We start from the raw sequence: 57,671 nt of genomic DNA, 5'->3' as shown, positions 1-57,671 counted from the left end.
GGGGAGCCAATTTTACCTTCTACCGATGGATTTTCTGACTTTTTAGATGAACATGTGAGAGAATATAAGTTTTTAACTAAGGATAAGCTTTTAAACGAATTAAAAATCTTATTTTCAAAAGGCCATCGTGCAGCTGTTGATATTTGGCTAGAGCATACTGATGGAACACCTTATACAACTGCCATTCTTTTAGAGGGTATAGATGATGCTGATACAGTTTACTATACGAAGATTAATGTAACTATTAATAGAACATATGTAGAGATGGATTTTAATTATTTAAAAGACTGTCTTAGTTTAGATGTGAACGAAGAAGCACGATTAACAATTATTAAACACTCTGATAAATTAGATTTGCTAGAAGCGATGAATCCTTTAGAAGCTTTCCACTATATTTTCTCAAATTTATATGGTTATAAATTTGAGGGAGAAGATCTATATAGAAATGAAAAAAAAATCCAATATGATTTAAGTGGATTTGATAAGTTAATTGCTTATCTTGAATCTTCTATGGATGAAATAGTGACAGAATCAGGCATTCCTAAACATCATGAGATTCGCTTAAGTAGGCATATTGAAAATAAATTAACTCCTATTCAAAGTTGTCTCCACTATATTCTTAATACCGAGGAACTTAGAATTAAATTGTCCAAGGAATTAATCAAAGAAATAGAAAATAATATTGATCAATTAAATCAAAGATTAAAATCTGTATTGAAATTTGCTAGTTTACTTATTCAAAGACCACAAGCATCATTTTATCAAATGTATCTGAAATCCGTAAAAGATTTACGAGAATATCTCCCTATTTATCAACAAGCACACAATAATGTAATTTTTTCTTTAGCAAGTAATTAATGAGAGGAGAAGAGATAAGATGAATAAATGGGTGAATCAAATTTTTACAGGTCTTTTATCAGAAGAAAATATTAGGAAAATTAATAAGGATTTTGATTCTTACAAATCAATTCCCCTTAGCAAATTGGGATTAGATTCTCTAGCAACTATGAAAATTGTGTTAAACATAGAAACTCAATTCAATAAAACAATTAATTACGAAGAATTTAACATTGAAGATATAGAGACTTTAGAAAAAGTTGAAGCTTTTTTAAAATCATAATTTCTTAAAAGGAGACCAAATGTGATGGAGTTACTTATAGAAAAAACTGTTTCAAAAAAAAATGTTCAAGAGATTGTGGAGACGCAACTAAAATTCTACTTTCCTGAAATCACAGCTATTAACTTTGATAAAGAAAAAATTATAATTGAATATTCAGGTTCCGTAGATGAACAAGTTATCGGAAAACAAGTGGATATAATTATTGATAAATTTAAAACATTACCTAATATACCACAAAAAGTTTTCTACAGTTCGGAAAAAAACACCATAAAAGAATTAGATATTAGTTCGAATGATATTAAACATTTTAATCAAGCAGCCGAAAATTTTTTAGAAATTTTACTATCATTCTCCAACAATAACAAGGATTTAAATAAAACTTATTTGAAAGACCCAGTATTAAAGGTTAGAAAAGGGTTAAATATTTATCAAGCTGATACAGCACTTATTTTTCATGCACTAGATGTATTTTTTAGAGAATATTATAGCCTTAAATTTGGAGCAAATGAACTGAAAGTACCTTCTATGATTTCTTCGGAGGTTGTGGACCAAGCTGGTTATTTCGAAACAGGCTGTCAACATATAAGTTTTGTATCACCAATAAGTAATGAGCCTGACAAGTATGAGGAATTTTTGCCAGCATGGAAAAATCGGGATATTACAAGTAGCATTCATGAATATTTAAAGAAGCCTAAGGATGTATTAAATCCAGCACTATGTTTACATTGTTATCCCTTGTTAGAAAATCAAGTTGTACCACATGGTCAATTTGTAAGTTTTACGGTTTCAGGATCTTGCTTTAGGGATGAGTCGGGAAATCTAAATAATGACGAAAGACTGAATGAATTTACAATGAGAGAAGCTGTATTTGTAGGTGACCCGGAAATTTTAAAATCCATTCGAACAAAGCTTGAGGAGTTTACTATTTTATTAGGTGTCTGGCTTGGTTTTAAATTTCGTTTAGAGGCTGCAACAGATATATTTTTTGATGAAAATGCTCAGCTTCAATTATTTTCTCAATTGGCATCGAATAATAAGATTGAATTTTCGGTTTACAGTTCGAAGATTAATAAATATATGGCTAGTGGATCCATTAATAGTCATCAGAATCATTTTTCAAAAAGATTTGAAATTAAAGACCCAAAATTAAACTATACAAATTCCATGTGTATTGGGTTTGGATTCAATAGATTATTACTTGTTATTTCAGAAAAATTAGAAAAAGGATTACCGTTATTCATTGAGGATTTACAAGAAAATTTGATGACGATAAATAGCTTATTAGATGAGGAGCTTGTTAAATGAATCGATCAGTTGTAATTATTGAGTCACCAGATTCTACTATAGAATCTATAGAAAGTCTTGCTAATAAATATGGAGACAAGCTGTATATTGTTTCAGCTGATAAAAGACATGATTATCGAAGTAATGTAATAAAAGTAGATATTCGAAAAGAGTATGATCTAGCAAAGCAATTAATTGAGGAACGATTAGGAAAGCCAGATGCAATCTTTACTACTGGTGAGTCATTTATGCTTCATGCTGCAAATTTAGAATATGATTTTGGCCTTTTAAAGAACGATATTTTAGTTGTACAAAAAAATCGAGATAAAGAAAAGATGAAGGATACTTGGTTAAAAAAGGGCATTTCAACGCCAACGGGTCAATTTTTTAGGTTTTCTAAGGATATTATGAATGCAGAGAAGAATTTTAATTATCCAGTTATAGTAAAGCCCTCTCATGGTTATGCAAGTTGTGGGGTAAAGAAGGTTTATTCTACTGAAGAACTTCAAGCACAAATTAATAAGATTTTCCTTATTAATTCAACTGTAATCGCCAAGGAGAATCTTCAAAATGTTGGTTGCATTGTGGAAGAATGTATTGATGATGAAGAATATTCGGTTGACACAATTTGGTGCGATGGTAAGCCAATCTGCAGTGGAATCTTATCAAAAGGTATTGCTGAAGGACCTTACTATCCTGACCGTCTTTACTATACTGATCCATTTATGGATGATGAGCGTAAAAATAAAATTCTAGATTTATCCTATAAAGCAGTCAAAGCTACTGGACTTAAGCATGGTCCTACTCACACGGAAATTAGATTTAAAGGTTCGGTTCCATATGTACTAGAGACTACAAGCAGACCGGGTGCAGGTGGAATATTTTATGAGATTTTTGAAAAAGCTTATGGAGTAAACTTTTACGAAGTATTCTATCAAAGTTTATTTAATCATAACAATGACGGGATAAAACAAGCTGCGGAACAAGGAAGTGAGCAAGAAGTTGAAACATATTTCTATTGGTATAACTTCCCTATTAATGAACAAGGGACAATTAAGGAAATTACCGGCATCGATGAAATTGAAAGTGATTCAAATATCTTAAGATGTCTACCTTATCAAAAAGCTGGTAGCGTCCTTTATAAAGATGATTTAAATTCAGACTATTTTTTTGCTGTTGTTGGGAAATATAAAAGACGGTTGAATGATCTTAATATTATTCAATATACTAAGAAACTAGATAATAAGTTGAAGATAGAATTCTTGTGATTTAACTGAAAAATTTAAAGCGAAGCATTAATAAAATACACAGGAGCCTTAGCTAGATTTTAATTTGAAACTAGGTAAAGAATTGTGCATAACAAAGTACGGTGGCTATCTAAGCCACCGATTAAAAATTTTAATAGCTTCACACTTTTAACAGTGTACGTATATCGAATCTTATTTAATTTTAAGTACAAAAGTTGTGAAATTTTCTCCCTAGTGTGTATGGGATAGAAAGGATAAAGGTATGGAAGAGAAAATTAGAAAAGTATTAGAAACCTACGGCAATTTATCGATTGATGTAGCCACATTAGATGTAGATGCTAATTTATATGAGGCAGGTCTAACCTCACGTGCAAGTGTAGCAGTTATGTTGGGAATAGAAAATGAATTTGATTTTGAGTTTCCTGAAGATGTTCTTAGTAAACAGATGTTTTCAAGTATAAATAATCTTATTAAAACAATTAATTTAGGTATAACTGTTTAATTATTGGGGGGTATAGTCATGATAGAAATTCTCTCTAGAAAATTAAATATGAAAGAGCTAGAAGAGATAGGTTTAAAAGTTGCGCAATTTGCAGAAGTTGTTGATCAGAAAGCAAAATTTCCGGAAGAATCCATTCGACTTTTAAAAGAGCATAAATTGTTAAGTGCATACATTCCTACTTCTTTGGGTGGACAAGGAATGAATATTGTGGAATTAGTGGAGATAGGTAAGGTTCTAGGTAAAAGCTGCGCTTCTACTGGTATGATTTGGGCAATGCATCAAACACAAGTAGCTTGCCTTGTTCATCACAGCTTAGACTCAGAGGCTATTTGTAACTCTTTACGTAATATAGCAGAGAATGAATACTTAATCGCATCTATTACATCTGAAGTAGGAACGGGTGGTGATATTGGGCGAAGTATAGCAGGCTTGGATTTAGAAGGCAATTACGGTTTTCTAACGAAAAAAGGATCAGTTGTCTCCTATGGAAATTATGCTGAAGCTTTTCTAGCAACAGCAAAAAAGTCTAAGGATGCCAATGAAACTAATCAATCTTTAGTTCTATTAAATAGGGACGATATGGAAATAGAACAAACCTCTGAATGGGACACGCTAGGAATGAGAGGAACTTGTAGCCCAGGCTTTACTATTAAAGCAAAGTTTTCTTTAAACCATGTTCTTAACCTTCCTTATAGAGATATATCTACTCAAACTATGGTACCATTTTCTCATATTTTATGGTCTTCAGTTTGGTATGGAATCGCAAATGAAGCTTTTATGAAAGCTAGAAAATTATCAAAGATTCGAATGAAAAATTTACTAAGAAATGGCAATCAAAACTACGAAGATACGAAACTGGTAACCATCCACCATAAGCTTAATTTAATGCAAAATAATTTAGAGAAATATACTTTAGAATACGCTGATTTGACTGAAGATTTAAAACTCAATGTTGATATGTTAAATAGCTTAGATTTCTCTTTACAGATTAACAATTTAAAAGTTATTTCTTCTGAATTGGCAGTAGAAATTGTGCAGAATTCTCTATTTTTATGTGGTTTTTCAGGATTTCAAAATAATAATAAATTTAGTGTCGGAAGAAATCTAAGAGATATTCTTTCGTCCGTTGTCATGATCCATAATGATCGATTAAATAAAACAAGCTCTTCTTTATTATTGCTACAGAGATAATAAATACTTAAGAATGGTGGTTAATAAATGGAATCTACAATAGAAGTTAACTTACTTGATTCACTAATTAAAAATAGTCATTTAATTCCAACTGGTGTGAAAGGTGTATATGGAAAAGGAAAGTATATGCAACTTTTACTTACTAATTTGGAGAATTATCTATGTAATATAGGCCGAACAGAAAGTACTGAAATTATGACGTTCCCTCCAGTTATGAATAAAGAAAGTATTGAAGTAAAAGATTATGTAAAATCTTTTCCTCACTTATTAGGAACTGTAAATTCCTTTTTTGGGGGGAACTCTGAATATAAGGGATTGATGAAAAGTGTGGAAGAGGGAAAGGAGTGGACAGACCATTATTCAAAAACTGAAGTTGTAATGACTCCTGCTGCTTGTTATCCAGTTTATCCCAGTTTATCTGGAACTTTGAATGAAGGAGGAAGAGTTGTAGAAGTTTCCTCTTTTTGTTTTAGACATGAACCTTCAGATGAACCAACGAGAATGATATCTTTTAAAATGCTTGAATATGTATTCGCAGGTACTCCTGCTGAAGTAACAGTTTGGAGAGAAAAATGGATAGAAAAAGCAAAGGGTATTTTAAAAGAATTAAAGCTTGATTTCAATATGGTTGTGGCAGATGATCCTTTTTTCGGAAAAGGTGGAAAGTTACTGAAATTAAATCAAAAACAATTGGAGTTAAAGTATGAACTGGTTGTTCCGGTAAATAGCGTTGAAAAACCTACAGCTGTTATTTCATCAAATTATCATCAAGATCTGTTTTCTAAGAAACATCATATTCTGACTCATGGTAATGAACATGCACATACTTCTTGTTTGGCTTTTGGACTTGAAAGATTAGCTATCGCTCTAATGAAGAATCATGGTATGGCATTTTCTGAATGGCCTGAGAGTGTTGTTAAATTGTTAAATCTGGACCTTAAAAGTTAAAAGGAGTGAAGAAATGAGTGGTTCATTTGGTATTAAAGCGATAGGCTCCTCTCTTGGAGAACGTTTTGAATTGAAAAATGTTGTCTCAAATTATACCAGTAATCCGGAAAGAGTATACGCATGGGGGTATGAACATGTGCATATTGCAACAAAAAATAAAACTCAAACGGAGCTAGCATTCGAAGCAGCAAATGAGGCGATAAAAAAGGCTCAGATACAAGCTGAGGATTTAGATGTAATTATATTTTCCGTTAGTGACATATCTGAGTACCTATACTGGGATTCAGCAGCTGAATTACAACATCAGCTAGGAGCTAAAAATGCAGAAGTTATACTACTAACTCAGGCATGTACTAGTGGTTTAGCATCATTTGAGTTAATGGCAGGTAAATTTGCTATTAATTCAGACTATAAAAACGGATTGCTTGTAATGTCAAACAAATGTTGTGAAACATACCGTAATAGAGTTACATATAATGCTTCTTTTCGTTCTGATGGTGCAGTAGCTGCTGTAGTTCAGAGGAATTATCAGAACTCAAAGTGGCTAGCGTCTAAAAACTTTACAGATGGTACTTATAGTACATTATTTAAATTAGATGTAGGTGGCGAGGTAGAGCCTTTCTCAAGTGGAAATATTCATAAGCTATCTTCACATTCTACATTGGCACAGCTACGCTCATTTTTTGCAACGGATCCTTTAGGATTATTGGATTTTATTGAATTAATTCATAGGAGAAACAGAGAAATGACTGAAGAGGCCTGTAAAAAAGCCGGTATTAAATTATCAGATTTAAGTAAAATTATTTATCTTCATGATAATCAAGAATCATTAAAAACTTTAGCCAGACACTTTGAAGTACCGATAGAGCAAATAAATGCATCACTTTCAGCTCAATATGGTCACATGGGTGTAGCTGATCAACTATTTGATTACAATTTATATTTAGAAAACAATGAACTAAACAGTGGTGACTATGTTGCTCTTGTAGGCTTCGGTTCAGGTATGCACTGGATGGCAACAATTTTACAAGTTTGAGTTAGAAAATAATAAGTAACTATCTATTTAGGAAGGGTGTAAATTATGGAATTAGTAAAATCAGAGGTTCGTTTTTTTATTACAAAATTTTTTGGAAAAGAAAATTTTAATGATAGCGACAATTTATCAGAGTTAGGATTTGTGAATTCACTATTTGCAATGCAGTTAATTATGTTTGTTGAGAAAAAATTCGATATTCGTATTGAAAATGAAGAAATGGATTTTAAAAACTTTAACTCAGTAGAGGCAATTGCTAATTTAGTTAACAATAAAATTCAAAATTCTATTGTGAAATGAGGATTATAACATGCAGGTGCTAACAAAAAGAAGTTTAGAAGAAAACAAAAATTTATTTAGAGCATTTGTCGACAAGGAGGTTATTCCATATGCGAGTGACTACGATAAGAGAGAGTATTTGCCTCATTCCCTTTTAGAAAAAATGGCAGAGGAGGGTTATTTATGTTCGATGCTGCCTGAGAAGTATGGTGGTAAGAATCATAGTAACTTAGACGTGGGATTACTGAATGAAGAATTCGGCCGTGGTTGCGCAAGTTCAAGATCTTTACTAACAGTTCATGGAATGGTAGGTCTAGCTATCTATCGTTGGGGTACAAAAAGCCAACGTAATTATTGGTTACCTCAAATGACGAAGGGAACTATCGTGGGAGCATTTGCTCTTACTGAACCTAATGCTGGCAGTGATGCTAGAAACATTAGTACCGATGCTAAAGAGACTGGTAATTCATATTTAATAAATGGCGTGAAGAAATGGATTACAATGGGACAAATAGCTGATGTTTTTCTTGTTTTTGCTAATGTAGATGGGCAGCCCTCAGTATTTTTAGTTCCAAGTGACACAGATGGTATAACAATTACTCCTATAAATAATATGTTAGGAGCAAAAGCTTCAATGTTGGCTGAAATTCATTTTAAGAATTGTACTGTACCAAAAGAGAACCTTATAGGAAGAGTAGGCATTGGCCTTTCACATATAGCGCTGTCTTGTCTTGATTATGGTCGTTATACAATTGCTAGTGGATGTGTTGGGGCAGCACAAGCTTGTCTAGAATCTAGTGTGAAGTATGCCTCAAATAGAGGACAATATGGAGTTTTAATAAAAGACCATCAATTAATTCGTAAAATGATTACTGAAATGTCTGTAAATATCGAAGCGGCTCGTCAATTATGTCAAAGAGCTGGTCAACTTAGGGAAGAATTAGATCCACAATCAATTCTTGCCACATGGCAAGCAAAGTATTACTCATCTACTATGCTGCAAAAAATTGTGAGTGATGCGATTCAGGTTCATGGTGCTAATGGTTGCACACAAAACTATGTAGTTGAGAGACATTATAGGGATTCTAAGATAAATGAGATTATTGAAGGTTCTACTCAAATACATGAAATTATGATAGCCGAACAAGTTTGTAATCAATTTTCTTGATGAAAGGTGAATAGAGGATGCTGACAAAAGTTAAAACCAATCCAAAAGTAAAATGTGTTGTTTGGGATCTTGATAATACCATTTGGAAGGGGATTTTATTAGAAGATACAGAAGTAGTACTTAAAGATGGTGTATTAGATATTATTCAAGAACTAGATAATAGAGGAATTCTTCAATCTATCTCATCTCGGAATGAACATGATATTGCAATAGGTAAATTAAAGGAATTACATATAGATCACTACTTCCTGTATCCTCAAATTTCCTGGAATCCTAAGTCAGAAGGGATAGCAGAGATTGCAAAACAAATAAATATTAATGTTGATACATTAGCATTTATTGATGACCAACCTTTTGAATTAGAAGAAGTTAACTATGCCTTACCACAGGTTCTCACAATTAATGCAGAAGATATCTATAACATATTAGATTTTCCTGAACTTAAGCCTAAATTTATTACTGTTGATTCTAAAAATCGTAGAGAACTTTACATGAATGATATTAAAAGAAAAGAAGTTGAAAAAGAATTTAAAGGGACTCCAGAAAAGTTTTTAGAGACTTTAAATATGACATTTACTATCTCTAACGTAGGAGACGATGATTTGAAAAGGGCTGAAGAGTTAACCGTAAGAACTAATCAGCTAAACGCAACTGGTTATACGTATTCTTATGAAGAACTTAATCAATTACGTAAGGTTAACAAAATGTTTATCGCAGATTTGAATGATAAATATGGTTCCTATGGGAAAATTGGACTTACTATGATTGAAACAAATGAAACTACTTGGAATATTAAACTCTTACTAATGTCTTGCAGAGTGATGTCCAGAGGAGTCGGGACAGTATTACTCCATTATATTATGCAAAAAGCTAAAGAAGCAGGAGTAAAGCTAATCGCAGAGTTTGTTCCTACTGATAGAAATAGAATGATGTATGTAACATATAAGTTTGCTGGATTCAAGGAAATAGAAAAATGTGAAGATGGAACGCTAATTTTAGAAAATGATTTAAATAATCTTCAAGCAATGCCCTCTTATATAACTCTTCTAGAAGGTTAGTAATAGATAATTAAGTAATAGTGTTGGAGGTTTAATAATTGATTAAATATAGAGGAATTGATCATATTACGGTGAACATTAGGGATTTAGAGGTTTCAAGAAAATTTTACACAAAGGTTTTAGGGTTAGAAGAAATTAAGCGTCCTAATTTTGATTTTGAAGGGGCGTGGTATCAAGTCGGCGATACAAAACAAACTATTCATCTTGTGCAACATGAGGGACAGACAATACGAAAAGGGGGCTTTGCTATTTTGGATGGTCACTTTGCATTACAAATTCACAGTTACGAGGATACTATCAATTGGCTAGATAAATGTGGAGTATTCTATGTGGCTTTTCCAAAACCGCAAGCGGGTTACCCACAAATTTTCGTCATGGATCCCGATGATAATATAATTGAACTAAATGGCAATGTTATTTGACAGCATAGAGCGCGTTTGCAGTATCACTATATCTAACATCTGTGTATTGTGAAAAAGGAGTATATTACAATGAATCAATATTTTGAGTGTTTAAATTTCAATGAAAAATCATCATTCACATTATTTGTTTTGCCTCATGCTGGCGGAACAGCTGAATTCTACAATGACTGGATAAACTATCTTCCTGAAGATTGTAACCTTTACGCCCTGGCTTTACCTGGAAGAGGAAAAAAAGCTTTAGCAGAAATGATTACAGATTTTGCCCATTTAATCGAGTTACTTACTGATGATATAGAATCGTTACTTGATAAGCCCTTTGTTTTTTGGGGGCATAGTATGGGCGGGCTAATAGGATATGAACTCATAAAAAGTATAATGTTTAATTATAAAAAATCGCCTTCTCATTTTTATGTATCAAGTTATCCTGCTCCTCACCTACCTAATTATAATATTTTAAACAGTGATGTATCTGATGAAGAGTTAATAAATAGACTAATTGAAAGAAATGGTACATCAAGTGAAATTATGAAAAATAAAAGGTTCTTAAGATTGATTCTGCCTATGTTAAGAGCGGATTATGAACTATTAAATTCTTATAATAATGTAGGGGTGTTTCCTTTAAGTTGTCCCATTACTGGGGTTTTAGGTACTGAAGATAACATAAGTGAAAGTGAAATGGTAGAGTGGAAAGAATATACAGATTTTAATTTTCATTTAACACCGCTAGATGGAGATCATTTTTACTTGAAAAACGAAAAAAACATTCGGAAAATTTGCATGCTTATAAAAATTGGAATTTACAAATGTATAAATTATAAGATTAAATAATAATTATATAGTATTAAATATGTTTTAAAAACCATATAGTAGGAAATGTCTCCTACTGTGTGGTAACAAAGGTGGAGATAGTATAGCTATTGATGTAAGTGAATTAATTTACTTTATAATTATTCACTGGCCAGTATGAAAACGAAGGTATGGTACATTTTATCAATAATTTATATGGTGTGTTAATAAACAATATTTTTGACCAGACATTTTTATTACATTTAGGCTGGGAAATTGAAAATCAATTTAAAAGTTTTATTAAGAACTGTGATGATCTGTACAGGGGATAAACCTAATTTTTGTATGTTTATTAGTAGGAAAAGTTGTCGAACGTTATTTTTTTATCATTAAAGATAAGGCAGTTTATGTTATTTCGGACGGCAGTATTAGGGTTAGATGATATTGGTCTAGAAGCGTCCGGTTCTGTAATGAAAGGGATAGTAATTCTGTTTAAACAATTAAGTGGTTTCCTAGTTGTTTAGATTTTCAGGAGAGAGAAGAAATTGCAAAAATGAATAAGTCTCCCCTTAATTTTTTTATAAGGTTGAAAGTCCCTTCTTTACCGAAATGTTTTCAAATTGAGGAGAGAGATTGGTGGAAATCTAGATGTTCTAGTATTTCGGGATTTAACAGATTTGTTGCTAACTAAGTAAAGAGTCCTTGAAAGCATAGCCCTTTCAAGGACTTTTTACTTATTGGTAAAAATCATTTAATCCATACTTTTTTAAAGTCTACATATCCAAAAGACTCGAACTGAATATCTTTTATCATAGGATGAAAAGTTTTAGTTTTAATGGGGTGATATAGATAGAGAAATAAATTTTCTTTTTTGATGTAATCTTCTGCTTGTTCAATCCAAAACTCTCTGGTTCTCCAATCCATAGTTTGTTTTATTTTATCAAGGTAATAAGTTATTTTATTTAGATAAAAAGCTGTAAAAAAACGATTCAAGATTAGTGATTTGTTAAGAAAAGCCTCCATAAATGATAAGTGATGATCTACGGAAGCAACTTCTCCCATAAATAATAAATCTGCTTCTTCGAAGAAAGGGAGATAATATTCTTCTAGGGTATAGGTCTTAATAATGAATTGTAGATTATATTTTGCGCTTTCTGTTTTTAACCACTCTGCTTCCTCTATATAACTTTTTTTATCTAAAGTATATACAGTTAATATTTCACCACTGTAACCAGCTTGCTTTAGAAGCTGCTTAATTTGTTTACTATTTTTTTTATTAGGTGAGGATTTCCAGTGGAAATAACTTGTAGCTTCTTGTAAATTAGATCGGTTTAAATCATCCCACATTTTATGTAAATCCATTAACTCAAAAATTGCTTTTCTAAATGATTGATTATGCACAATATTATTACGGTTGAAGTTAAAGGCTAAGAATTGAAATCCAACTTCTATATCTTCTGATTGAAATGGTGCAATATCCTCTTCCTCTCTTTTTATATTGTAAGTTATAGGGCTTGTAGCAGCGACAGGCACGCTATAAATCTCTATCTCATCTAGTAGTGGTCTTGATAAGAAGTAGTTATCAAATGCTTTTAAGACTAAGGTGTTATTTGTTCTTTTTTTTAATTGAAAGGCCCCTGTACCAATCCATACATTTTCATTAAATGTTGTGTTATTTGAAAGTATAGCTAAGTTCTGAGATGCTAAATATCTAGGGAAAAATAAATTTTTTTGCTTTAAAATAAACTTTATTGTAAAAGGGGAAGGACATTCAATAAATTCTATATCTTCGACTAGCCAAGAATGTGGGGTATAATGAGTTAAAAATCGTCTAAAGGTATATTTTACATCTTCGCTCGTCAACAAATGCCCATTATGAAATCGTATCCCCTTTCTCAAATAAAAAGTCCATATTTTGCCCTGTTTAGCCTCTTCCCAATGATGAGCAATGTGAGGATAAAGTTTATCTTCTTTTGGATTATAAGTTAATAAACTATCACCGAGCTGATGAATTAAATTGGTTTCAAAGTTTATGACGGTATGTAAAGGGTCAAGTGTGGTCAATTTCCTTGTAATGATTGTTCTTAATATATCCTTAGATTGTTCAGATGTATGAATTCCAAATAAACTTCGAACTTCTTGTGATACATTTGATATCCAAATTTGAGGGATTTGTAGTTGTAATAGCGTAATAATTTCTTCAAGCTTATCAGTTTCAACTAATTTAAGAACCTTTTTTTCGACCTCTTCTTGAAAAGGATAATGAAATATTATTTTAGAGAAATTCCCTCGCCCTCTACCTGGTTCATAATGAATTTTTTCTTCTTCGATGAATTTTTTTAAATGTCTCTTCGCTTGTTTTTGACTACATTGCCATAGTTCAGTAAGTTCGCTTAGTTTAAATTGAACGGATTGATTGTTTTCTTGATTAAATAGAAAAGCTCTCATTTGAAAATATGTGTAATCCTTCATTGTAACCTCCTTAAATACTAAATTATCATTGTATTTGGTTGTTGATAAAAGGGGACATTTTCAGTTTTATTATACTCTTTTTTTTCTCTTTTTACTGAAATAAAATAAAGTGAAAGGAGGGTAATTAATGTTTAAAGATCTTCATCGAAATATTAGAATAAGAATTTACACATCATTTATGAGCCGAGTTGTAGGTTCAACGATTTTTCCATTCATGGCAATTTATTTCACTCGAGAAATAAATGCAACAGTGGCGGGGATATTATTACTGATTCAAGTAGTAACTCAATTTTTAGCTAGTCTGTATGGTGGGCATTTGGCTGATTTATTAGGTAGAAAGAAAATGATGGTGGTTGGAGAATGGTTAAATATTTTTGCATTTTTAGGTCTAATATTAGCGAATTCCCCATGGTTTACTTCTCCCTGGATAACATTTTTTATGTTGTTATTAGTGAGTGTTTCAATGGGCTTTATTAATCCAGCTGCTGAAGCAATGTTAATTGACGTTAGTACAAAAGAAAACAGGACTTTAATGTACTCAATTAATTATTGGGCTGTCAATCTATCCATGATGGTTGGTTTAATTATTGGAGGATGGTTTTTTGAATCATATTTCTTTGAGCTATTGATTTGCTTGTTTATTATGTCTTTCTTCACTTTATGGATGACAATGGCTCTCATTCAAGAAACATATAAGCCTGTAGAAGTTAATAAACCCGGTGATTCTTACGGTTTACGAAAACTTATTAAAAGTTATAAAACAGTCGTTAAAGATATTAATTTTTTATTATTTACTTTAGGCGGTATTGCTATTTTATCTATTGAGTTTCAGAGAAATAATTTTATTGCTATTAGACTTCAAAAAGAATTTGAAAATATAGTAATCTCATTTGGAACTCAATTTAATTTTTCTTTAAATGGTATTAAAATATTAAGTCTTTTAACGGTAGAAAATACTTTATTAATTGTATTGCTAACGACTATAACGGCTAAAATTATCAAAAATAAATCGGAAATTCCCATTATGTATACAGGTTTTATATTATTTGGTTTGGGTTACGGTTTATTAGCCTTTTCTAATAATTTATATGTTTTAATTACAGCTGTTGCTGTTTTATCGGTTGGTGAGTTAATGTACGTTCCTACTAGACAATCTATTCTTGCAGAGCTAGTTGATGATTCGCGTCGAGGTGCTTATATGGCTTTTAATGGATTTGTTATACAGATTGGTAAGATATTTGGTGTACTAGGAATTATGTTGGGTGAAATTATTAATAATATTGGAATGGGAATTATGTATGTTGGTTTTGCGGTTGCAGGAATCGTACTGTCACAAGCAGCTATTTCTAGAAAATCTAAGAAAATAGAGGCTTCACAAGTAGTAAAAGGATAATAATTTCAAGAATGTTATGAAAGATCGATAATAATAAAAATAACATTTCAAATGCTAGATTATCTCTCGCGGTTTGAAATGTTATTTTTATATAATTTAAATTTATAGAAGATAGAAAAGTGAGTTTTTAAAAGGTGTTCTAATGCATAGTGCTACTCACATACGAATCCATATTCTTAATGAGATGTAATCTATAACCATTATAATAACTTTACACTCTATGTGAAAAAGTTCACAAATAGGTCATAATTTGTGAAGTAATTCACAATAATACGTGCTACAATATGAATGTAAAGAAGTTAAACAACATTAAATTAGTATTTTAATTAATTACTTAAACAATCATAAAAAAATATATGTGAACAATAGAGAGGGGAAATTACCATGAAAAAAGGTATCAATCGTGTAGTATTAGTAGGAACAGGAGCTGTAGGTTGTAGTTACGCTTACTCAATGATCAACCAAGGTGTAGCTGAAGAATTCGTATTAGTAGATGTTAATGAAGCAAAAGCAGAAGGGGAAGCAATGGACTTAAGTCATGCGGTACCATTCTCTCCATCACCAACAAAAGTTTGGAGCGGTAGCTATGCAGATTGTAAAGATGCAGATTTAGTTGTTATCACTGCTGGGTTACCACAAAAGCCAGGTGAAACTCGTTTAGACTTAGTTGAGAAAAATACAAAGATCTTTAAACAAATCGTTCGTGGCATTATGGATAGCGGATTCGATGGAATCTTCTTAATCGCAACTAACCCAGTTGATATTTTAACTTACGTAACTTGGAAAGAATCTGGTTTACCGAAAGAGCGCGTAATCGGTTCTGGTACTACTTTAGACTCTGCTCGTTTCCGTTACATGTTAGGTGACTACTTAGATGTAGATCCACGCAACGTTCATGCTTACATCGTTGGTGAACACGGTGACACTGAACTTCCAGTATGGAGCCACGCTACTATCGGTGTACAAAAATTAGAAACAATCTTAGCTAACAACGAACAGTACAAACAAGAAGACTTAGACAAAATCTTCGAAAACGTACGTGATGCAGCTTACCATATCATCGAGCGTAAAGGTGCAACTTACTACGGAATCGGTATGTCACTACTTCGTGTAACTAAAGCAATCTTAAACAACGAGAACAGCGTATTAACTGTATCTGCATACCTTGAAGGTCAATACGGCGAGAAAGATGCTTACGTAGGTGTTCCAGCTGTAATTAACCGCGAAGGTGTACGTGAAATCGTAGAACTTGAGCTAAATGAAGAGGAAAAAGTGAAGTTCGCTCATTCTGTAAAAGTATTAAAAGAAACAATGGCACCAGTACTATAATAATTGCTAAATAATTCAGAGGTGGGAAACTGCTTCTTACCTCTGAACTTATATAATTTAATATAAATTCCTTTTCCGGTTTCCCTTGTATATCCCCAATATACCCCTTTTGCTGGATAAGGGTCGTTTATAGAAAAAGAGCACTCTATTTTACGTAGAGTGCTCTTTATTATTCCGCTATTTGCCGGGCAGTAAAACCTCAATTGATTAAAGTTTCACTTTATTATTTTTTAGGCGTTAATCCTAATTTCTTTAAAATATCTGCCAGTGTACCGCTTTTGGATTTTTCTACAGGTGTTTGTGATTTAGATGTATCTGGCCCTTTTTTCAAGAAGTTCTTTTCAACGAAGCGAATATCTTTTTCGTCGACAATACCATCTTTATTAAGATCTCCGTCTTTTACAGTTAGTCCTTTTTTACCATAGTTGCTAGCAATAATTTCAGCATCTTTAATATCGATTACTTTATCACCATTTACATCGCCGGCAAGGTTTTCGTCAGGTCTTGCATAATAATATTGGCCAAGCAGCTTACCGTCTTTTTCAGTACCAAGTTTCGTTGTTAGGCGGCTTGTTAAATGTCCTGGCACCTCTACATATAAGTTATAGTCGCGTTTATTAACTGAAAGTCCATTTAGTTTGAAGTATCCGTATTTATCTAGTGAGCCTTCAAACTTATGACGGTAAGAATCAGTCGCATATACTTTTACGCCAAGCTTTGTATAATCGAACTTTTCATCTGAATATCCGCGTTCATTTAAGAATGCACCAGGTTTAATATTTCCTTCTACTAATGAGTTTAAGGACATAACTGAGAATGTTTGATCTTGAAGTACACGCATTCTATTTGGTTCTGATTCACCTTGTTTCCAGTAAACAAAAATTGGTGATTCTAATTGAGCGTTTGCTTCATAAAACTCATCATTTTCTACTTTGAAAGTTACATCAATGAACGGGAAATCACCATCTAATCCAGCGAAATTTTTGTCATCGATAGCTCCGCCAACTGTAACAGAGCCTGCCTCTAGTTTCGGTTCATTTACTTTTGCGGTTACCCCTTTTTGGGAAAGTAGCTTTTCAAAAGCAGGATTAAATTTCGCATTTCAATAACATTGTGACAAAAAATATTGAGAAACATTTTTTTATGACAGATTATTTTGTTTTGATTTTGAGTGGAAAATAGCATGAAAAATAGGATAAACATAATAAAATAAAGGTTGAGAAAAAATAATTGATAAAAATATAGAAGGATAATAAAGCGTTTTCAATGAATATTCGTCAAAATTCGATATTTTACACGGAAATGTGAAGAAAAACTAACGTTTTTAAGAAAAAAACGAATATTTTTTATAAATTAACAAGGATATTGCAGTTTTTCGCAGAAATAGTTAAAGTATAAAAAATTCTGTCATCTAAGTGAGGTGAGCATATTGAGTGTAATAAATTGTGAAGAAGTGAAACGAGATGAGTTTCATACAGAAAAGTACTATGAAAGTTATAACATCTTTGGCGCACATGTTGTGACGGAAGATGAGATTCAAGGGGTACGATTTACAGTGTGGGCTCCTCATGCGAAAGCAATGAGTGTTGTTGGAGATTTTAATGAGTGGGATTATGAGCAACATAAAATGCTACAAGTGACAGAAGAAGGCATTTGGTCCTTGTTTATACCGCATATTGAAGAAGGAGAAATATATAAATATGCGATTGAAACGTTGGCTGGTGACGTCATTTTAAAGGCAGATCCGTATGCTGTATATGCAGAAGTAAGACCGAATACGGCATCTGTAGTTTTTGATATAAAGGGATATGAATGGAATGATAAAAACTGGACTCGTAAGAAAAAGAAAAAATCGATTTATAAAGAAGCGATGACAGTTTATGAATTGCATTTTGGTTCTTGGAAAAAGAAAGAAGATGGAACACTGTATTCTTACAGGGAAATGGTAGAAGAACTCATTCCATATGTGGTGGAACATCAATTTACACATATTGAAATTATGCCGCTTGTTGAGCATCCATATGATCGTTCTTGGGGATATCAAGGAACGGGATATTATGCAGCGACGAGTAGATTTGGTACACCGCATGATTTAATGTATTTTGTCGACGAATGTCATAAATATGGAATCGGTGTCATTTTAGATTGGGTGCCGGGGCATTTTTGTAAAGATGCTCACGGTTTATATTTGTTTGATGGCACACCGACCTATGAATATAAAGATAAAGATGTACAAGAAAATCCAGTATGGGGAACTGTCAATTTTGATTTAGGAAAGAGAGAGGTACGTAATTTCTTAATTTCAAATGCGTTATTTTGGATGAGATATTTCCATATTGATGGTTTCAGAGTAGATGCAGTTGCGAACATGTTGTACTGGAATAAAGAAGGACAAGAGCAAAGTAATGAGCATGCTGTTTCATTTTTAAGAGAGTTAAATGAAGCAGTGTTTGCAGAGGATGAAGATTTTCTTATGACGGCAGAAGATTCAACAGCTTGGCCACTTGTAACAACTCCAACGTATGAAGGTGGGCTTGGATTCAATTACAAATGGAACATGGGCTGGATGAATGACGTGCTGAAATATATGGAGTGTGCGCCTGAATATAGGAAACACATTCATGAGAAAATGACGTTTTCTTTGCTATATGCGTACTCTGAAAACTTCATATTACCGCTTTCTCATGATGAAGTCGTTCATGGGAAAAAGTCGTTATTAAATAAAATGCCAGGTGATTACTGGGATAAGTTTGCTCAGCTTCGTTTATTATATGGATATTTCTTTACTCACCCAGGAAAGAAATTACTTTTCATGGGAGGGGAATTCGGACAGTTTGATGAGTGGAAAGACCTTGAAGATTTAGATTGGAATTTACATGATTTTGAAATGCATCGTTATATGCATGATTACTTTAAAGAGCTCATAGCATTGTATAAGCGCTCAAAACCACTTTGGCAGCTTGATCATTCGCCTGAAGGTTTTCAGTGGATTGATGCTAATAATAACGAGCAAAGTATTTTCTCGTTTATCCGCCAAGGGGATAAACAAGAGGATGCGTTAGTTATCGTATGTAATTTTACGAAAGCTACATATGAAAACTATAAAGTAGGTGTACCAGATTTCGAGTATTATAACGAGATTTTAAACAGTGATGCACAGCAATATGGCGGTTCGGGGCAAGTGAATAAGAAACGTCTTAAGACGATTCTAGAACCGTACCATAATCAAGCAGCACATGTAGAGATTACAATTCCACCATTTGGCGTATCCATATTACGACCAGTGAAGACGAGAAAGGGGAGCAAAAAACAAGATGGCTCAAAAACAAAAGTGCGTAGCAATGTTACTAGCAGGGGGAAAAGGTAGTCGATTAAGTGCATTAACAAAAAATTTAGCCAAGCCAGCTGTTCCATTTGGTGGTAAATATCGCATTATTGATTTTACGCTAAGTAACTGCGCAAATTCTGGTATTGAAACGGTTGGGATTTTAACGCAATATCAACCACTAGAACTTCATAATTATATCGGAATCGGCAATGCATGGGATTTAGACCGAGTAAGCGGTGGAGTCACAGTATTACCTCCTTATGCGGAGTCTTCAGGTGTGAAGTGGTACACAGGTACGGCAAGTGCCATTTATCAAAACTTAAACTATTTAAGTCAATATGAACCAGAGTATGTTCTTATTTTATCAGGCGACCATATTTATAAAATGGATTACAGTAAGATGCTAGATTACCATATTGAGAAAGAATCGGACGTATCCATTTCTGTTATTGAAGTACCTTGGGATGAAGCGAGTCGCTTTGGCATTATGAATACAAATGAAGAAATGGAGATTGTTGAGTTTGAAGAGAAACCACAATTTCCAAGAAGTAATCTTGCATCAATGGGAATCTATATTTTTAATTGGTCAATTTTGAAAGAGTATTTAGAGATGGATGCAAGAAACCCTGAATCTAGTAACGATTTCGGAAAAGACGTACTTCCGCTTTTATTGGATGAAGGGAAGAAGTTAATGGCGTATCCGTTTGAAGGATATTGGAAAGATGTTGGAACGGTGAAGAGCTTATGGGAAGCGAATATGGATTTGCTTCGCGATGAAACATCACTGAATTTAAACGATCGTAATTGGCGTATTTACTCTGTCAATCCAAACGAACCGCCTCAATATATTGCTGAAAAGGCGAAAGTAGAAGAATCGCTTATTAACGAAGGATGCGTCATTGAAGGGGACGTGAAGCATTCTGTGTTATTCCAAGGAGTGACGGTGGAAGAAGGAAGTATGGTGATTGATTCTGTCGTTATGCCAGGGGCTAAGATTGGTAAAAATGTTGTGATTGAAAGAGCGATTGTTGGATCAGAAATGGTTATCGAAGATGGAACAATCATTCGTCCAGAAAAGAATGTTGACGATGTAGTATTAATTGCTGAAGGGAAATAGAAAAGGGGGATGAAATGAATGGGAGAAAAAATGTTAGGAATTATTAATGCAACGGGAAGTTTTCCTTCCTTAAAGAAAGTAACAGGGCATCGTTCACTAGCGGCGTTACCGTTTGGGGGCCGTTATCGACTCATTGATTTCATGCTTTCAAATATGGTGAATTCTAGTATTCATAGTGTGGCAGTTTTTACAAGCCATAAAAATCGTTCGTTAATGGACCATGTTGGTTCAGGAAAACAGTGGGATTTAGATAGAAAACGAGACGGACTATTTTTATTCCCGCCAAACTGCCAATGTGACCAAGATGAATTTGGGTCTTTTGCACACTTTAGAAGACATATTGATTATTTTCTAAGAAGCAGAGAAGAGTACGTTGTTATTACGAATAGCCATCTCGTAACAGCATTAAATTTTCAAGCGGTGTTAGAGCGACATATACATACGGCAGCTGATATTACAGAAGTTTGCCATGCAGGGGTTTCGCTTCAAACATACGTGTTAAAGAAACAATTATTGTTAGACTTATTTGAGTCATATAAAGGTGTGGAACAATACAGTTTATTTGATGTAGTGAGAGAAAAGCGCGGGAAATCATTACACATTGCTACATATGAACATACTGGATATGTAGCAATTATTGACTCGATTGAAAGTTACTATAAACATAGCTTAGAAATTTTGCAACCTGCTATTTGGAAGCAATTATTTAAGAAAGAAGCACCGATCTTTACGAAAGTAAAAGATGAGCCACCAACTCGTTATTTAAAGGGTGCAGTCGTGAAAAATACAATGATTGCAAATGGCAGTATTATTGAAGGGGAAGTCGAAAACAGTGTTGTTTCCCGTTCGGTTAAAATTGGAAAAGGTTCAATTATTCGTAACAGTATTATTATGCAAAAGAGCCAAATTGGAGATAACTGTATAATAGACGGTGTTATTATTGATAAAGACGTGAAAATTGGCGACGGTGTCGTATTAAAAGGAAGCGCCGATGAGCCGTATGTTGTAGAAAAAGGAAGCGTACAAAACAGTACGATTAATAGTTATTCCTAAAGAATCAGTGGGGGCTTTTTCCTCCACTGATTAAAGTTTTAATTTAAATGAAAACTCGAAGGGAGGAAGCTGCAAGAGGAGTAATAAAAACTTTTCGCGCAGTGGGACAACAAGTGAATATTTTATTTGCAGTATCAGAATGTGTACCGTTTGTGAAATCGGGAGGATTAGCTGATGTAGCGGGTGCGCTCCCAAAAGAGCTAAAAAAATTAGGAGTGGACGTTCGTATTATACTTCCGAATTATAGTCTCATTCCGCAAAAGTTAAGAGATGGATGTACGTTACATAAAGTAATTAACGTCCCTCTTGGGTGGAGAAATCAATATTGTGGAATTTTAAAAGGTGAGCAAGACGGAATTACGTATTACTTAATAGATAATGAATATTATTTTAAGAGAGATTCTCTGTATGGTCATTACGATGACGGAGAGCGTTTTTCTTATTTCTCAAAAGCAGTGTTAGAGTGTATTCCGCACCTTGATTTTGAAGTGGATGTTCTTCATAGCCATGATTGGCATACGGCTATGGTTAATTTCTTACTTCGTGAAAAGTATCAAGATAACCCGTTATATGAGCGTATTAAAACGGTATATACGATTCATAACTTGCAGTTCCAAGGTGTATTTCCTCCTGAAGTGATGTACGACTTGTTAGAGCTTGGTGATGAATATTTTCATAGTGAGCAGCTAGAGTTTTATGGAAACGTAAACTTTATGAAAGGCGGTATTATTGCTTCGGATCAAATTACAGCGGTGAGCCCAACGTATAAAGAAGAAATTCAATATGAATTTTTCGGTGAGAAGTTAGATGGATTACTGCGAAAATATAATGATAAGCTTAGCGGCATTGTAAATGGTATTGATACGAGCGTATATAATCCAGAAACGGATTCGTATATTAAGGCCCAGTATGATGCAGAGTCATTATATGAAAAGAGTGAAAATAAACGCGCCTTGCAGCGTTATTTTGGTTTGCCAGAAAAAGAGGATACACCAATTATTTCAATGGTAACGAGATTAACGAAGCAAAAAGGTCTTGATTTAGTACGTACTGTATTCCGCGAAATAATGGAAGAAGATGTACAATGTATTATTTTAGGTTCAGGTGATTCGGAATATGAGCAATTCTTTGAGTGGATGGCATATGAGTATCCGGAGAAGGTAAAAGTTTATATCGGATTTAATGAAGAATTAGCTCACCAAGTGTATGCGGGAAGCGATTTGTTTTTAATGCCATCGCTGTTTGAACCGTGTGGACTTGGACAACTTATCGCATTAGCATACGGTACGATTCCAATTGTAAGAGAAACAGGTGGGTTAAACGACACGGTACATTCTTATGATGAAGAAACTGGAGAAGGAAATGGTTTCAGTTTCACGAATTTTAATGCACATGACATGCTGCATACGATTCATCGTGCAATTGAATTCTATCATGATAAACCAGTGTGGGAGCAGCTTGTAAAACAAGCGATGACTGAAGATTATAGCTGGGAGCAATCGGCTCTTGCTTATAAGGAATTGTATAAAAGTCTCATGGAATAACATGTAGGTGGTGAAAAAATGTTTACTCATGTTGAAAGTTTTAAATCAACTTTTCTAGAAAAGTTAGAGACGATGTATGGTAAAAGTTTTAAAGATTCTACAACTCGTGATCAATATAATACACTCGGCCATATGGTACGTGAGTATATGAATAGTCAATGGATTGCAACGAACGAGAGTTATCGATCCGGAGAGCAAAAGCAAATGTATTACTTGTCTATTGAGTTTTTGCTTGGACGTTTGCTTGGAAGTAACATCTTGAATTTAGGTATTCGAGATGTATGCGAGCAGGGGTTATCTGAACTAGGGATTTCATTACAAGAGTTAGAAGAAGTGGAAGCAGATGCAGGCCTTGGTAATGGTGGGCTTGGACGCTTAGCAGCCTGTTTTCTCGATTCACTCGCATCTTTAAACTTACCAGGACACGGCTGTGGAATTCGTTATAAACATGGTTTGTTTGATCAGAAAATTGTTGATGGTTATCAAGTTGAATTTCCAGAACAGTGGCTTCTTCATGAAAACGTATGGGAAGTAAGAAGGTATGATCAAGCTGTAGAAGTAAGTTATTTCGGCAGTGTTGAACCGCTAGAAATTGACGGGCGTTTAGAGTTTAGGCATACAAATGCAGAAGTCATTATGGCCGTGCCATATGATGTGCCGGTAGTTGGCTATGAGACGAGTACTGTAAATACACTTAGACTTTGGAATGCTGAACCAGTTCCTTTCCCGCAAAACTGCAAAGATATTTTGAAATATAAGCGTGAAACAGAGGCTGTATCGGAGTTTTTATATCCAGATGATACGCATGATGAGGGAAAAATACTTCGTTTAAAACAACAGTATTTCCTCGTATCAGCAAGTTTGCAAAATATCGTTCGAATGCATAGAGAAAGATATGGTGACCTTCGTCAACTACATGAAAAAATTGCGATCCACATTAACGATACACATCCGGTTTTAGCAATTCCGGAACTGATGCGTATTTTACTAGACGAAGAAAAGTTAGCATGGGAAGAAGCTTGGCACATAACGACGCAGACGATTTCTTATACGAATCATACGACGTTATCAGAAGCGCTCGAAAAGTGGCCAATTCACATTTTTAAACCGTTATTACCGAGAATTTATATGATTATTGAAGAGATTAATGAACGTTTCTGTCATGAACTGTGGGAACAGTATCCGTATGAGTGGGATCGTATTGAAGCAATGGCGATTATTGCACATGACCTTGTGAAAATGGCTCATTTAGCGATTGTCGGTAGCCATAGCGTAAACGGTGTAGCAAAAATTCATACGGAAATATTAAAGCAGCGGGAAATGCGATTGTTTTATGAATTTTATCCAGATAAGTTTAATAATAAGACGAATGGAATTGCTCATAGGCGCTGGCTTATGAAAGCAAATCCACAGTTAACAAATCTCATTTCAGAGGCGATTGGAACGGAGTGGAAGAAAGAACCGATTAAGCTTCAAGAGCTACAATTAGTTCAATATGATGCGGGTTTCCAAGAGAAATTTGCAGAGGTAAAACAAGAGCGTAAAGAGATTTTAGCGGAGCGTATTCATAATACAATGGGGATTACCATTGATCCAAATTCTATTTTTGATGTGCAAGTGAAAAGATTACATGCTTATAAACGACAATTATTAAATGTTCTTCATATTTTATATTTGTATAACCGTTTGAAAGAGGATGCTAGTTTTACATTTTATCCGCGTACTTTTATTTTTGGAGCGAAAGCATCACCTGGCTATTATTACGCGAAAAAAATTATTAAATTAATAAATGAACTCGCAAGAAAAGTAAATAATGACCCGTATGTCAGTCAATATATGAAAGTTATCTTTCTAGAAAACTATCGAGTTTCTTTAGCTGAAGATATATTCCCAGCAGCGGATGTAAGTGAACAAATTTCAACGGCGAGTAAAGAAGCATCGGGAACAGGTAATATGAAATTTATGATGAATGGTGCGATTACACTCGGAACGCTAGACGGTGCTAACGTTGAAATAAAAGACCGGGTCGGTGAGGATAACTGTTTTATTTTCGGTTTAACAGCCGAAGAGGTTCTTCATTACTATCAAAATGGTGGGTATCGTGCAAGTGATTATTATCACCACAATAGGCACATTAAAAAAGTAGTTGATCAATTAACAAATGGTTTCTTTGCACAATCGGGAGCTGAATTTGAAGCGATTTACGATTCTCTCGTTATTCAAAACGATGAATATTTCGTTCTGCGAGATTTTGGTCCGTATGCTGAAAGACAAGAAGCTGTTGGTAGAGCTTATGAGAACCGAACGAAGTGGCTAGAAATGTCTATTTTAAATATTGCACAGTCTGGTCATTTTGCGAGCGATCGAACGATTTTGCAGTACAGTAATGAAATTTGGGGTATCGGTAATGCAGTTAAACAGTTTTAAAGAGGTTGCTATATTGGGAGATATATTATCGATTTACCAACAAAAATGGATATTAATAAATAAAACGAGCTTAATAAAATTAAGCTCGTTTTATTTATTTTGCTTAAGAAAGAAATGGAACAGTGGTATATATGATACCTGCCCCATCATACTCTCCTGTCGCAAAGTATGAAAATGTAAAGAAACCTGTAACCGTAAAAATTACAATAAGAAAAAGTGCGAAGATAAATTTTAACATGTAAGGTCCCCTCATCCAAAAATAACTTCATACATTATTATAGTATACGAATATTTTATTTCCAATTGTTTACTGGTTAAAAATGAGAAGTCAGACATGTTTTGTATGTTGTAATGGAATGATTATTTGTAATGGATTTTGTGTTTTTTGTAAATGTCATGTTGTGATGGACGTGTGCATACTCCCAATCATGATCATTAAAATTTATGTTTCGGGGAGGGAGAAGTGGGACGACATCGAACAAGTTGACGAAACGAAAGCTACTAGCTACTTGTAGTTTATAATAATTTCGAAAAGCGATATCTCCTACTTTTGGAGAAGCGAATGTATAAAGTCCATACTGTGCGAAGGCAGTATTTATACGTGCATCTAATATGTGTAATGTGGCAAGCGCGCCACCTAGACTATGCCCAGTAGCTAGCAGTTTTTTATGTGCTGGCAATGATACGAGCATATCCATAATAGAATCACGACAAGACTCATAAATAGAGAGAAAACCGTTATGGACATTTCCGCCATTTAAAGCATAAGGATAAGGTTTTTGATTGACGAGAGAATCAATAATCCAATCTGGATCTGTTTGAGTGCCTCTGAAGGCAACAATAATTGTATCCTCAGATTCTAATATAAATCCGAACCATTCTGTTGTTTGAATGGCCTTTCCTTGAAAACCTTGTACATATTGAAAACCATCTGGTATTTCGAAAATGCCATTTTGTTTATATTGTTCATACGTTAACTCACAACAAGAAGCTAACAGTATGGCAGTGTCTTTATCAAAGGATAAAGGAGTACGCATTAAGGAAGCCCTCCTTAAGAAAAAGTATAGTTTAATATATGCAGTGAGGAACTTGATTCATTCTTTTGGAAAAAGTGCTTGAACCTACAGCTACGTGAGGGAGTATGATTTTTGTAAACATATTGTTAGGAGGAGTGTAAGATGAGCAAAAAGGAAGGCTGTTCAATTGGTGAGTTTTCAAAGAGAACAGGCACATCAATACGGACACTACAATATTACGATGAAATTGGACTACTTAAACCTGAAAAGAATGTTAGCTCTGGTCACCGTTTGTACAAAGGAAAAGATATATTAGAGCTACAGAAAATAGTGAGTCTTAAAGTATTAGGATATAGTTTAGAAGAAATACGCGTTATGCTGAAAATGCCAAGTTTGAATGTAAATTTAAAAGAAACGTTGGAACAACAAAGAAAAGCCTTTGAAGAAAAGAGAAGACACATTGAAGTTTCGATAAAGGCGCTTGAACGAACAATGGTATGTCTTGAGGAAGATGAAGAGTTGGATAGTGACATATTAATGAGTCTAATTAACAGCATTCAAAAAGAAAACGAACAACGTTTATGGCTTGAAGGATATGTATCAAAAGACTTGGCTGATGGATTATATAATAAGTCGGAAGAAGAGCGCATAGCACTTGATAAAGAGTTTGTGCGTTTAGCAAAAGAAGTGAAAAGGTTATTTGGAAGACAAATTGAGGATTCAGAAGTGCAAAAATTGGTTGATGAACATATGAAGGCGACTCTTAAGTATGTTGGTGAAGAGACAATGTATTCTTTAGGTAAATTAGAGAATGTAGAAGAACAATATAATAATATGATGCCATCTCCTTACAAGGAAGAAGAAGAGACATGGCTTAATGAAGCGATGGAGTATTATATGATTCGAAATGGTATGTATAGCCCTCCGCAGTAAAAATAAAGTGCTATAGTCATAAACTTTAGAGAAATGCCTCCGATGTTTTTTTGCATTGGAGGCATTTTTTACTCTTTTCCATCTAAAAGGTGAACAAGGCCACCTAATATACTACTTTCACCAGTACTTTATAATGCTGGGCTTGTAAGAGGTTTGAAAAAATAGCCTGTATATATTTGAACGATGATTACCTATTTACTTGTGTTTGTTCGCACTATATACCGAAAATTTCGGGAAACGAAACATATTATTTATCTGTTTGTTTTTGCTTTTTTTTCAAATACTCCGCACGTAATTGTTCAAGTTTCTGCTTTTTATCAAATTTGGCAGGTTTCTGTTTTTCATGGAACTTTGCCACAGCTACCTGACTTTTGGAATCCAATTGATATTTTCCCACTTTGTTCACCTACTTTTCTTGTCTCTAAAGAGAATCTATTCAACAAATATAATATACCTTATTTTCCTGAAGTAAACCTTATTACTTTATTTTAACTGCTTTTTCTCGTTTGTAGACGTAAATTAAAACACCCTTTCACTGCATTACTGCAAGTAAGGGTGTTTTAATTTTATTATTTTATTAGTTGATGGCCATGCCTACATAAGGGCACAGTTTACTCTTTCCCATCTAATAAACGACCAAGTCCACCTAATACACTACCTTCGCCAGTACTTTGCGCTGCTGGGCTTGTAAGGCGTGCTGCTAAGCGGCTAAGTGTTAAGGACTGAATCCAAACTGTTCCAGGACCTTCTAATGTTGCGAAGAATAAACCCTCGCCGCCAAATAGAGCTGTTTTTACTTTACCGACGAACTCGACATCATAGTTAATGTCTTTTGTCATAGCAACGAGACAACCTGTATCAATGCGAAGTTTCTCACCAGGTTTTAATTCACGTTTATATACAGTTCCACCTGCGTGCATGAAAGCAAGGCCATCACCTTCAAGTTTCTGCATGATGAAACCTTCACCACCGAAGAAACCAGTTCCTATTTTTTTCGTAAATTCAATTCCGATGGAAACACCTTTTGCGGCACAAAGAAAGGCATCTTTTTGACAAACTACTTTTCCTTGATACTCTGTTAAATCTACAGGAATAATTTTACCAGGATAAGGAGCAGCAAATGAGACGTGGCGCTTGCCGTGACCTGTATTTGTAAATACAGTCATAAACATACTTTCGCCTGTAACGAGACGTTTACCAGCGCCCATTAATTTTCCGAATAAACCTCCAGATGGGCCAGAACCATCACCGAAGATTGTTTCCATTTCTATGTAATCTTCCATCATCATCATTGCGCCAGCTTCTGCGATCACGCTCTCTTCTGGATCTAACTCAATTTCAACAAACTGCATATCATCGCCATATAACTTATACTCGATTTCGTGTGCTCTCATTTTTTTCACCTCGTATGTAATAGATACTTATATTGTACAGAATTTAATAGGATTAGAATACTTTAGTTTTGTTAATTTTCAAATAAAGTGGAACCAGCCAAAACTGATTATCAGCTCCCGCCAATCAAGCTGCCCACAAATGGCGGGATAATATATGAATATGGAAATTCAACATTATATTAAAATTATAAAAAAATGGTGGAATGAAAGTGTTCTCATTTGACGTTTTGGATATAGCGTGATATAGTGAAATCACTATTGAGCTACATAATGTGGTACGGAAATAAAGCACGTTGAATTAAAGGCTGTAAGCTTGTTATACATTCATGTCCTTTATATCCACCTTTTCATGTGGATTCATAGTTTCATTTTTATTTAGGAGGTACATGACATGCAAACAGGTAAAGTTAAATGGTTCAACAGCGAAAAAGGTTTCGGTTTCATCGAAGTTGAAGGTGGAGACGATGTATTCGTTCACTTCTCAGCTATCCAAGGTGACGGATTCAAAACTTTAGAAGAAGGTCAAGAAGTTTCTTTCGAAATCGTTGAAGGTAACCGTGGACCACAAGCTGCTAACGTTACAAAAAACTAATTAGCTAGCGATAAAAAGCATTCCGATTTTCGGAATGCTTTTTTTTATTCTTTGGAACTAGATTCATTTGAAGATAATTCACCTTTGAAGGTACGTTCTTCAAAATCATCAAGCATTTGTTCATATTCTTCATGCTCTTCTGTAGCGAAAACTTGTGGGTTTTTCCCGTACATATCCGTACCGATAAAGTTTTCAAAATCCTCCACGTAGCCTACGTTTTCTTCACTATTTACATACATGCCATTATAGTTTTTTGAATCTTGTCTTTCTAAATCAGACGGCGTTTCAGATGTTCCGTAATTTGCGACATCTTGCCACGCATCTTCCGCATCGTACTCAACAGAATTGTCCTCATCATGCTTGTGGAAAGAAGGAGACAACACTTCTTCTTCAACTGGTCGTGTATTCATATTTAACTTATTTGTCGCGTGCTGGATGCATGTTGTAGCAGTCGGCATTGCTTCCAATCTTTCAAATGGAATCTCTTCGCCAGACACTTCGCAAATGCCGTACGTACCCGCTTCTATTTTTTGCAAGGCATGTTTCGTGTCCTCAAGCTGTTTATGCCAAAGTTCAATAAGCCCGAAGTCTTTTTCCCGTTCATATAGCTCTGTAGCCATATCACCTGGATGGTTGTCATAGCTAGACAGTTCTCCTACTGAGTCACGTTCAGAAGCACGATCTGTATTTTCATGAGTTTGTATCGTTTGCTCTAGTTCTTGTTTTTGTTTTTCTAAAATGGATTTAAATTGACCTACTTGTTGTGGAGTTAACATAGTCGTCCACCTTCCTACAATTCAGTTTCTTTACATAGTATGAGCGTTGAGAGTAGGAATTATGAGATGAATTTTAGATATGAAAAAGGAGCCGCATAAGCAGCTCCTTTTATAGAAAGTATCCAAGTAATAATCCGATTCCCATTAGGAAACCGAAGATTGTATTTGTTTTTGCTGTTGCAATCATCGCAGGTACCATTTCCATCGGAATGCTTTTGCCGATAAAGCCTTTCGTCGCTTTAAATGCTTTCGGCGCACTTAAAAATACGATAAGCATCCATGGTGATACGATGCCCACGATAATTAAAGCAATTGTCCAAATGTAGGAAACGATGAACATCGAAGCAAGTACACCAACCGCTCGCTCGCGTCCAACGAGAATTGCTAACGTTTTACGACCGTTTTCTTTATCGCCATCCAAGTCACGAATATTATTGGCTAGTAAAATGGCACCAATTAAAATGGAGCTTGGAATAGATAGTAAAATGACTTCTGATGTTACAGTTCCAGTTTGAATAAAGAATGAAATCCCAATAATAATGACACCCATAAATAATCCGGCTGTCAACTCTCCAAATGGTGTATATGCAATTGGAAGTGGGCCACCTGTATAAAGGTAAGCAACGGCCATACAAACAAGACCGATTGCAGCAAGCCACCAGCTAGAATTTATACAAATATAAACACCTAATAGTATTGCGATGCCGAAAAATCCAAATGCTAAGTTAAGCACTGTTTTTGGCTGAATGCCATCGCGAACGATAGCGCCGCCGATACCAACTGAACCTTCGTGATCGAGTCCTCTTTTATAATCAAAGTATTCATTAAACATGTTTGTTGCTGCTTGAATGAGAAGACAAGCAAGAAGCATCATAAGGAAAAGAGGAAGATGTATTTGATTTATACCTCCGACCTGCATCGAATATGCTGTTCCGATGAAAACAGGTACGAAAGCGGCTGTTAATGTATGGGGACGTAGTAAACTCCACCAGATGCGCCAGCCTGTTTGCTTACTTGGCTTTGGCGCCGTAGGAGAGGAATTCGTTTTGACGTTCATTTCCATGTTGAATCCTCCTTTGGTCACATATTGTACACAACTAAGTGTAGAAAAAGCATCATTTAGTGTCAACGTTTATTTTCTAGGAAGAGAAGGTGAATTTCTCAGAAATGCTAAACGTTGACAGGCCTTTCGTTTGAGGTGTATCTTAAAATCAAGCGTAATTATGACTATTTTTCGCCCATAGGGGGGAGACAATTGTGATTCAAACGAAACAAAAAGGCTTGCAAGAAGTTCTTATTGCAGCTATCAAGCGTGCAACTAACGAAAAAACATTGGTTAGTTTTGTAAAACAAATAGACTGGGTGGATCCGCTTCTGTTCTATGCAGCAGGAAAAAGGATTTCATTCGAAAATAGATGTTATTTTGCAGACCCGGCTCAGCATGTAATATTTGCAGGAATTGGCTCTGTTTTCACTATAGCAAATTCTTCTCATAAGCGCTTTCAAACCGCTCGCGACGAGTGGGAGAAAGTAAAAGAGAATGCATTTGTCCAAAGAGATGAATATGAATTTGGAACGGGTCCGCTTTTATTTGGTGGTTTTTCCTTTGATCCAGAAAAAGAGAAAACGGACCTATGGAAAGAATTTAAAGATACGACATTTTCACTACCAGCATTTTTATTAACTGTAAAAAATGAAAAAGCATGGTTAACGATGAATACATTTGTTTCAGCAACAGATTGTGCAGAAACTCTTTCTAACGAAATGATTTCTTTAGAAGAGAAGATTTTGGGAGAGAGTAAATGTGCGCTAAACGGATCGAAATTGACTGTTATTTCTAAAGTAGAAGTGGATCCGAAAGGCTGGATGAAAGCAATTGAAAAAGTACAAGATGAGATGAAGCAGGGTAACGTGCAGAAGGTTGTATTGGCGAGGGAACTAAAAGTAGAGATGAATCAGTCGATTGATTCTGCTCTTGTTTTAGAAGCACTTCGCATTGGTCAACCGGATTGTTACGTATTTTCTTTTGATTATAAAGGAGCATGCTTCTTAGGAGCGACGCCTGAGAGATTAATTCGCAAAGAAGATGAGAAATTTACATCGATGTGTCTTGCGGGTTCAATCGGTCATGGTCATTCTATAGAAGAAAGTAAGCGAAATAGTAATGCGCTTCTTCATGATGAAAAGAATTTAGCTGAACATGGGTATGTTGTTAACATGATCCGCTCGGTACTAAATGAACATTGCGAATACGTTAATATTCCGGAAAGCCCAGGTTTATTAACAACGAAAAACTTAATTCACTTATATACGCCTGTAGAAGCAAAAGGCGATGCGAGTCTTTTAACAATGGTAGAAGAATTACATCCAACACCAGCTCTTGGCGGGACACCTCGTTTGGAAGCGATGAAACTGATCCGTGATGTTGAATTGTTAGACAGAGGGTTGTATGGTGCACCAATTGGCTGGATAGATGATGAAGGAAATGGTGAATTTGCGGTTGCGCTGCGCTGCGGATTATTAAACGGCGAGAAAGCATCCTTATTTGCCGGTTGTGGTATTGTAATTGATTCAATCCCGCAGCTTGAATATGAAGAAACAAGTTTGAAGTTTAGACCGATGCTTGGTGCTTTGGAGGAATTAATGAAATGAACAATCATATAGAAGCATTATCATATTATTTAGGCGCGTTCGTGGATGAACTGACGCGTCTAGATGTATGTGATGTTGTCATTAGTCCAGGCTCACGGTCAACGCCGATTGCTTTACTAATGGAACAACACGAAGGAATGAACACATATTTACATGTAGATGAAAGATCAGCAGGATTTTTCGCGCTCGGTATTGCGAAAGCAAAAAAACGCCCAGTAGCATTATTATGTACGTCAGGAACAGCAGCAGCGAACTATTATCCAGCTGTATGTGAAGCTTTTCATTCAAGGGTCCCACTTATCGTCTTAACAGCGGATAGACCGCATGAATTAAGAGATGTGGGTGCACCACAAGCAATGAATCAATTTAATTTATACGGTACTTTTGTGAAACAATTTACAGAGATGGCACTGCCAGAAGCAAGTGAAGCGATGTATCATTACGCTCGTATGACGACGCAGCGTATAGTAGCAAATGCTTGTTTAGCGCCGCAGGGTCCTGTTCATCTTAATTTTCCAGTTCGCGAGCCACTTATCCCTGATTTCTCACTAGAAAGCTTATGGGATAAAGGACGTAGTGAATATACAGGAGTAGTTCAGCAAGGAAACGCGGTGATGCCGAGTGAATATGTAGATTCTCTTGTAGGGCGCCTTTCACATATGGAAAAGGGGCTTATTATTTGTGGAGATGATAGTCATGCAGAAATTGCAATGTTTGCAACGCAACTAGCTGAAAAAACTGGCTATCCTATATTAGCAGACCCACTTTCTAATATTCGTAGCGGACACCACGATAAAACGATGGTAATTGACTGTTATGATACATTTTTACGAAATGAAAAGTTAAAAGAAACATGGAAACCGGACGTTTTAATTCGCTTTGGTGGTATGCCTGTTTCTAAATCATTAACGCAGTTCATAAAAAAACAAACAAAAGCAGTTCATATCGTTGTCGATGAATCAGGACAATGGAGAGATCCAGCTCTTGTTGCGACAGAAGTTGTGCAAGCAAGTGACATTGAATTCTGCAAGGCATTAATAGAAAAAATGCCAGTTATGAAAAAGAATGATTGGTCCCTAATGTGGCAACATATAAACGAAAAAACGAAGGAAACGCTTCGTGAAATGGAAACATATGAAACTGCATTTGAAGGAAAGGTTATTACAGATATTGTGCGCGTATTACCAGAAGACGCAACGTTATTTGCGAGCAATAGTATGCCAATTCGTGATACAGACTCATTCTTCTTCACATCGGATAAAAACATCCATGTGATGGCAAACCGTGGTGTAAATGGTATTGATGGAATCATTTCGACAGCTCTAGGAGCAAGCGTTATTTGCGACCCACTTGTATTAGTAATTGGTGATTTATCATTTTATCACGATTTAAATGGACTGTTAGCAGCGAAATTACATGAATTAAATATAACAATTGTCGTTGTAAATAATGATGGTGGGGGTATTTTCTCATTCTTACCACAGTATGAGAAAAAGGAACATTTTGAATCATTATTTGGAACACCAATTGGACTTGATTATGAGCATGTTGTCAAAATGTACGGCGGTTCATTTAGCCGTGTAAATGGTTGGGAGCAATTCCGAGAAGAAGTTCGAAAAGGAACGACGACAGAAGGTTTACACGTTGTGGAAATTTGTACGAATCGTGATGAGAACTTAACATTGCACCGTACATTATGGGCAAAAACGATGGACGTAATTACTACATCTTTACAAGGTGAATCAAAATGAAAGTAACGCTGCAAGGTGTATCGTATGAATATGAAGTAGTCGGAAGCGGGGAACCACTTCTACTTCTTCATGGTTTTACGGGAAGCATGGAAACGTGGCGTTCTTTTATCTTTTCATGGAGTGAGCAGTTTCAAGTTATTGTAGTGGATCTTGTTGGACACGGAAAGACTGAGAGTCCTGAAAATGTTGTGCATTATGACATCCGAAATGTGGCATTGCAAATGAAAGAACTATTAGATTACCTTCATATTGAAAAAGCACATATACTTGGCTATTCAATGGGCGGTAGATTGGCGATTACGATGGCATGTCTATATCCAGATTATGTACACTCTCTTTTATTAGAAAATTGTACAGCTGGGCTCGAAAACGAAGCAGATAGAAAAGAACGTCGTGAAAAAGATGATCGACTTGCCGATAAAATTGAGCGAGAAGACATAGAAAGTTTTGTATCTATGTGGGAAAATATTCCGCTTTTTGAAACGCAAAAACGTTTAGCAAAAAACGTACAAGAAGCGGTGCGAAAAGAACGACTTGCTAACAATCCAAGAGGACTTGCAAATAGCTTGCGCGGCATGGGAACGGGGGCTCAGCCTTCATGGTGGGATGAGCTGAAAAACTTAAAAATACCTGTTCTTTTAATGAACGGAGAGTATGATGAAAAGTTCTTTCGTATATTAAAAAATATTGAAAAATGCATCTCTGACGCGAAATTTGTCAAAATTGATGGTGCTGGCCATGCAATTCATGTGGAACAACCGGAAAAGTTTGATACAATAGTAAAGGGATTTCTAAAAACTATGCAGTGATGCTTTTTTCAGTTAAGAATGAAGTTACACTTATAGAGGAGATCAGAAATATACAAGGAGGTAGTTGTAATGGCTATTGAATGGGTAAAAGAAGGCAATTACGAAGATATTATTTATTCAACATACAATGGTATCGCAAAGATTTCGATTAACCGCCCTGAAGTACATAACGCATTCCGTCCTAAAACGGTAATGGAGTTAATCGACGCTTTTGCACAAGCTCGTGATGATGCAAATGTTGGCGTTATCATTTTAACAGGTGAAGGTGGACGTGCATTCTGTTCTGGCGGCGACCAAAAAGTTCGCGGTCATGGTGGATATGTAGGTGACGACCAAATCCCTCGTTTAAACGTATTAGACTTACAACGTCTAATTCGCGCAATTCCTAAACCAGTTATCGCAATGGTAGCAGGTTATGCAATCGGTGGTGGACACGTACTTCATATCGTATGTGACTTAACAATCGCTGCAGACAACGCTGTATTCGGACAAACAGGTCCTAAAGTAGGAAGCTTTGACGGTGGATACGGAGCTGGTTACTTAGCTCGTATGGTAGGCCACAAGAAAGCTCGCGAAATTTGGTACCTATGCCGTCAATACAACGCTCAAGAAGCACTTGATATGGGCTTAGTAAACACTGTAGTACCATTAGAAGAGCTTGAAGCAGAAACAGTACAATGGGCACAAGAAATTTTAGCAAACAGCCCAATGGCACTTCGTTTCCTAAAAGCTGCATTCAACGCAGACACAGACGGTCTAGCTGGTATTCAACAACTAGCTGGAGATGCAACGTTATTGTACTACACAACTGACGAAGCAAAAGAAGGTCGCGACGCATTCAAAGAAAAACGCAGTCCGGACTTCGGTCAATTCCCTCGTTTCCCGTGATCAAACCAAAAGCGGAAGCGGCTTGCTTAGAACAAGAGGGCGTTGGAACTCCTGACGTAGAGGCGCTTTTTGCCTCGTAGGAAGGCGTGAAACGACCGACTGTTCTAGCCGCTGTAGCTGGATGAAACCAAAAGCGAAAGCAGCTCGTTCAGAATGTGAGGGGGATGGAGCTTCTGACGTAGAGGCGCTTTTTGCCTCGTAGGAAGAAGTGAAGCCACCGAGCATTCTAGCTGCTGTAGCTGGATGTGACAAAGCGGAAACAAAACAACTAAGAGACTTGATGTCATATCAAGTCTCTTTCTTTCATGAAAGGAGAATGTATGATGGAGACGATGCCAAATTGGTTAAAGCAACGTGCATTTTTAACACCAGATCGCACTGCAATTGAAATAGAGGAAGAGAAAGTTACTTTTATGCAGCTGCATGAAAAAGTAGTATCTGTTTGTGAACACCTCACGCATGTAGGAGTGAAGCGTGGGCAAAAGGTGGCTGTTCTGATGAAAAATGGTATGGAGATGATTACAGTTATTCACGCCCTATCTTATGTAGGTGCAGTAGCTGTACTTTTAAATACGCGTCTTTCAAGAGAAGAGCTACTTTGGCAAATGGATGATGCTGAAGTTATTTGTTTAGTAACGGATCAAGATTTTGAGGCTAAAAATGTTCCTGTATATTCATTCGCCGAAATGATGAATGGACCGAAGGCGGAAGCCTCTATACAAGAAGAATTCTCTTTAGAAGAAGCGATGACAATTATTTATACGTCTGGGACGACAGGGAAACCGAAAGGCGTTATTTTAACGTACGGCAATCACTGGGCAAGTGCGGTTGGCTCTTTGCTTAACTTAGGGCTTCGTGATGACGATTGTTGGTTAGCGTGTATGCCAATGTTCCATGTTGGCGGGTTATCTCTTCTAATGAAAAATATTATGTACGGCATGCGCATTTTACTCGTTTCGAAATATGATGCTGACTTTATTCATAAAGCACTTCAGACGAGAGGTGTTACGATTATTTCTGTCGTTTCTAAAATGTTAACAGATCTATTAGAAAGACTTGGAGAAGAGACATATCCATCTTCTTTACGATGCATGTTACTGGGCGGAGGACCAGCGCCGAAGCCGTTACTCGAAACATGTGTAGATAAAGGAATTCCTGTGTATCAAACGTACGGTATGACAGAAACGTCTTCGCAAATTTGTACGTTATCCGCGGATTACATGTTAACGAAAGTAGGATCAGCTGGGAAACCACTATTTCAGTGCCAACTACGTATTGAAAAAGATGGTGTAGTAGTGCCGCCGTTAGTAGAAGGCGAGATCGTAGTAAAAGGACCAAACGTAACAGGTGGTTATTTTAACCGTGAAGATGCGACGCGCGAAACAATTCAAAATGGATGGCTTCATACTGGTGACCTCGGTTATTTAGATGAAGAAGGATTTTTATACGTATTAGATCGCCGCAGTGATTTAATTATTTCTGGCGGAGAGAATATATATCCGGCTCAAATTGAAGAAGTGTTACTTTCTCATCCGATGGTAGCGGAAGCAGGTGTTGTCGGTATGACTGACGATAAATGGGGACAAGTACCCGCTGCTTTTGTTGTAAAAAATGGAGAAGTAACAGAAGAAGAAATTCTTCATTTTTGCGAGGAGAAATTAGCGAAATATAAAGTGCCGAAAAAAGCGTGTTTCTTAGAGGAATTGCCACGAAACGCTTCGAAAAAATTGTTAAGACGAGAGTTAAGACAATTAGTGGAGGAGATATAGGTGGAAATAAAAAAAGCGACGCTTCATATAACGGAAATGCCACTCGTCATCCCGTTTGCTGCAAGCTACGGGACTTACGAAAAGCGTGAGAGTATCGTTATTGAATTAGAGGATACGGACGGGTACATTGGATTTGGGGAAGTCGTTGCATTCTCTGAACCGTGGTATACGGAAGAAACGGTGAAGACAGCGCTGCATGTACTGCAAGACTTTTTATTACCGGATTTATTAAAGGCTGAAATTTCTCATCCGAATGAGGTACCGGGTCTATTTCCACATATAAAAAGAAACCGAATGGCAAAGGCCGGAATTGAAGGGGCTGTTTGGGATTTATATGCGAAGGGTCAAAAGAAATCGTTAGCGACATTGCTTGGCGGAACGAAGTCTGAAATTGAAGTCGGCGTTGTAATTGGGATCAATACAATTCCGGTTATGTTAAAACAAATCGAGAAGTACGCAGAAGAAGGATACGAGCGTTTTAAAGTGAAAATAAAACCGGGGCATGATTATGAGTTATTGAAAGAAATTCGTAAAGAGTTTCCGCATATCCCGTTAATGGCAGATGCAAATTCAGCATATACATTAGGGGATACGGAGAGGCTGAAACGACTAGATGAATTCCAATTAATGATGATTGAACAACCGTTAGCGGATTACGATTTTCTCGATCACGCGGAATTGCAAAAGAAAATTGAAACGCCGATTTGTTTAGATGAAAGTATTCATAGTTTAGAAGATGCACGCGTTGCGATTACGCTTGGTAGCTGCCAAATTGTGAACATTAAACCAGGGCGAGTGGGCGGATTAACAGAATCAATCCAAATCCATAATTATTGTATGGAACATAACGTACCCGTTTGGTGCGGTGGTATGGTAGAGATGGGGATTTCACGAGCGCAAAATGTTGCTCTTGCGTCATTGCCTAACTTTACGATTCCAGGAGATATATCTGCTTCTAGTAGACATTGGGAGCAGGATATTATTTGGCCGGAAGTGATGCTTGAGGGCGGGAAAGTGATGGTGCCGCAAAGCGTTGATGCTGAGTATGAAGTAGATCGCGGAAGATTGGAAGAAATTACGAAGCAGCGGATTGTGTTTGAGCGGTAAATGGAAGTTTCATTAGGATGCCCGCAAATAGCGAGAGGATTTTGTCGTTCATTGTCGGTAAGTCGATATATTTCAATAATTGCTGATATAATTTAAGTTACGGTCGATATAATTGGAAAATCGCTGATATAATTCAAGTTGTGTTCGATATAATTAGAAAATCGCTGATATAATTTTATTTACTAAGGTTACTCTAACGAGTAGCCTTTTTGTATTGTACAAATTGGATAGACTAGTTTACAATCGAGCGTATAAAAATGGAATGAAAAAGGGGGAGTAAAATGAAGCGCATTTCAATTTTAATAGCGGATGACGAGGCAGAAATTGCTGATTTAATTGAGATACATTTAGAAAAAGAAGGGTACCATGTTGTGAAGGCTGCGGATGGGGAAGAGGCGGTTCATATTATTGAAACGCAGCCAATCGACTTGGTAATTTTAGATATTATGATGCCGAAAATGGATGGGTATGAGGTGACGCGTCAAATTCGCACGAAACATCATATGCCGATTATTTTTTTAAGCGCGAAAACTTCGGACTTTGATAAGGTGACAGGTCTTGTACTAGGCGCGGATGATTATATGACGAAGCCTTTCACACCGATTGAATTAGTTGCACGTGTAAATGCACAACTGCGTAGGTTTTTTACGTTAAATCAACCGAAAGTAGCGGAGAGTAAATCTGCTTTAGAACTAGGCGGAGTCGTAATTAATCCCGAGCGTAGGACGGTTGATGTATATGGTGAGCAAATTGAATTAACGCCGAAAGAGTTTGATATTTTATATTTATTAGCGAGTCATCCGAAGAAAGTGTACAATGTAGAAAATATTTTTCAGCACGTATGGGCAGACGATTATTATGAAGGTGGAAATACAGTAATGGTACATATTCGTACGTTGCGGAAGAAACTTGGAGAAGATAAAAGAAAGGATAAATTAATAAAAACAGTGTGGGGAGTAGGTTATACTTTTAATGGCTAATATGATGAAAAGTTTTCGATTTAAAATGATTGCCTTATTTGCGTTAAGTATGGTACTTGCAGCAACTGTAACTTATATAATTTATAAAGGATTGCAGCTGTATTATAAAACGATGGTTCGCTACGAAGAGCCTTTAGCACAATTTAGGTCAATGGTAAGGGAATTTGGAGACATTAATTTCTTTTTAATTTTCTTTATTCCGTTATCTATTATCTTTTTCTTCTTTTTGACAAAACCGTATTTAAAATACTTTGATGAAATTTCTAATGGGATTCATCATCTTGCGAACGGTAACTTTACGAATAAAGTTCAAGTTTCATCAAATGATGAGTTTGGAAATATCGCGCGTGAAATAAATGTTGCAAGTGAAAAGTTAAAAGAAGCTGTTGAAAGAGGAGACTTTGCTGAAAGTAGTAAAGATCAGCTTGTTGTGAATTTAGCTCATGATTTAAGAACACCATTAACATCCGTGTTAGGATATTTAGATTTAATTCTTAAAGATGAAAATTTAACAAAAGAACAAATTAAACATTTCTCCACAATTGCATATACAAAATCGCAAAGACTGGAAAGTTTAATTGATGAGCTATTTGAAATTACACGTATGAATTATGGCATGCTAAAGCTGGATAAAAAGCCGATTGATATAAGTGAGTTGCTTATACAGTTAGAGGAGGAATTGTATCCGTTATTAGAAAAACATCATTTAGAAGCTAGATTGAATGTGGCTCCTCATTTACCGATGCACGGTGATGGAAAATTGTTAGCTAGAGTATTTGAAAACTTGTTAACAAATGCCGTTCGTTACGGCTATGATGGACAATTTGTTGATATGAATGGGTATGTTGATAATGGAGAAGTTGTCGTACAAATTATGAATTACGGAGATAGCATCCCGGAAGAAGATTTACCGTATCTTTTTGATATGTTCTATACAGGTGATAAAGCAAGAACTGAGAACCGTGGCGGGACAGGCCTTGGACTATTTATTGCGAAAAATATTGTCGAGCAACATAACGGTACGATTTCTGCTGAGAGCAATGTAGTTAGAACGATATTTGAAGTACGATTGCCAAAAGACGAGAATGTAACAATTTAATAAAAATTTAAACTTTACCCCACTTTTTATTTTAATAGTTTTCTCTATTCTATACGTAAGTTACGTTAAGGAGGAACTAGAAATGAAAAAGTGGGTATTTATTTCTTTTTTTATAGCATGCACAGTATGTGTAGGCGTTTATATATCACCGTTATTTCAAAAGGAAATCGATGTTAAAATTGTCGGAAAAGATGAGCTAGTAAAGGCGGCAAACACCGAGAGGAAAGAGATTACGAAGGAACAAATTTATAAGGGTGATTTATTATTAGTTAATAGGGATTATCCAGTAAAAAAAGATAGTATTAGGTCTGATATTATAAATGTAAATCATAATAGTGAATTAGTGAGAGGCTATGTAATATTTGATAGAAATCTTCGTTTATCAAAGGATGTTGTGAAAAAGTTTTTGAACGTTGTCGATGCGGCTGGAAAAGAAAGTGTTAACCATTTTTTGATTAGTAGTGGCTATAGAGATTTCCAAGAGCAAAAACAGCTATATGAAAAAATGGGATCTGATTATGCACTTCCAGCAGGATACAGTGAACATAACTTAGGATTATCACTGGATATTGGGTCTACTCAAAAGAAAATGGAGAAAGCGCCTGAAGGAAAATGGATTGAAGAGAACGTATGGAAGCATGGCTTTGTATTACGTTATCCGAAAAATAAAAGTAACATTACAGGCATTCAATATGAGCCATGGCATATACGTTATGTAGGCTTACCTCATAGCGCAATTATGCAAAAAAAGAATTTCACACTAGAGGAATATTTAGAGTTTTTAAAAGAGGAAAAAGAGATTTCAACTGAAGTAGAAGGTAAGAAATATACTGTTTCTTATTATAAAATTTCTGAGAATATGAAAGTGAACGTTCCAGCAAACAAGCAGTATGAAATTTCCGGGAACAATATGGATGGGGTTATTGTGACGGTTCAGGAATAGAAAAAGAGGTTGTTCCGTTTGGAGCAACCTCTTCGTATATATAAGAAAGGGATTGATGTTTTTTGTCGGTAAATCGATATTCTTTGTCGAATCGTTAATATATTATAAGTTATGATAGATATAATTGAAAAATCGTTGATATATTGTAAGTTATGATAGATATATTCAAAAAATCGTTGATATAATTTCCTATACTATTAGCATTTTGGAGGAGCATCTTTTTATGTATTTTTAAACATTATAACGTTATATTTACTTCCCCCTTTTTTTGTGTTACGCTAAACGTGTGAAAGAGATATAAAAATGAAACTTTAATGTAAGCGTATTCTTATGGCTTCTTATAGAAAAGGGTGGAAGTACAATGACAGAACGATTCGTACTACGTAATGTGAAACGTGTGAACGGGGAAGAGATTGACATTGTAATTGAAAATAACAAAATCGCACAGGTGACGAAAGCTGGTGCTGGCGAGGGTGGAAAGGTTCTTGATTACTCTGGTACTTACGTATCGAGTGGCTGGATTGATTTGCACGTTCACGCTTTTCCAGAGTTTGATCCGTATGGCGATGAGGTAGATGAAATTGGCGTTAAGCAAGGGGTAACGACAATTGTTGATGCGGGTAGCTGCGGAGCTGATCGCATTGCAGATTTAGTAAAAAGTAGAGAACAGGCAAAGACAAATTTATTTGCCTTTTTAAATATTTCTCGCATCGGTTTGAAACGAATTGATGAATTATCCAATATGGAATGGATAGATAAAGAGAAAGTGATAGAAGCAGTAGAAAAGTATAAAGATGTAATCGTTGGATTAAAAGCGAGAATGAGTAAAAGTGTCGTTTGTGATAGCGGAATTGAACCGCTTCATGTTGCCCGCTCTTTATCTCGAGAAACATCATTACCGATTATGGTACATATCGGTTCAGCGCCTCCTCGCATTGAGGAAGTTGTACCTCTTTTAGAAAAAGATGATGTCATTACACATTACTTAAACGGGAAAGAAAATAATTTATTTGATGAAGAAGGCAAACCGCTACCTGTGTTACTAGATGCAGTGAATCGCGGCGTACATTTAGATGTTGGTCACGGTAATGCTAGTTTTTCTTTTAAAGTAGCAGAAGCGGCGAAGCGTCACGATATTGCCTTTCATACAATTAGTACAGATATTTACCGGAAGAATCGCGTGCACGGTCCAGTGTATAGTATGGCTCACGTTCTTTCGAAATTCCTTTACTTAGGTTATCCGCTAGAAGAAGTGATTGATGCGGTTACGAAAAATGCGGCAGAGTGGCTTAAGAAACCAGAGCTTGGCCGTATTCAAGAAGGAGATATTGCAAACTTAACTTTATTTACGGTTAAAGATGAGAAGGTTACGTTAATTGATTCAGAAGGGGATCAGCGCATTGCTGAAAGAAGGATTGATACGAAAGGGGTTGTAATCAATGGGTCATTCATTGAATGCTAAGTACGGATTAAAAAGAGTAATTAATGCGAGCGGTAGAATGAGTATTTTAGGTGTATCCGCTCCGACAGATACAGTTATGGATGCAATGAAACATGGTGGACAAAATTATGTGGAAATTGCTGATTTAGTAGATAAAGCAGGAGATCATATTGCGAGAATTCTAGATTCAGAGGCGGCGGTCGTTGTGAATTCTGCATCGAGCGGAATTGCGCTTTCTATCGCTGGTATCGTTACAGAAGGAAATCGCCGTAAAAGTGAAAGACTTCATCAAGAAGTAATCGCGAAAAACGAAGTGATTATGTTAAAAGGTCATAACGTTCAATACGGTGCTCCTGTTGAAACGATGATTTACTTAGGCGGCGGTAAACTTGTAGAAGTTGGCTATGCAAATGAAGGGAAAGCAGAGCATATTGAAGATGCAATTGGTGAAAATACAGCAGCGATTCTGTATGTGAAATCACATCATGCAGTGCAAAAAAATATGATTTCTGTTGAAGAAGCATGGGAAGTTGCGCAGCGAAATAAAGTACCGCTTATCGTGGATGCAGCAGCTGAAGAAGACATTCAAAAATATGTGAAGTATTCAGATCTTGCTATTTATAGCGGTTCAAAGGCAATTGAAGGACCTACTTCTGGTATTGTGGGCGGTAAAAGAAAGTATATTGAATGGCTGAAAGTGCAATTACATTGTATCGGAAGAAGCATGAAAGTTGGGAAAGAAACAACTTTTGGTTTACTTCAAGCACTTGATGAGTACGGAGTAAAAGAAGATAAGAGCGAGCAAGAAAAAGAATTGCTACAAGTACTTATGCCGCTAAAAGAATTAAATGGTGTAAATGTAACGATCGTTCAAGATGAAGCTGGAAGAGCAATCTTTAGAGCACGTATTCATATTAACGAAAAAGAGTTAAATAAATCGGCAAAAGACGTTGTGGCTGCATTACGCGACGGGGAAATTGCAATTTACACACGTGATTACGGAGTAAGACAAGGGTTCTTTGATATCGATCCACGTCCACTTCAAGGTGATGACATACATGTAATTGAAGAAAAAATGAGAGAAATTGTAGGGGGAAACTAAAATGACAAACATTCAAAAACGTTTTTATAAAGGCCGCGTAGCATTAAATGTATTGGCAAACAATATAGAAAATGCGAAAGATATTTTTGAAGCAGCAGAAGGTTATGTAGTAGTGGGAGTGTTATCAAAAGACTATCCAACAGTAGAAGAAGCTGTTACAGCTATGAAAGCATATGGAAAAGAAATTGATGACGCTGTATCAATCGGACTAGGCGCAGGAGATAATCGCCAAGCGGCAGTTGTGGCTGAAATTGCGAAGCATTATCCTGGTAGCCATATTAACCAAGTGTTTCCTTCAGTTGGAGCGACACGTGCAAATCTTGGCGAAAAAGATAGCTGGATTAATAGTTTGGTATCGCCAACAGGAAAAGTAGGTTACGTAAATATTTCTACTGGCCCAATTAGTGCGGCTGGAGAAGAAAAAGCAATCGTTCCAATTAAAACAGCGATTGCACTTGTACGTGATATGGGCGGAAATTCATTGAAGTACTTCCCGATGAAAGGGCTAGCCCATGAAGAAGAATATCGCGCAGTTGCGAAAGCTTGTGCGGAAGAAGGATTCGCATTAGAGCCAACAGGCGGAATTGATAAAGAAAACTTCGAAACAATTGTACGTATTGCGCTTGAGGCAAATGTAGAGCAAGTTATCCCGCACGTGTACTCTTCTATTATTGATAAAGAAACTGGTAATACGAAAGTAGAAGATGTGCGTGAATTATTAGCAGTCGTGAAGAAGCTAGTTGATCAATATGCGTAAGAAAATTGCAGCGTTCGGTGAAGTAATGATGCGCCTGCAAGTACCTGGATATGAATTGTTGTCGCAAGCTAACACGTTAAATTACTCATTTTCAGGTACAGGTGTGAACGTTGTAGCGGCACTTTCTCACTTAGGGCATGAAGGGCTTCTTATTTCAACTTTACCGGAAAATTCGGTTGGAGATGCAGCTGTATCTTACATTCAAAAGTTAGGAATTCAAACTTCTCTTGTTTCAAGAGGTGGTAAATATGTAGGTATGTATTTTTTAGAAAATGGATTCGGTGCACGTGCAAGCCGCGTTACGTATTCGAATCGACTAGAAAGTAGCTTCAATACGGCGTCTGAAGAGATATACCAATTTGAAGAAATTGCTAAGGAAATTGATATCGTTCATTTTTGCGGTATTACACTTGCGATGAATGATACGGTGCGCCATCATATGAAGTCTTTAGCGAGAGCAGTTAAAGAAAACGGAGGAACCGTCGTTTTTGATTGTAATTATCGTCCATCACTTTGGGGAGAAGACGGATATGAACAGGCAAAACCGCATTATGAAGAAATGCTGGGACTTGCTGATATCGTTATGATGAACGAAAAAGATGCAATGTTTGTTTTAGGAATAAAAACCGAAGAAACGGAGCGAGAGGCGCAACTTGTTGATCTTATTCCAAAGGTAGCTGAAACGTATCATATCGCTACAATCGCTGGTACTCATCGCTCTATTAACAGTGATAATACACATTCGCTTCGCGGGTTTATATGTAAAGATGGAACGTTCACTTTTGCAAAAACACTTACGTTTTCTGTATATGATAGAATAGGTGCTGGAGATGCTTATACGAGCGGAATTATTCATGGCGAGATAAAGGAGTTCGCACCAGAGAAAGCTGTTTCATTTGCGTCAGCAGCTGGAATGCTAGCACATACAATCGTCGGTGATACGCCAATGTCATCAGAGAAGGATATACTTCGGGCAATGACGGCATCAGTAGGTGATGTAGAAAGGTAGTGGGTGTAACGGTGAACGTAACGAGAAAAAAAGGACCATTATATTTGCAAATAAAAAATATTATTCGTGATCGAATATTACATGGTGTATATGCGATTCATACGAATATCCCTTCCGAACCGCAGTTAGAAGAAGAGTTCAAAGTGAGTAAAATTACAGTGCGAAATGCGATTAAAGAACTCGCTCAAGAAGGATATTTGGAAAAGAAAAGCGGTAAAGGAACGAAAGTCATCCGCAATACTTCTGCGACAAAACTGTCAAAGGGTAAGAAATTTACTGAAGTGTTAGTGGAAGAAGGATATAAAGTACAGAAGAAATTGCTAAAAGCAGAAATTGTGCAGAATGAAGAAGGAACAGTGCCATTTCGATTATTCGGTAAGGAGAGTTTTCGTATTGAACGTTTATATACGTTAAATGATGCACCGTACATTCATTATACGCACTATTTCTCAGCAGGAATGGCAAGTTCAGATTTATCGGATTTTGACTTGCAATCGCTTTATGATTTAGTTGAAGACCGAGGTATTCATTTAGAAAACTTCAGAGATGAATTCGCTGTTGGACTCGCGCCTAGTTTCGTTGCAGAAGTGCTAGGTGAAAAAGAGGGGACAGCGCTATTAAAACGCATGCGTTATTCTTACGATGAAGTTGGCGAAGTAATTGAATATAGCGAAGGCTACTACAATACAGAAATGCAGCATTATGTAGTGAATTATGACGTATAAAAAAGAGGGGATTTTCCCTCTTTTTTTATAAAGTAAGGAGAATGGGAGATGGATATATACTTATTAATCGTCACGTTACTTGCAATTGCGATTGTTATTTTAGGGGTATCATGGTGGAAATGGCATGCATTTATTAGTTTAACAGTTGCGAGTTTGTTTTTAGCTATCATGTCTGGACTGAACTTAACGAAAATAGTGACTGCCTATGAAACTGGTGTTGGTAGTGTACTAGGGCATTTAGTTGGTATTTTAGCTCTCGGAACAATTTTAGGGAAAATGATGTCCGATTCAGGGGCCGGCATGCAAGTGGCAGATTTCTTTATTCGATTTTTCGGTGTAAAGAAACTACCTTGGGCTATGTTATTTGCAGGATTTGTTATAGGGATTCCAGTGTTTTTTGAAGTGGGGATCGTCATTTTATTACCACTTGTTATTTCCATTCGAAAAACGACGAAGCAAAATATATTATTAATTGCGTTACCTGTCATTGCAGGATTATCTATTGTTCACGGGCTCGTGCCTCCGCATCCAGGGGCGATGACAGCAATCGGTATTTATAACGCGAACTTAGGAAAGGTACTTTTATATTCATTAATTATCGCGTTACCAACAGCCATTATCGCAGGACCGATATTTGCAAAGTGGGTACATAAAAGGGTGATACCTGAAAATGAACCAGAGCTTATTCGGGTTACGACTGTCTCAACTGATTTGCCAAGTCGTAAAGTTTCATTCTTTATTATTTTACTACCAGTTGTATTGATGATTTTATCAGTAGTTGCACCATATATTTCATTACCGAAAAAATTGACTGAATTTTTCGTGTTTATAGGAAGTCCAGTAATCGCCTTACTTATTTCATGTTTCGCAGCATTTTATTTACTTGGTATCAAACAAGGTATTAATAAAAAGATGATTAAAAAATTAACAGATGAAAGTTTATTGCCTGTCGGTTCTATTATTTTAATAATTGGTGCAGGCGGTGGATTTAAACAAATATTAATTGAAAGCGGCGTTGGAACAGCTATTGCACAAATGGCAGAACATATTTCGTTATCACCAATCGTATTAGCTTTCATGGTAGCTGGTTTAATTCGAATTGCAACAGGTTCAGCTACAGTAGCATTAACGACAGCAGCAGGGATTGTTTCACCAGTTATTCAGCACATGTCTGGTGTGAATTTAGAGCTTCTCGTTATTGCAACCGGTGCAGGTTCATTAATGTTTTCTCACGTAAATGATGCAGGGTTCTGGCTTGTAAAAGAGTATTTAGGTTTGACGGTGAAGGAAACGTTTAAAACGTGGACGGTACTCGAGACATTGTTATCATTTATTGCATTTGGTTTTGCTCTTTTGTTGAATATGTTTCTTTAGGAGAGGAGATCAGATTTAAACGAATAAAACCTACAGAGGAAATGTAATTTCTCTGTAGGTTTTATTCGTTTTTTGTGCTTTCTATTACTTAATGGAACGGACATACTGATCTTCTCCATCGTCTTTGACAAAGACTCCTAGCTCATTCAAATCTTTGCGTAAATGCTTCTTTTTTTTAGAGTTTCCTTCTCGAAGGGCATTGCGTCTTTCATACAAAATAGTATTTATGCTTTTATTAAATCGCTCATCCTCTAATTTCCATAAGCTATACTCATGTTTATAAGGATCTTGTTCCACCCAGGGGAAGCCGTGCATTAAGAAAGTATCTTTAATTTTGCTTGGGGTAATGTCAGATGTTTCACGTAACCATTCTCGGTCTTCTTGATCAATGATAACCACTTGACGCTTATCTACAAAAACGGCTTTTACATTTAATCTGGTGATTTGTTTCTTTTGATCGTCCTTATTCACGTGAATGCTTTCCGAAGTAATGTTCATTTTTAAAGCTTCACTATAAATAATTAAAGAAAATAAAATTCCTGCAATAACACCAATTAGCATGAGGATAATAGGAAGCCAGAAGGGATTAATAAAATTTAAAAGTTCTATAATTTTTGAATCAGAAAAGAGAGGAATCTTTTTTATAATCTCTATTAATTTAGGTGAAAAATATCCAATAACGCCTAAAAGGATTGGACTTACTATAGCAAGTAATTTTTCTAAAAAACCTAATCCAATGACAGATGCCTTTTTCATGTGTAGTTCATCCTTTCATATATATTTTTTTAATCAAGGCATGTTTTAAACAGTGAGTTTCTTCACCATTTTTATGAGCTCATCTGAGTAATTTTCTATGGATATAGATGAATTTGCCTTCAGCATTCTTTCTTCGATTGCTCCTAAAATAAATGAAGCTAATGTGTCGGTTTGGAAAGAATCGGAAAACACGCCATTTTGTTGACCAGTCTTCAAAATATCTAATAACATCGTTCTAAGGGCATCCTCCTCTTCGTCGTCTTCGATTCTGTAATAAGGAACGTTCTCTTCATTTCTTGCATTAAAGACAATCTCAATTAAGGCAATATTATTTTTGTAATGAGTTTCTTGATAAGCCAAATGCGCTTCAATAAAAGCCTCTAGTTTATTTATTTCAGATTGAGCTAATAGCACTCGATTACTAATAAATTCATGTTGCTTGGCAACTAAAAATTGTAATGTGCGATTCATAAGGTAAAGCTTATCGTTAAAATGATAAGAAATAAGTCCGGTGCTAATCTTAGCTTTTTTTGCTACCTTCGTTAAGCTTAAGTTGTTATATCCAACCTCTTCTAATGTATCAATACATGCAAGAATAATTTGTTCACGCCTAGCCTCTGCAATAAAAGAATCAGTCACGCTATTCAACTCCTAATTTATATGATTTAAATATATAATCAAAAAATTGATTGGTCGTTCAATTAAATATTAGTAAGAAATTAAGAGTATGTCAAATGTTTTATGCTTACATCTGGATAAGGCTCATTCGCTTTTTAATAAAGCCCAATTCCTAAAACAAGCCCGTTTTTAGGTAAGCCAAGCTTCCTATTCGCCCTGAAAACATAATATAAATGGAATCCCCTCATTTAGAGCAAGGTGAACTTGTTATGAATGATACTAAAGGAGGAATAGGGTAATGAGCGAAAAGTGTGAACACAGACATGATGATTGTAACCGCAGACATGGTTGCGGAGGCGGTTTTGCGCTTCTAATCGTATTGTTTATTTTATTAATTATCATCGGTGCTAGCTGCTTCGGCGGAGGCGGCGGTTGTGGTTATGGCGGTTATGCTGGCGGCTACGGCGGATATTGCTGCTAATTATTAAAAACTATTGAAAATAGCCTTGTGCATATTGCACAAGGCTATTTTATTCATATTTTTATATGCTGTGATAATTTATTAATGTAAAGAGAACGGATTAAGAAGAAGAAAATGATCTCGATAATCCCGAAAAAGGTGAGTACGATACATGTCTCTTTTAATAAGGAGAAAGAAAACATGCTTTGTAAAAACTTAACCGCAAATAATGTGTGAACACCAGCAACGATATAAGGAACGAAAAATAAAATTCCTAATTGAATCGTTGCAGAGCGAAACATTTCTGATTCAGTTAAGCCAAGCTTTGTAATCGTAATATACTTTTGTCTTTCAGTTGTTAAGTCATTATACATACGGAAATATAAAACACTAGCTGCTCCGATAAAGAAAATAAAGCCGAGAAATGCCCAAATAAAGAATTGAGCGACTGCATTTCCTTTACTATGAACGAGTTCATCCGTAGCTGTATAAATATAAAATGGTTTAATGAAATCTTCTTCATTTTTATGTGCTTCATACAAGGTTTCTGCATCATGATTTAAGCTTTTTAATATATTTTTTGTTGGGACAATTGCATTTTCCCAATTTTCCACGAAGTAGTTATAGACTGTAATTGTTTCAATATGAGGAATCATATTTTCAATTACTTCATCTTGCATCACAATTAAGTGAGGTAATGCAAAGGGAGGCTCAATTCCTCTATTAATAAAACCTTTAATTTGAAATTCCTTTTTATTAGAGCCAAGTGTAATCGTGTTCTGCTTCGCAAATGGGTTAGACACGAGATTTAATAACACTGGTGAATAGCGAGAAATATTATAAACTTGTGAAGAATCGAGAGTGATTTTGGGTCTGTTTAATTGCTGTGCTATTGCGTTATAATCACTCATTTTCATAATGGCAATTGATTCTTTTGAAGCTGTATCTTTTAAAACGGTAAATTTATATTTGTCATATTGAAAATTGGCATTTGTAAGTTCAGTTTCAATCGTAGTAATATGCTTTTGTTCAAATGCATTAACACCTTCTGATGTATAGGTGAATGGTATTGGATATCGTTCTAGTATGGGTGCTTTCGTATTATTGTTTGCAGCAAATAACCCGATAATAATTGTAAATGCAAGTGCAGATAGCATAGAAACAATAAAGAGTACATTAATATTACTGCGTGTACGAGAAACTAAATCTGAAATCCATAACATATTTATTTGTTTTAAATAAAACTTTCTTCGTTTCTTTAAAATATAGATAAAGAGAAGAAATGTTTGTGAAAAAAATAAATACGTCCCAACTACTACAAGCGGTAAAATAGATAGCATAATTAAGAATACAGATCCATTTTGTGCATTTTTTTCCGTTATGTAGCCTTGCGGATAACCAGCAATATAATAGCATAGCCCTAAACAAGTTAAAGCAAATAGTGAAATCAGTATAGATGGTTTTTTTTCGCTCTTCTCTTTGTTAACGCCCTTAATAAGCTTCGTTGTTTTTCGAGTACGAATAAACATTGGTGTAAATGTAGAAACGATTAAAAATAAGATGATAAACGTTACGGTTGTAACGATAATCGCTTCTGTTGGCCAATATAAATAGAGACCTTTCGCGTTTGTTAATTTCGAAGTGACTAATAAGAAAAAGTTAGAAAATACAAGTCCACCTTGAATGCCGATAAAGATAGACAATATCCCGATTATCATATTTTCAGTAAATAACAGTCTCTTTAATTGTCTCTGTGAGATACCGAGAATGGTGAGTATCCCGAATTGCTGCTTCCGTACATTTAAAAATGTTCCAATTGAATATAAGAGAAAGAAGAACGAGAACATAACAATCACAAGCTGTGCTGTACTAGCTAAGTTCATTAGAGGATCACGTTCTTGGAAACTTTGTACACTTTGTAACCGCGGGTGATACGCGTATACAGTAAATGAAAAGAAAACCATGATAGAAAACGCACTACTTACAAAGTAGGCGAAATATGCTTTCGAATTACGTGAGACATTTTTAAATGCGAATTGCCAAAATGTCATCCACGTCTTCCTCCTAATAATGCTAAAACATCTAATATTTCTTGATAAAATTTCTCACGGTACAATCCGCGGTGTAGTTCATTGTAAAGCTCTCCATCTTTAATGAAAATAACACGGTTACAATAACTTGCTGCAAACGGATCGTGCGTAACCATTAAAATCGTTGCATCTTCTTCTTTATTTAATTTCGTAAATAGCTCCATTACGTCAATTGCCGCTTTTGAATCTAAGTTTCCTGTCGGTTCATCGGCAAGTAGAAGTGAAGGATGATGAATAACAGCACGTGCTACTGCGGTACGCTGTGCTTGTCCCCCAGAAACTTCAAAAATACGCTTGTCCAAAATATGATCAATTCCAAGCTTTTTTGAAATGTTATCAAGCTTTTCATCCATTTCTTTTAATGGAACATTATCTAATGTTAAAGGTAGTACGATATTTTCACCGATTGTTAGTGTATCTAGTAAGTTAAAGTTTTGGAAAACAAATCCTAACTCTTGGCGACGGAAAATAGCTAACTTCTCTCTACGAAATGTGTGCGGTTTTTTTCCGTTAATCACGACATCACCTGAAGTCGGAGAATCGATTGTAGAGATAACGTTTAAAAATGTAGATTTTCCGCTACCAGATGGTCCCATAATGGCAACGAATTCCCCTTTATCCACGTGTAAATTTATATTTTTTAAAGCAGTATGAGGGACTTTTCCCTCATATACTTTTGAGACGTTTTTTATGTGTAATACTTCTTCCATAGTAATCACCTTTCTACTTTTTAAAACTTAATGTGTTGTGATAATTTTTGCATATAAAAGGAACGAATTAAAAGGAAAAATAAAATTTCAACTGTTCCAAAAATCAACAGTACGACTGTAATTTCAGCGAAGAACGAGAGATGTAATATTTCTTGTAGCATCTTTGTCGCAAACATCGTATGGATTGATGCCATAATGTAAGGTACGAAGAAAAGAATCGCAAGCTGAATTGTCGCTGAACGTTTCATTTCAGTCTCAGTTAAGCCGATTTTCGTAATCGTTATATATTTTTCTTGCTCATTTGTTAAATCTGTATACATTCGGAAGTAAAGAACACTACCAGCACCGATAAAGAAAATAACACCTAAGAAAGTACCAATTAAGAAGAATGAGGCAACATTTAGTTTTTTCTTATATAGAGAATCGCTCGCTTCACTTGCATGGAAAGGTGGGTGCTCTGCTTGAATTGCTGCATTATCGTTATCGATTTTTGTTATAAACGATGAACCGATATTATGTGCTTTTTCCCAATCCGTAACTTTGAAGTTATATACACTCATTTGTTTGGAAACGGTGGATAAGGCTTCTACATTTTCATCAGATAGTATGAGTAATTTGTATATTAAGCTGTTTGGGAATGGGCTATAACTTTTATATTCTTTCACTTGTAGTTGTAAATTGTTTTGAGTAAGTGTAAGAGTATTTTTCTGTTCTTTATTATGAAGTGTTCCAATAACTTGATCATCTAAGTCTTTCATAAGAATATAAGATTCATTCTTATTTACCGTGAGCGTTTCCCAATTTAAAGTCTTAGCAAGTACATTATAGTCACTTTGTTTAATTGCGTAATAGAGCTGCGTGTTATCTTCAGCTGAAGATACTTCATATATATCCGTTTTAAATTTCGTATAAGTAAAATGCTCTTCATTAAATTTCTGCTCTAACCAGTTTAAATGTTCATCAGCTAATGTATTTTCAGTATGCGATAAATACGTAAACGGGAAAGGGTTTTGTCTAATCGCATCAAACTTTGTAAATTTCCCAAAACCGTATAAGAATGTAATCATTGTAAAAGCGAGTGTTGAGAGCATCGCTACAATAAAGAGCATGTTAATGTTTGTCCGAATACGTGATGCTAGATCGGAAATCCAAAGCATATTAATTCGTTTCATATAAAACGTTCTTCGCGTTTTTAAAATACGAATAAGTAAAAAACTAATTTGTGAAAAGAAAAAGTATGTTCCAGCTGCAATAAGCGATGGGATGACAAATATACTAGAGACGGCATATAAAAGCCCAATGATGTCACCTAGCGACATAAAATACAACGGATTTGCGGCTAACGCATATCCACATATTAAACACGTCGCACCAAATAGAGAGATGAGCACGGATGCTTTTCTTTCTTTTTGTTGTGTTCCTTCTTTTAAAAGACGTACGGCTTTTCTCGTACGAATGAGCATCGGTGTAAAAGATGATACGAGAATGAAGAGCCCAAGAAAGATGATGATAGTTAAAACGATAGCACTTGTAGGCGGATATAAATATAAACCAGGTACGTGTGTAATTTTGGCGGTAACTAACAAAAAGAACTGTGAAAAGACAAGTCCAAGTTGAATGCCAAAAAATATAGAAAGAGCACCAATTAACATATTTTCTATAAATATGAGTCGCTTTAATTGTTTTTGAGATATGCCAAGTACTGTTAAAATCCCGAACTGTTTTTTTCGTACTTTTAAAAATGTCCCGATTGAATACAGTAAAAAGAAAAATGAAAAGAACACAATGACAACTTCTGAAATTGTCATTAATATGTTCAGAGAATAATTCACGTCTGTCATATGCAATTTAGGATGAAATAAATAAACTGCAAATGAGAAAAAGATTGCGATGGAGAACGCACTGCTTACAAAATAGGCGAAATAAGCTCTGGCGTTTCTTGTGACGTTTTTAAATGCAAACTGCCAAAATGTCATTCACCTAAACCTCCTAATAGGGTGAAGATGAAAAGAGTATGAGAGATACTCTTTTCATCAAGTTTGTTTTAAATATTTTATCCACTCGTGTAATGTGATAATTTTTGCATATAAAGTGAACGAATGAATAAGAAAAATACGATTTCAACGAATCCAAAAATAATAAGAACGGCTGAAACTTCTTTGAACAGAGATAAACCAATTACATCTTGTAGCATTTTTGTTGCGAACATTGTATGAATGGATGCCATAATGTACGGAATGAAAAATAAAATACTAAGTTGAATGGTTGCAGATCGTTTCATCTCTGTATCTGTTACACCGATTTTAGAAATCGTTATATATTTCTCTTGTTCGTTCGTCAAATCCGTATACATTCTAAAGTAAAGAACGCTACCAGCTCCAATGAAGAAAATAACTCCTAAAAATGTCCCAATTAGGAAAAATGCAGCACTGCCTGATGTTATTTTGTATAACGATCCTGCTGATTCAAAGGAACGAATAAGAGGTCCTTCATACTGGGATTTATTTCGATCTTTTTGCACTTTTTCTATAAAATTATCAGCAATTTCATATGTCTGTTCCCAGTTTTGAATTTTGTAATTGTATGCTGATATATGTTTTACGGTGTTAGGTAAGTTATTTACGATAATATCAGGCAACACTATCGTTTGATATGAAAAGTCAGATGGGATTGCGTTTACATGCTCATAACCTTTTACTCGTAATTTCGTATTTGTACTAGAGAGTGTAATGTAATCTCTTTTGTAGCTTTGCTCAAATTCGTTGAATATGGTGATATAAGATGTCCCTGTTAGCACATATGCTTCGTTATCATCCATAAATAGTTGTTTCATTCGTAAAGAATCTGCAAGTTTGTTATAGTCACTTTGCTTAATTGCGTATACGTCATTATAAATAGCTATATCTTTATCTTCTTTTAGTGGTGTTTCATATATATCAGCTTTTATTTTTTGATAAGGGAAATGCTCTTTTTGTAATTGTTGCTCAAGCCAATTTAAATGCTCTGTAACAAAAGGGTTCGCATCATAAGAAAAATAAGAAATTGGAAAAGGAGAAGTTCTATTCACCTCTAGCTTAATAAATTTCCCGAATCCATATAGAAACGTAATCATTGTGAAAGCAATTGTAGATAGCATCGCTACAATAAACAGCATATTAATATTCGTTCGAATACGGCTCGCTAAATCCGAAATCCAAAGCATATTAATCCGTTTCATATAAAACTTCCTTCTTTTCTTTAAAATATAAATAAGTAAGAAACTAATTTGTGAAAAGAAGAAATATGTTCCAATTGTAACAAGCGTTGGGATAACGAAAATACTTGAAACCATATATATAACACCGATTTGCGGGCTTACTGATACGAAATATTTAGGATTTCCAGCTAACGCATAACCACCAAATAAACAAATCGCACCAAATAATGAAACAAGTATGGATGGTTTTCTTTCTTTTTGTTTTCCACCATTTGTTTTTAAAAGGTGTACTGCTTTTTTTGTACGAATAAGCATTGGTGTGAATGCAGATACAATGATAAAAAGACTAAGGAAAACAATGGTTGTTAAAATAAACGCGTTAGTAGGCCCGTATAAATATATTCCTGGAACATGGGTAAGTTTGGCTGTTACTAATAAGAAAAATTGAGAAAAAACAACTCCAAACTGCATGCCGAAAAAGATAGATAAAATCCCGATTAACATATTCTCCATAAAAATAAGACGATGTAATTGTTTTCTCGATATTCCTAAAATGGTCAAAATACCAAATTGTTTTTTTCTAACTTTTAAAAAAGTACCAATGGAATATAGTAAAAAGAAGAAAGAGAAAAATACAATTACTACTTCTGAAAATATCATTAATCCTGAAATTTCAGAGGTCATGTCAAAGTTTTGTAATTTCGGATGGAATAAGTAAACAGCAAACGAAAAGAACACAGCAATGGAAAAGGAGCTACTTACAAAGTAAGCAAAATAAGCTCTTGAGTTGCGCGTGACGTTTTTAAATGCAAATTGCCAAAATGTCATAGATTATACCTCCGGCTAGAAGATATAGAAGTAGTTGTATTGCAAAAAATGTATGAGAGTGAGTTCTCATACATTTTGCTTGCATATGTTACGATCATGCTTCGGTCACCTTCTCCGTATGTTCTGCTTGATTATTTGCAGCGTTGTGGAAGATGATTTTAATCGTCGTTCCTTTACCAACTTCAGAATCTAGTT

General features: G+C 35.5%; 53 protein-coding genes and 1 pseudogene (2 of these 54 only partly in view). 39 read left to right on the top strand and 15 right to left on the bottom strand.

Going from position 1 to position 57,671, the window contains the following annotated elements; translation table 11 throughout:
- The 14 genes from ACTFSL_RS08195 to ACTFSL_RS08130 all read left to right on the top strand — a co-directional run.
- Window positions 1–858, top strand: the 3' portion of a protein-coding gene (locus ACTFSL_RS08195; protein ID WP_440041487.1) for a hypothetical protein. 189 nt of this gene lie to the left of the window's left edge; only the last 858 of its 1,047 coding nucleotides appear in the window; the start codon falls outside the window, past its left edge; it ends in the stop codon at window positions 856–858.
- A 19-nt stretch (window positions 859–877) separates the two neighbouring features.
- Window positions 878–1,120 (top strand): phosphopantetheine-binding protein, encoded by a 243-nt coding sequence (locus ACTFSL_RS08190; RefSeq protein WP_440041486.1) that lies wholly within the window; start codon window positions 878–880, stop codon window positions 1,118–1,120.
- Between the two features lie 24 nt (window positions 1,121–1,144).
- Window positions 1,145–2,425: an aminoacyl--tRNA ligase-related protein gene (locus ACTFSL_RS08185; RefSeq protein ID WP_440041485.1), complete on the top strand. Its 1,281-nt coding sequence runs from the start codon at window positions 1,145–1,147 to the stop codon at window positions 2,423–2,425.
- On the top strand, window positions 2,422–3,672 hold the full coding sequence (locus ACTFSL_RS08180) for an ATP-grasp domain-containing protein (RefSeq protein ID WP_440041484.1): 1,251 nt from the start codon (window positions 2,422–2,424) through the stop codon (window positions 3,670–3,672). Before ACTFSL_RS08185 ends, ACTFSL_RS08180 begins: the two co-directional genes overlap by 4 nt.
- 241 nt (window positions 3,673–3,913) lie before the next feature.
- The gene (locus tag ACTFSL_RS08175) at window positions 3,914–4,153 is read left to right on the top strand and encodes an acyl carrier protein (protein WP_440041483.1); all 240 of its coding nucleotides are present in this window, start codon (window positions 3,914–3,916) and stop codon (window positions 4,151–4,153) included.
- 18 nt (window positions 4,154–4,171) lie between these two features.
- On the top strand, window positions 4,172–5,344 hold the full coding sequence (locus tag ACTFSL_RS08170) for an acyl-CoA dehydrogenase family protein (protein ID WP_440041482.1): 1,173 nt from the start codon (window positions 4,172–4,174) through the stop codon (window positions 5,342–5,344).
- A gap of 27 nt (window positions 5,345–5,371) precedes the next feature.
- Entirely contained in the window at window positions 5,372–6,292 is a 921-nt protein-coding gene (locus ACTFSL_RS08165; RefSeq protein WP_440041481.1) for an amino acid--[acyl-carrier-protein] ligase, read from the top strand.
- A 13-nt stretch (window positions 6,293–6,305) separates the two neighbouring features.
- A complete protein-coding gene (locus ACTFSL_RS08160) occupies window positions 6,306–7,328 on the top strand; it encodes a 3-oxoacyl-ACP synthase III family protein (RefSeq protein WP_440041480.1) in 1,023 nt (340 codons plus the stop codon).
- Window positions 7,329–7,373: 45 nt separating this feature from the next.
- Window positions 7,374–7,625, top strand: a complete 252-nt coding sequence (locus ACTFSL_RS08155) for an acyl carrier protein (RefSeq protein ID WP_440041479.1) — start codon at window positions 7,374–7,376, stop codon at window positions 7,623–7,625.
- 10 nt (window positions 7,626–7,635) lie between these two features.
- Window positions 7,636–8,772, top strand: coding sequence for an acyl-CoA dehydrogenase family protein (locus ACTFSL_RS08150; protein ID WP_440041478.1), 1,137 nt, complete (start codon window positions 7,636–7,638; stop codon window positions 8,770–8,772).
- 17 nt (window positions 8,773–8,789) lie between these two features.
- Window positions 8,790–9,830: an HAD-IIIC family phosphatase gene (locus ACTFSL_RS08145; protein ID WP_440041477.1), complete on the top strand. Its 1,041-nt coding sequence runs from the start codon at window positions 8,790–8,792 to the stop codon at window positions 9,828–9,830.
- 38 nt (window positions 9,831–9,868) lie between these two features.
- Window positions 9,869–10,252, top strand: coding sequence for a VOC family protein (locus tag ACTFSL_RS08140; protein ID WP_440041476.1), 384 nt, complete (start codon window positions 9,869–9,871; stop codon window positions 10,250–10,252).
- Window positions 10,253–10,321: 69 nt separating this feature from the next.
- Window positions 10,322–11,080 (top strand): thioesterase II family protein, encoded by a 759-nt coding sequence (locus ACTFSL_RS08135; protein ID WP_440041475.1) that lies wholly within the window; start codon window positions 10,322–10,324, stop codon window positions 11,078–11,080.
- A gap of 323 nt (window positions 11,081–11,403) precedes the next feature.
- The gene (locus ACTFSL_RS08130) at window positions 11,404–11,562 is read left to right on the top strand and encodes a hypothetical protein (RefSeq protein WP_440041474.1); all 159 of its coding nucleotides are present in this window, start codon (window positions 11,404–11,406) and stop codon (window positions 11,560–11,562) included.
- 223 nt (window positions 11,563–11,785) lie between these two features.
- Here ACTFSL_RS08130 and ACTFSL_RS08125 read toward each other — a convergent pair whose 3' ends face one another.
- Window positions 11,786–13,510, bottom strand: coding sequence for an ABC transporter substrate-binding protein (locus tag ACTFSL_RS08125; protein WP_440041472.1), 1,725 nt, complete (start codon window positions 13,508–13,510; stop codon window positions 11,786–11,788).
- 127 nt (window positions 13,511–13,637) lie between these two features.
- Between ACTFSL_RS08125 and ACTFSL_RS08120 the strand changes: the two genes are divergently transcribed.
- On the top strand, window positions 13,638–14,903 hold the full coding sequence (locus ACTFSL_RS08120; RefSeq protein ID WP_440041471.1) for an MDR family MFS transporter: 1,266 nt from the start codon (window positions 13,638–13,640) through the stop codon (window positions 14,901–14,903).
- A 384-nt stretch (window positions 14,904–15,287) separates the two neighbouring features.
- The gene (locus tag ACTFSL_RS08115; RefSeq protein ID WP_000715340.1) at window positions 15,288–16,232 is read left to right on the top strand and encodes an L-lactate dehydrogenase; all 945 of its coding nucleotides are present in this window, start codon (window positions 15,288–15,290) and stop codon (window positions 16,230–16,232) included.
- 223 nt (window positions 16,233–16,455) lie between these two features.
- On the opposite strand, the pseudogene ACTFSL_RS08110 reads toward ACTFSL_RS08115, so the two are convergent.
- A pseudogene (locus ACTFSL_RS08110) lies at window positions 16,456–17,334 on the bottom strand (dockerin type I domain-containing protein); the annotation flags it as partial.
- Window positions 17,335–17,661: 327 nt separating this feature from the next.
- Between ACTFSL_RS08110 and glgB the strand changes: the two are divergent.
- From glgB to glgP, 5 genes are all read left to right on the top strand, one after another.
- Window positions 17,662–19,599 (top strand): 1,4-alpha-glucan branching protein GlgB, encoded by a 1,938-nt coding sequence (gene glgB / locus ACTFSL_RS08105; protein WP_000111405.1) that lies wholly within the window; start codon window positions 17,662–17,664, stop codon window positions 19,597–19,599.
- A complete protein-coding gene (glgC, locus tag ACTFSL_RS08100) occupies window positions 19,547–20,677 on the top strand; it encodes a glucose-1-phosphate adenylyltransferase (RefSeq protein WP_000057619.1) in 1,131 nt (376 codons plus the stop codon). The genes glgB and glgC overlap by 53 nt, the downstream gene beginning before the upstream one ends.
- An 18-nt stretch (window positions 20,678–20,695) precedes the next feature.
- Window positions 20,696–21,730 carry a glucose-1-phosphate adenylyltransferase subunit GlgD gene (gene glgD, locus ACTFSL_RS08095; RefSeq protein ID WP_440041470.1) on the top strand — a complete coding sequence of 345 codons (1,035 nt, stop codon included), beginning with the start codon at window positions 20,696–20,698 and terminating at the stop codon, window positions 21,728–21,730.
- Between the two features lie 113 nt (window positions 21,731–21,843).
- Window positions 21,844–23,274 (top strand): glycogen synthase GlgA, encoded by a 1,431-nt coding sequence (glgA, locus tag ACTFSL_RS08090; RefSeq protein ID WP_023901191.1) that lies wholly within the window; start codon window positions 21,844–21,846, stop codon window positions 23,272–23,274.
- Between the two features lie 18 nt (window positions 23,275–23,292).
- Entirely contained in the window at window positions 23,293–25,701 is a 2,409-nt protein-coding gene (gene glgP / locus ACTFSL_RS08085; protein ID WP_440041469.1) for a glycogen phosphorylase, read from the top strand.
- A gap of 103 nt (window positions 25,702–25,804) precedes the next feature.
- Here glgP and ACTFSL_RS08080 read toward each other — a convergent pair whose 3' ends face one another.
- Both ACTFSL_RS08080 and ACTFSL_RS08075 read right to left on the bottom strand, forming a co-directional pair.
- Window positions 25,805–25,939 carry a hypothetical protein gene (locus ACTFSL_RS08080; RefSeq protein ID WP_000911075.1) on the bottom strand — a complete coding sequence of 45 codons (135 nt, stop codon included), beginning with the start codon at window positions 25,937–25,939 and terminating at the stop codon, window positions 25,805–25,807.
- A 76-nt stretch (window positions 25,940–26,015) separates the two neighbouring features.
- On the bottom strand, window positions 26,016–26,738 hold the full coding sequence (locus ACTFSL_RS08075; RefSeq protein WP_001260111.1) for a lipase family protein: 723 nt from the start codon (window positions 26,736–26,738) through the stop codon (window positions 26,016–26,018).
- Between the two features lie 141 nt (window positions 26,739–26,879).
- Between ACTFSL_RS08075 and ACTFSL_RS08070 the strand changes: the two genes are divergently transcribed.
- Window positions 26,880–27,650 (top strand): MerR family transcriptional regulator, encoded by a 771-nt coding sequence (locus ACTFSL_RS08070; protein WP_000037216.1) that lies wholly within the window; start codon window positions 26,880–26,882, stop codon window positions 27,648–27,650.
- 247 nt (window positions 27,651–27,897) lie between these two features.
- Here the strand turns inward: ACTFSL_RS08070 and ACTFSL_RS08065 are convergent, their stop codons facing one another.
- Both ACTFSL_RS08065 and ACTFSL_RS08060 read right to left on the bottom strand, forming a co-directional pair.
- Window positions 27,898–28,047: a hypothetical protein gene (locus ACTFSL_RS08065; protein ID WP_000521637.1), complete on the bottom strand. Its 150-nt coding sequence runs from the start codon at window positions 28,045–28,047 to the stop codon at window positions 27,898–27,900.
- Window positions 28,048–28,261: 214 nt separating this feature from the next.
- Entirely contained in the window at window positions 28,262–29,044 is a 783-nt protein-coding gene (locus ACTFSL_RS08060; RefSeq protein WP_001201257.1) for a TIGR00266 family protein, read from the bottom strand.
- A 391-nt stretch (window positions 29,045–29,435) separates the two neighbouring features.
- On the opposite strand from ACTFSL_RS08060, the gene cspD reads away from it, so the two are divergent.
- The gene (cspD, locus tag ACTFSL_RS08055) at window positions 29,436–29,636 is read left to right on the top strand and encodes a cold-shock protein CspD (protein WP_001193054.1); all 201 of its coding nucleotides are present in this window, start codon (window positions 29,436–29,438) and stop codon (window positions 29,634–29,636) included.
- Window positions 29,637–29,680: 44 nt separating this feature from the next.
- On the opposite strand, the gene ACTFSL_RS08050 is transcribed toward cspD, so the two are convergent.
- Window positions 29,681–30,412 carry a yteA family sporulation protein gene (locus ACTFSL_RS08050; RefSeq protein WP_000957396.1) on the bottom strand — a complete coding sequence of 244 codons (732 nt, stop codon included), beginning with the start codon at window positions 30,410–30,412 and terminating at the stop codon, window positions 29,681–29,683.
- Between the two features lie 109 nt (window positions 30,413–30,521).
- Window positions 30,522–31,475, bottom strand: coding sequence for a 1,4-dihydroxy-2-naphthoate polyprenyltransferase (locus tag ACTFSL_RS08045; RefSeq protein ID WP_000425766.1), 954 nt, complete (start codon window positions 31,473–31,475; stop codon window positions 30,522–30,524).
- Between the two features lie 194 nt (window positions 31,476–31,669).
- On the opposite strand from ACTFSL_RS08045, the gene ACTFSL_RS08040 reads away from it, so the two are divergent.
- The 15 genes from ACTFSL_RS08040 to gntP all read left to right on the top strand — a co-directional run bounded on the left by ACTFSL_RS08040 (window position 31,670) and on the right by gntP (window position 48,818).
- Window positions 31,670–33,064 carry an isochorismate synthase gene (locus ACTFSL_RS08040; protein ID WP_000616739.1) on the top strand — a complete coding sequence of 465 codons (1,395 nt, stop codon included), beginning with the start codon at window positions 31,670–31,672 and terminating at the stop codon, window positions 33,062–33,064.
- Window positions 33,061–34,815 carry a 2-succinyl-5-enolpyruvyl-6-hydroxy-3-cyclohexene-1-carboxylic-acid synthase gene (gene menD / locus ACTFSL_RS08035; RefSeq protein WP_033696567.1) on the top strand — a complete coding sequence of 585 codons (1,755 nt, stop codon included), beginning with the start codon at window positions 33,061–33,063 and terminating at the stop codon, window positions 34,813–34,815. Before ACTFSL_RS08040 ends, menD begins: the two co-directional genes overlap by 4 nt.
- On the top strand, window positions 34,812–35,624 hold the full coding sequence (menH, locus tag ACTFSL_RS08030; RefSeq protein ID WP_440041468.1) for a 2-succinyl-6-hydroxy-2,4-cyclohexadiene-1-carboxylate synthase: 813 nt from the start codon (window positions 34,812–34,814) through the stop codon (window positions 35,622–35,624). The genes menD and menH overlap by 4 nt, the downstream gene beginning before the upstream one ends.
- 69 nt (window positions 35,625–35,693) lie before the next feature.
- The gene (menB, locus tag ACTFSL_RS08025) at window positions 35,694–36,512 is read left to right on the top strand and encodes a 1,4-dihydroxy-2-naphthoyl-CoA synthase (protein ID WP_000963881.1); all 819 of its coding nucleotides are present in this window, start codon (window positions 35,694–35,696) and stop codon (window positions 36,510–36,512) included.
- Window positions 36,513–36,835: 323 nt separating this feature from the next.
- Window positions 36,836–38,281, top strand: coding sequence for an o-succinylbenzoate--CoA ligase (locus ACTFSL_RS08020; protein WP_174887990.1), 1,446 nt, complete (start codon window positions 36,836–36,838; stop codon window positions 38,279–38,281).
- Window positions 38,282–39,388, top strand: coding sequence for an o-succinylbenzoate synthase (menC, locus tag ACTFSL_RS08015; protein ID WP_440041466.1), 1,107 nt, complete (start codon window positions 38,282–38,284; stop codon window positions 39,386–39,388). It begins immediately after the preceding gene.
- Window positions 39,389–39,669: 281 nt separating this feature from the next.
- Window positions 39,670–40,368, top strand: coding sequence for a response regulator transcription factor (locus ACTFSL_RS08010; RefSeq protein ID WP_078187028.1), 699 nt, complete (start codon window positions 39,670–39,672; stop codon window positions 40,366–40,368).
- Window positions 40,361–41,467, top strand: coding sequence for a sensor histidine kinase (locus ACTFSL_RS08005; protein ID WP_000002598.1), 1,107 nt, complete (start codon window positions 40,361–40,363; stop codon window positions 41,465–41,467). Before ACTFSL_RS08010 ends, ACTFSL_RS08005 begins: the two co-directional genes overlap by 8 nt.
- Window positions 41,468–41,549: 82 nt before the next feature.
- Window positions 41,550–42,410 carry a M15 family metallopeptidase gene (locus ACTFSL_RS08000; RefSeq protein ID WP_119684063.1) on the top strand — a complete coding sequence of 287 codons (861 nt, stop codon included), beginning with the start codon at window positions 41,550–41,552 and terminating at the stop codon, window positions 42,408–42,410.
- A 361-nt stretch (window positions 42,411–42,771) separates the two neighbouring features.
- Complete coding sequence (locus tag ACTFSL_RS07995) at window positions 42,772–43,872, top strand: amidohydrolase/deacetylase family metallohydrolase (protein ID WP_119684062.1); 1,101 nt, start codon at window positions 42,772–42,774, stop codon at window positions 43,870–43,872.
- A complete protein-coding gene (locus ACTFSL_RS07990; RefSeq protein WP_000510099.1) occupies window positions 43,850–44,953 on the top strand; it encodes a DgaE family pyridoxal phosphate-dependent ammonia lyase in 1,104 nt (367 codons plus the stop codon). The genes ACTFSL_RS07995 and ACTFSL_RS07990 overlap by 23 nt, the downstream gene beginning before the upstream one ends.
- 1 nt (window position 44,954) lies before the next feature.
- A complete protein-coding gene (dagF, locus tag ACTFSL_RS07985) occupies window positions 44,955–45,710 on the top strand; it encodes a 2-dehydro-3-deoxy-phosphogluconate aldolase (RefSeq protein WP_000181907.1) in 756 nt (251 codons plus the stop codon).
- Window positions 45,703–46,719: a sugar kinase gene (locus ACTFSL_RS07980; protein ID WP_001227516.1), complete on the top strand. Its 1,017-nt coding sequence runs from the start codon at window positions 45,703–45,705 to the stop codon at window positions 46,717–46,719. Before dagF ends, ACTFSL_RS07980 begins: the two co-directional genes overlap by 8 nt.
- Complete coding sequence (locus ACTFSL_RS07975; RefSeq protein WP_243821108.1) at window positions 46,719–47,444, top strand: GntR family transcriptional regulator; 726 nt, start codon at window positions 46,719–46,721, stop codon at window positions 47,442–47,444. Before ACTFSL_RS07980 ends, ACTFSL_RS07975 begins: the two co-directional genes overlap by 1 nt.
- A 48-nt stretch (window positions 47,445–47,492) precedes the next feature.
- Complete coding sequence (gntP, locus tag ACTFSL_RS07970) at window positions 47,493–48,818, top strand: gluconate permease GntP (RefSeq protein ID WP_000356166.1); 1,326 nt, start codon at window positions 47,493–47,495, stop codon at window positions 48,816–48,818.
- 84 nt (window positions 48,819–48,902) lie between these two features.
- Here the strand turns inward: gntP and ACTFSL_RS07965 are convergent, their stop codons facing one another.
- Window positions 48,903–49,574, bottom strand: a complete 672-nt coding sequence (locus tag ACTFSL_RS07965; protein WP_000710354.1) for a YqeB family protein — start codon at window positions 49,572–49,574, stop codon at window positions 48,903–48,905.
- A gap of 45 nt (window positions 49,575–49,619) precedes the next feature.
- A complete protein-coding gene (locus ACTFSL_RS07960) occupies window positions 49,620–50,213 on the bottom strand; it encodes a TetR/AcrR family transcriptional regulator (protein WP_000132248.1) in 594 nt (197 codons plus the stop codon).
- Between the two features lie 277 nt (window positions 50,214–50,490).
- Between ACTFSL_RS07960 and ACTFSL_RS07955 the strand changes: the two genes are divergently transcribed.
- A complete protein-coding gene (locus ACTFSL_RS07955) occupies window positions 50,491–50,673 on the top strand; it encodes a YjcZ family sporulation protein (RefSeq protein ID WP_001290391.1) in 183 nt (60 codons plus the stop codon).
- Window positions 50,674–50,726: 53 nt separating this feature from the next.
- Here ACTFSL_RS07955 and ACTFSL_RS07950 read toward each other — a convergent pair whose 3' ends face one another.
- The 5 genes from ACTFSL_RS07950 to ACTFSL_RS07930 all read right to left on the bottom strand — a co-directional run.
- Window positions 50,727–52,703 (bottom strand): FtsX-like permease family protein, encoded by a 1,977-nt coding sequence (locus ACTFSL_RS07950; protein ID WP_098125844.1) that lies wholly within the window; start codon window positions 52,701–52,703, stop codon window positions 50,727–50,729.
- Complete coding sequence (locus ACTFSL_RS07945) at window positions 52,700–53,452, bottom strand: ABC transporter ATP-binding protein (RefSeq protein ID WP_000393250.1); 753 nt, start codon at window positions 53,450–53,452, stop codon at window positions 52,700–52,702. The genes ACTFSL_RS07950 and ACTFSL_RS07945 overlap by 4 nt, the downstream gene beginning before the upstream one ends.
- A gap of 20 nt (window positions 53,453–53,472) precedes the next feature.
- Window positions 53,473–55,428 carry an FtsX-like permease family protein gene (locus tag ACTFSL_RS07940; protein WP_243821107.1) on the bottom strand — a complete coding sequence of 652 codons (1,956 nt, stop codon included), beginning with the start codon at window positions 55,426–55,428 and terminating at the stop codon, window positions 53,473–53,475.
- Window positions 55,429–55,505: 77 nt separating this feature from the next.
- A complete protein-coding gene (locus ACTFSL_RS07935) occupies window positions 55,506–57,476 on the bottom strand; it encodes an FtsX-like permease family protein (RefSeq protein ID WP_400155215.1) in 1,971 nt (656 codons plus the stop codon).
- A gap of 94 nt (window positions 57,477–57,570) precedes the next feature.
- On the bottom strand, window positions 57,571–57,671 hold the final stretch of the coding sequence (locus tag ACTFSL_RS07930; protein WP_000765341.1) for a sensor histidine kinase. It continues 922 nt past the right edge of the window; the window shows 101 of its 1,023 coding nt (coding positions 923–1,023); its start codon lies beyond the right edge, outside the window; it ends in the stop codon at window positions 57,571–57,573.

It is taken from the genome of Bacillus cereus group sp. MYBK108-1 (assembly GCF_051917185.1).
Lineage (GTDB): Bacteria > Bacillota > Bacilli > Bacillales > Bacillaceae_G > Bacillus_A > Bacillus_A cereus.
This window is presented reverse-complemented; position numbering and strand designations above follow the sequence as displayed.

Excerpts from the sequence above, each read along its gene's own strand:
- ACTFSL_RS08020 (WP_174887990.1), top strand. The coding sequence starts at position 36,836 with ATGGAGACGATGCCAAATTGGTTAAAGCAACGTGCATTTTTAACACCA.
- ACTFSL_RS08170 (WP_440041482.1), top strand. The coding sequence starts at position 4,172 with ATGATAGAAATTCTCTCTAGAAAATTAAATATGAAAGAGCTAGAAGAG.
- ACTFSL_RS08190 (WP_440041486.1), top strand. The coding sequence starts at position 878 with ATGAATAAATGGGTGAATCAAATTTTTACAGGTCTTTTATCAGAAGAA.
- ACTFSL_RS07940 (WP_243821107.1), bottom strand. The coding sequence starts at position 55,428 with ATGACATTTTGGCAGTTTGCATTTAAAAACGTCACAAGAAACGCCAGA.
- glgP (WP_440041469.1), top strand. The coding sequence starts at position 23,293 with ATGTTTACTCATGTTGAAAGTTTTAAATCAACTTTTCTAGAAAAGTTA.
- ACTFSL_RS08180 (WP_440041484.1), top strand. The coding sequence starts at position 2,422 with ATGAATCGATCAGTTGTAATTATTGAGTCACCAGATTCTACTATAGAA.
- ACTFSL_RS08050 (WP_000957396.1), bottom strand. The coding sequence starts at position 30,412 with ATGTTAACTCCACAACAAGTAGGTCAATTTAAATCCATTTTAGAAAAA.
- gntP (WP_000356166.1), top strand. The coding sequence starts at position 47,493 with ATGGATATATACTTATTAATCGTCACGTTACTTGCAATTGCGATTGTT.
- ACTFSL_RS08075 (WP_001260111.1), bottom strand. The coding sequence starts at position 26,738 with ATGCGTACTCCTTTATCCTTTGATAAAGACACTGCCATACTGTTAGCT.
- ACTFSL_RS08175 (WP_440041483.1), top strand. The coding sequence starts at position 3,914 with ATGGAAGAGAAAATTAGAAAAGTATTAGAAACCTACGGCAATTTATCG.
- ACTFSL_RS08045 (WP_000425766.1), bottom strand. The coding sequence starts at position 31,475 with ATGGAAATGAACGTCAAAACGAATTCCTCTCCTACGGCGCCAAAGCCA.
- glgD (WP_440041470.1), top strand. The coding sequence starts at position 20,696 with ATGGGAGAAAAAATGTTAGGAATTATTAATGCAACGGGAAGTTTTCCT.
- ACTFSL_RS07950 (WP_098125844.1), bottom strand. The coding sequence starts at position 52,703 with ATGACATTTTGGCAATTCGCATTTAAAAATGTCTCACGTAATTCGAAA.
- ACTFSL_RS07990 (WP_000510099.1), top strand. The coding sequence starts at position 43,850 with ATGGGTCATTCATTGAATGCTAAGTACGGATTAAAAAGAGTAATTAAT.
- ACTFSL_RS08160 (WP_440041480.1), top strand. The coding sequence starts at position 6,306 with ATGAGTGGTTCATTTGGTATTAAAGCGATAGGCTCCTCTCTTGGAGAA.
- menD (WP_033696567.1), top strand. The coding sequence starts at position 33,061 with ATGAACAATCATATAGAAGCATTATCATATTATTTAGGCGCGTTCGTG.
- ACTFSL_RS08135 (WP_440041475.1), top strand. The coding sequence starts at position 10,322 with ATGAATCAATATTTTGAGTGTTTAAATTTCAATGAAAAATCATCATTC.
- ACTFSL_RS08060 (WP_001201257.1), bottom strand. The coding sequence starts at position 29,044 with ATGAGAGCACACGAAATCGAGTATAAGTTATATGGCGATGATATGCAG.
- ACTFSL_RS07935 (WP_400155215.1), bottom strand. The coding sequence starts at position 57,476 with ATGACATTTTGGCAATTTGCATTTAAAAACGTCACGCGCAACTCAAGA.
- menH (WP_440041468.1), top strand. The coding sequence starts at position 34,812 with ATGAAAGTAACGCTGCAAGGTGTATCGTATGAATATGAAGTAGTCGGA.
- ACTFSL_RS07945 (WP_000393250.1), bottom strand. The coding sequence starts at position 53,452 with ATGGAAGAAGTATTACACATAAAAAACGTCTCAAAAGTATATGAGGGA.
- ACTFSL_RS08115 (WP_000715340.1), top strand. The coding sequence starts at position 15,288 with ATGAAAAAAGGTATCAATCGTGTAGTATTAGTAGGAACAGGAGCTGTA.
- ACTFSL_RS07965 (WP_000710354.1), bottom strand. The coding sequence starts at position 49,574 with ATGAAAAAGGCATCTGTCATTGGATTAGGTTTTTTAGAAAAATTACTT.
- ACTFSL_RS08155 (WP_440041479.1), top strand. The coding sequence starts at position 7,374 with ATGGAATTAGTAAAATCAGAGGTTCGTTTTTTTATTACAAAATTTTTT.
- ACTFSL_RS07995 (WP_119684062.1), top strand. The coding sequence starts at position 42,772 with ATGACAGAACGATTCGTACTACGTAATGTGAAACGTGTGAACGGGGAA.
- ACTFSL_RS08005 (WP_000002598.1), top strand. The coding sequence starts at position 40,361 with ATGGCTAATATGATGAAAAGTTTTCGATTTAAAATGATTGCCTTATTT.
- ACTFSL_RS08000 (WP_119684063.1), top strand. The coding sequence starts at position 41,550 with ATGAAAAAGTGGGTATTTATTTCTTTTTTTATAGCATGCACAGTATGT.
- glgC (WP_000057619.1), top strand. The coding sequence starts at position 19,547 with ATGGCTCAAAAACAAAAGTGCGTAGCAATGTTACTAGCAGGGGGAAAA.
- ACTFSL_RS07980 (WP_001227516.1), top strand. The coding sequence starts at position 45,703 with ATGCGTAAGAAAATTGCAGCGTTCGGTGAAGTAATGATGCGCCTGCAA.
- ACTFSL_RS08150 (WP_440041478.1), top strand. The coding sequence starts at position 7,636 with ATGCAGGTGCTAACAAAAAGAAGTTTAGAAGAAAACAAAAATTTATTT.
- cspD (WP_001193054.1), top strand. The coding sequence starts at position 29,436 with ATGCAAACAGGTAAAGTTAAATGGTTCAACAGCGAAAAAGGTTTCGGT.
- menB (WP_000963881.1), top strand. The coding sequence starts at position 35,694 with ATGGCTATTGAATGGGTAAAAGAAGGCAATTACGAAGATATTATTTAT.
- ACTFSL_RS08120 (WP_440041471.1), top strand. The coding sequence starts at position 13,638 with ATGTTTAAAGATCTTCATCGAAATATTAGAATAAGAATTTACACATCA.
- ACTFSL_RS08080 (WP_000911075.1), bottom strand. The coding sequence starts at position 25,939 with ATGTTAAAATTTATCTTCGCACTTTTTCTTATTGTAATTTTTACGGTT.
- ACTFSL_RS07955 (WP_001290391.1), top strand. The coding sequence starts at position 50,491 with ATGAGCGAAAAGTGTGAACACAGACATGATGATTGTAACCGCAGACAT.
- ACTFSL_RS08145 (WP_440041477.1), top strand. The coding sequence starts at position 8,790 with ATGCTGACAAAAGTTAAAACCAATCCAAAAGTAAAATGTGTTGTTTGG.
- ACTFSL_RS08125 (WP_440041472.1), bottom strand. The coding sequence starts at position 13,510 with ATGAAGGATTACACATATTTTCAAATGAGAGCTTTTCTATTTAATCAA.
- ACTFSL_RS08185 (WP_440041485.1), top strand. The coding sequence starts at position 1,145 with ATGGAGTTACTTATAGAAAAAACTGTTTCAAAAAAAAATGTTCAAGAG.
- dagF (WP_000181907.1), top strand. The coding sequence starts at position 44,955 with ATGACAAACATTCAAAAACGTTTTTATAAAGGCCGCGTAGCATTAAAT.
- ACTFSL_RS08070 (WP_000037216.1), top strand. The coding sequence starts at position 26,880 with ATGAGCAAAAAGGAAGGCTGTTCAATTGGTGAGTTTTCAAAGAGAACA.
- ACTFSL_RS08010 (WP_078187028.1), top strand. The coding sequence starts at position 39,670 with ATGAAGCGCATTTCAATTTTAATAGCGGATGACGAGGCAGAAATTGCT.
- ACTFSL_RS08165 (WP_440041481.1), top strand. The coding sequence starts at position 5,372 with ATGGAATCTACAATAGAAGTTAACTTACTTGATTCACTAATTAAAAAT.